Annotated in this window: 45 protein-coding genes, 1 tRNA gene and 1 pseudogene (1 of these 47 running past the window's edge); 29 read left to right on the top strand and 18 right to left on the bottom strand. The window is 57.7% G+C overall.

Features of this window, described 5'->3' with window-relative positions:
* From ACUTJJ_RS01615 to ACUTJJ_RS01565, 11 genes are all read left to right on the top strand, one after another.
* On the top strand, positions 1 to 643 hold the 3' end of the coding sequence (locus ACUTJJ_RS01615; protein WP_445541076.1) for an ATP-dependent nuclease. The gene continues 1,079 nt to the left of window position 1, outside the view; the window shows 643 of its 1,722 coding nt (coding positions 1,080–1,722); its start codon lies off the left edge, out of view; its stop codon occupies positions 641 to 643.
* A 515-nt stretch (positions 644 to 1,158) separates the two neighbouring features.
* On the top strand, positions 1,159 to 1,692 hold the full coding sequence (locus ACUTJJ_RS01610) for a hypothetical protein (RefSeq protein WP_445541075.1): 534 nt from the start codon (positions 1,159 to 1,161) through the stop codon (positions 1,690 to 1,692).
* A gap of 519 nt (positions 1,693 to 2,211) precedes the next feature.
* Positions 2,212 to 3,663, top strand: a complete 1,452-nt coding sequence (locus ACUTJJ_RS01605) for a methyl-accepting chemotaxis protein (RefSeq protein WP_445541074.1) — start codon at positions 2,212 to 2,214, stop codon at positions 3,661 to 3,663.
* A gap of 56 nt (positions 3,664 to 3,719) precedes the next feature.
* Positions 3,720 to 4,592, top strand: coding sequence for an OmpA family protein (locus tag ACUTJJ_RS01600; RefSeq protein ID WP_445541073.1), 873 nt, complete (start codon positions 3,720 to 3,722; stop codon positions 4,590 to 4,592).
* Positions 4,589 to 5,920, top strand: a complete 1,332-nt coding sequence (locus ACUTJJ_RS01595) for an EH signature domain-containing protein (RefSeq protein WP_445541072.1) — start codon at positions 4,589 to 4,591, stop codon at positions 5,918 to 5,920. Before ACUTJJ_RS01600 ends, ACUTJJ_RS01595 begins: the two co-directional genes overlap by 4 nt.
* Positions 5,921 to 6,042: 122 nt before the next feature.
* Positions 6,043 to 9,126 carry a DEAD/DEAH box helicase gene (locus tag ACUTJJ_RS01590; protein WP_445541071.1) on the top strand — a complete coding sequence of 1,028 codons (3,084 nt, stop codon included), beginning with the start codon at positions 6,043 to 6,045 and terminating at the stop codon, positions 9,124 to 9,126.
* A 208-nt stretch (positions 9,127 to 9,334) separates the two neighbouring features.
* Complete coding sequence (locus ACUTJJ_RS01585) at positions 9,335 to 10,894, top strand: N-6 DNA methylase (protein WP_445541070.1); 1,560 nt, start codon at positions 9,335 to 9,337, stop codon at positions 10,892 to 10,894.
* 94 nt (positions 10,895 to 10,988) lie between these two features.
* Positions 10,989 to 12,227, top strand: a complete 1,239-nt coding sequence (locus ACUTJJ_RS01580) for a restriction endonuclease subunit S (RefSeq protein ID WP_445541069.1) — start codon at positions 10,989 to 10,991, stop codon at positions 12,225 to 12,227.
* Entirely contained in the window at positions 12,224 to 12,640 is a 417-nt protein-coding gene (locus ACUTJJ_RS01575) for a hypothetical protein (RefSeq protein WP_445541068.1), read from the top strand. The genes ACUTJJ_RS01580 and ACUTJJ_RS01575 overlap by 4 nt, the downstream gene beginning before the upstream one ends.
* The gene (locus ACUTJJ_RS01570; RefSeq protein WP_445541067.1) at positions 12,637 to 14,769 is read left to right on the top strand and encodes a GmrSD restriction endonuclease domain-containing protein; all 2,133 of its coding nucleotides are present in this window, start codon (positions 12,637 to 12,639) and stop codon (positions 14,767 to 14,769) included. Before ACUTJJ_RS01575 ends, ACUTJJ_RS01570 begins: the two co-directional genes overlap by 4 nt.
* Positions 14,770 to 14,789: 20 nt before the next feature.
* Positions 14,790 to 17,981, top strand: a complete 3,192-nt coding sequence (locus ACUTJJ_RS01565) for a type I restriction endonuclease subunit R (protein WP_445541066.1) — start codon at positions 14,790 to 14,792, stop codon at positions 17,979 to 17,981.
* A gap of 27 nt (positions 17,982 to 18,008) precedes the next feature.
* Here the strand turns inward: ACUTJJ_RS01565 and ACUTJJ_RS01560 are convergent, their stop codons facing one another.
* Positions 18,009 to 18,944: an HNH endonuclease gene (locus ACUTJJ_RS01560; RefSeq protein ID WP_445541065.1), complete on the bottom strand. Its 936-nt coding sequence runs from the start codon at positions 18,942 to 18,944 to the stop codon at positions 18,009 to 18,011.
* 309 nt (positions 18,945 to 19,253) lie between these two features.
* Here ACUTJJ_RS01560 and ACUTJJ_RS01555 point away from each other — a divergent pair, with 309 nt between their 5' ends.
* The 8 genes and pseudogenes from ACUTJJ_RS01555 (at position 19,254) to ACUTJJ_RS01520 (ending at position 29,229) form a co-directional block, all read left to right on the top strand.
* Positions 19,254 to 20,390, top strand: a complete 1,137-nt coding sequence (locus ACUTJJ_RS01555) for a hypothetical protein (protein WP_445541064.1) — start codon at positions 19,254 to 19,256, stop codon at positions 20,388 to 20,390.
* Between the two features lie 401 nt (positions 20,391 to 20,791).
* Positions 20,792 to 21,859 (top strand): hypothetical protein, encoded by a 1,068-nt coding sequence (locus ACUTJJ_RS01550; protein WP_445541063.1) that lies wholly within the window; start codon positions 20,792 to 20,794, stop codon positions 21,857 to 21,859.
* Between the two features lie 124 nt (positions 21,860 to 21,983).
* On the top strand, positions 21,984 to 22,343 hold the full coding sequence (locus ACUTJJ_RS01545) for a hypothetical protein (protein ID WP_445541062.1): 360 nt from the start codon (positions 21,984 to 21,986) through the stop codon (positions 22,341 to 22,343).
* On the top strand, positions 22,340 to 24,202 hold the full coding sequence (locus ACUTJJ_RS01540) for an AAA family ATPase (protein WP_445541061.1): 1,863 nt from the start codon (positions 22,340 to 22,342) through the stop codon (positions 24,200 to 24,202). Before ACUTJJ_RS01545 ends, ACUTJJ_RS01540 begins: the two co-directional genes overlap by 4 nt.
* Entirely contained in the window at positions 24,199 to 25,014 is an 816-nt protein-coding gene (locus ACUTJJ_RS01535) for an ATP-dependent Zn protease (protein ID WP_445541060.1), read from the top strand. Before ACUTJJ_RS01540 ends, ACUTJJ_RS01535 begins: the two co-directional genes overlap by 4 nt.
* A 27-nt stretch (positions 25,015 to 25,041) precedes the next feature.
* Complete coding sequence (locus ACUTJJ_RS01530; RefSeq protein ID WP_445541059.1) at positions 25,042 to 25,968, top strand: DUF429 domain-containing protein; 927 nt, start codon at positions 25,042 to 25,044, stop codon at positions 25,966 to 25,968.
* Positions 25,969 to 26,367: 399 nt separating this feature from the next.
* Positions 26,368 to 26,679, top strand: a complete 312-nt coding sequence (locus tag ACUTJJ_RS01525) for a hypothetical protein (RefSeq protein WP_445541058.1) — start codon at positions 26,368 to 26,370, stop codon at positions 26,677 to 26,679.
* A gap of 220 nt (positions 26,680 to 26,899) precedes the next feature.
* Positions 26,900 to 29,229 (top strand): annotated as a pseudogene (locus ACUTJJ_RS01520) (hypothetical protein).
* Between the two features lie 18 nt (positions 29,230 to 29,247).
* On the opposite strand, the gene ACUTJJ_RS01515 reads toward ACUTJJ_RS01520, so the two are convergent.
* The 3 genes from ACUTJJ_RS01515 to ACUTJJ_RS01505 all read right to left on the bottom strand — a co-directional run bounded on the left by ACUTJJ_RS01515 (position 29,248) and on the right by ACUTJJ_RS01505 (position 32,127).
* Positions 29,248 to 31,362: a DUF6538 domain-containing protein gene (locus tag ACUTJJ_RS01515; protein WP_445541057.1), complete on the bottom strand. Its 2,115-nt coding sequence runs from the start codon at positions 31,360 to 31,362 to the stop codon at positions 29,248 to 29,250.
* Between the two features lie 133 nt (positions 31,363 to 31,495).
* A tRNA-Gln gene (locus tag ACUTJJ_RS01510) sits at positions 31,496 to 31,569 on the bottom strand.
* A 120-nt stretch (positions 31,570 to 31,689) separates the two neighbouring features.
* Entirely contained in the window at positions 31,690 to 32,127 is a 438-nt protein-coding gene (locus ACUTJJ_RS01505; RefSeq protein ID WP_063947091.1) for an Lrp/AsnC family transcriptional regulator, read from the bottom strand.
* A gap of 128 nt (positions 32,128 to 32,255) precedes the next feature.
* Here ACUTJJ_RS01505 and rocF point away from each other — a divergent pair, with 128 nt between their 5' ends.
* Together rocF and ACUTJJ_RS01495 are read left to right on the top strand one after the other, a co-directional pair.
* The gene (rocF, locus tag ACUTJJ_RS01500) at positions 32,256 to 33,176 is read left to right on the top strand and encodes an arginase (RefSeq protein WP_445541056.1); all 921 of its coding nucleotides are present in this window, start codon (positions 32,256 to 32,258) and stop codon (positions 33,174 to 33,176) included.
* Between the two features lie 13 nt (positions 33,177 to 33,189).
* Complete coding sequence (locus tag ACUTJJ_RS01495) at positions 33,190 to 34,245, top strand: ornithine cyclodeaminase (RefSeq protein WP_209090352.1); 1,056 nt, start codon at positions 33,190 to 33,192, stop codon at positions 34,243 to 34,245.
* A gap of 29 nt (positions 34,246 to 34,274) precedes the next feature.
* On the opposite strand, the gene ACUTJJ_RS01490 is transcribed toward ACUTJJ_RS01495, so the two are convergent.
* Positions 34,275 to 35,156: a DMT family transporter gene (locus tag ACUTJJ_RS01490; RefSeq protein WP_209090351.1), complete on the bottom strand. Its 882-nt coding sequence runs from the start codon at positions 35,154 to 35,156 to the stop codon at positions 34,275 to 34,277.
* A 44-nt stretch (positions 35,157 to 35,200) separates the two neighbouring features.
* Here ACUTJJ_RS01490 and ACUTJJ_RS01485 point away from each other — a divergent pair, with 44 nt between their 5' ends.
* Positions 35,201 to 35,446, top strand: a complete 246-nt coding sequence (locus tag ACUTJJ_RS01485) for a hypothetical protein (RefSeq protein WP_209090350.1) — start codon at positions 35,201 to 35,203, stop codon at positions 35,444 to 35,446.
* 14 nt (positions 35,447 to 35,460) lie between these two features.
* Here the strand turns inward: ACUTJJ_RS01485 and iolG are convergent, their stop codons facing one another.
* From iolG to ACUTJJ_RS01465, 4 genes are all read right to left on the bottom strand, one after another.
* Positions 35,461 to 36,453: an inositol 2-dehydrogenase gene (gene iolG / locus ACUTJJ_RS01480; protein WP_209090349.1), complete on the bottom strand. Its 993-nt coding sequence runs from the start codon at positions 36,451 to 36,453 to the stop codon at positions 35,461 to 35,463.
* Positions 36,454 to 36,693: 240 nt separating this feature from the next.
* Positions 36,694 to 37,938, bottom strand: a complete 1,245-nt coding sequence (locus ACUTJJ_RS01475) for an adenylate/guanylate cyclase domain-containing protein (protein ID WP_209090347.1) — start codon at positions 37,936 to 37,938, stop codon at positions 36,694 to 36,696.
* 229 nt (positions 37,939 to 38,167) lie between these two features.
* Positions 38,168 to 38,398: a helix-turn-helix domain-containing protein gene (locus ACUTJJ_RS01470; RefSeq protein WP_063947097.1), complete on the bottom strand. Its 231-nt coding sequence runs from the start codon at positions 38,396 to 38,398 to the stop codon at positions 38,168 to 38,170.
* A 228-nt stretch (positions 38,399 to 38,626) separates the two neighbouring features.
* Positions 38,627 to 39,736, bottom strand: a complete 1,110-nt coding sequence (locus ACUTJJ_RS01465) for an RHE_PE00001 family protein (protein WP_296072350.1) — start codon at positions 39,734 to 39,736, stop codon at positions 38,627 to 38,629.
* A 290-nt stretch (positions 39,737 to 40,026) separates the two neighbouring features.
* Here ACUTJJ_RS01465 and ACUTJJ_RS01460 point away from each other — a divergent pair, with 290 nt between their 5' ends.
* A complete protein-coding gene (locus tag ACUTJJ_RS01460) occupies positions 40,027 to 41,331 on the top strand; it encodes an MFS transporter (RefSeq protein WP_186376924.1) in 1,305 nt (434 codons plus the stop codon).
* 54 nt (positions 41,332 to 41,385) lie between these two features.
* Here ACUTJJ_RS01460 and ACUTJJ_RS01455 read toward each other — a convergent pair whose 3' ends face one another.
* From ACUTJJ_RS01455 to ACUTJJ_RS01440, 4 genes are all read right to left on the bottom strand, one after another.
* Positions 41,386 to 42,723, bottom strand: a complete 1,338-nt coding sequence (locus ACUTJJ_RS01455; RefSeq protein WP_296072351.1) for a sensor histidine kinase — start codon at positions 42,721 to 42,723, stop codon at positions 41,386 to 41,388.
* Positions 42,724 to 42,743: 20 nt separating this feature from the next.
* The gene (locus tag ACUTJJ_RS01450; RefSeq protein ID WP_144578582.1) at positions 42,744 to 43,397 is read right to left on the bottom strand and encodes a response regulator; all 654 of its coding nucleotides are present in this window, start codon (positions 43,395 to 43,397) and stop codon (positions 42,744 to 42,746) included.
* Between the two features lie 65 nt (positions 43,398 to 43,462).
* Positions 43,463 to 45,130 carry a phosphoethanolamine transferase gene (locus ACUTJJ_RS01445; RefSeq protein ID WP_296072352.1) on the bottom strand — a complete coding sequence of 556 codons (1,668 nt, stop codon included), beginning with the start codon at positions 45,128 to 45,130 and terminating at the stop codon, positions 43,463 to 43,465.
* A 237-nt stretch (positions 45,131 to 45,367) separates the two neighbouring features.
* Positions 45,368 to 46,339, bottom strand: coding sequence for a LysR family transcriptional regulator (locus ACUTJJ_RS01440; protein WP_296072353.1), 972 nt, complete (start codon positions 46,337 to 46,339; stop codon positions 45,368 to 45,370).
* Positions 46,340 to 46,448: 109 nt separating this feature from the next.
* Here ACUTJJ_RS01440 and ACUTJJ_RS01435 point away from each other — a divergent pair, with 109 nt between their 5' ends.
* From ACUTJJ_RS01435 to ACUTJJ_RS01410, 6 genes are all read left to right on the top strand, one after another.
* Positions 46,449 to 48,596 carry a TonB-dependent siderophore receptor gene (locus ACUTJJ_RS01435; RefSeq protein WP_296072354.1) on the top strand — a complete coding sequence of 716 codons (2,148 nt, stop codon included), beginning with the start codon at positions 46,449 to 46,451 and terminating at the stop codon, positions 48,594 to 48,596.
* A 29-nt stretch (positions 48,597 to 48,625) separates the two neighbouring features.
* Positions 48,626 to 49,528: an iron-siderophore ABC transporter substrate-binding protein gene (locus tag ACUTJJ_RS01430; RefSeq protein WP_296072356.1), complete on the top strand. Its 903-nt coding sequence runs from the start codon at positions 48,626 to 48,628 to the stop codon at positions 49,526 to 49,528.
* Complete coding sequence (fhuB, locus tag ACUTJJ_RS01425) at positions 49,525 to 51,489, top strand: Fe(3+)-hydroxamate ABC transporter permease FhuB (RefSeq protein WP_445541055.1); 1,965 nt, start codon at positions 49,525 to 49,527, stop codon at positions 51,487 to 51,489. Before ACUTJJ_RS01430 ends, fhuB begins: the two co-directional genes overlap by 4 nt.
* A 30-nt stretch (positions 51,490 to 51,519) precedes the next feature.
* Entirely contained in the window at positions 51,520 to 52,326 is an 807-nt protein-coding gene (locus ACUTJJ_RS01420) for an ATP-binding cassette domain-containing protein (protein ID WP_063947107.1), read from the top strand.
* A 247-nt stretch (positions 52,327 to 52,573) separates the two neighbouring features.
* Positions 52,574 to 53,101 (top strand): DUF992 domain-containing protein, encoded by a 528-nt coding sequence (locus ACUTJJ_RS01415; protein ID WP_063947108.1) that lies wholly within the window; start codon positions 52,574 to 52,576, stop codon positions 53,099 to 53,101.
* 98 nt (positions 53,102 to 53,199) lie between these two features.
* Positions 53,200 to 53,598, top strand: coding sequence for a c-type cytochrome (locus ACUTJJ_RS01410; RefSeq protein ID WP_296072363.1), 399 nt, complete (start codon positions 53,200 to 53,202; stop codon positions 53,596 to 53,598).
* A 2-nt stretch (positions 53,599 to 53,600) separates the two neighbouring features.
* Here ACUTJJ_RS01410 and recX read toward each other — a convergent pair whose 3' ends face one another.
* The 5 genes from recX to ACUTJJ_RS01385 form a co-directional block, all read right to left on the bottom strand.
* Positions 53,601 to 54,191 carry a recombination regulator RecX gene (gene recX / locus ACUTJJ_RS01405; protein WP_063947109.1) on the bottom strand — a complete coding sequence of 197 codons (591 nt, stop codon included), beginning with the start codon at positions 54,189 to 54,191 and terminating at the stop codon, positions 53,601 to 53,603.
* A 62-nt stretch (positions 54,192 to 54,253) separates the two neighbouring features.
* A complete protein-coding gene (locus ACUTJJ_RS01400) occupies positions 54,254 to 55,174 on the bottom strand; it encodes an SMP-30/gluconolactonase/LRE family protein (RefSeq protein ID WP_296072366.1) in 921 nt (306 codons plus the stop codon).
* Positions 55,175 to 55,209: 35 nt separating this feature from the next.
* Positions 55,210 to 56,157, bottom strand: a complete 948-nt coding sequence (locus tag ACUTJJ_RS01395; RefSeq protein WP_296072369.1) for an ABC transporter permease — start codon at positions 56,155 to 56,157, stop codon at positions 55,210 to 55,212.
* Positions 56,154 to 57,095 (bottom strand): ABC transporter permease, encoded by a 942-nt coding sequence (locus tag ACUTJJ_RS01390; RefSeq protein ID WP_445541054.1) that lies wholly within the window; start codon positions 57,093 to 57,095, stop codon positions 56,154 to 56,156. Before ACUTJJ_RS01390 ends, ACUTJJ_RS01395 begins: the two co-directional genes overlap by 4 nt.
* On the bottom strand, positions 57,092 to 57,671 hold a 580-nt coding region (locus tag ACUTJJ_RS01385; protein ID WP_445541053.1), incomplete at its 5' end, for an ATP-binding cassette domain-containing protein. The genes ACUTJJ_RS01390 and ACUTJJ_RS01385, both read right to left, overlap by 4 nt.

Raw genomic sequence — 57,671 nt, 5'->3', positions numbered from 1 at the left:
CGGGATGATCCGGTCTCTCCTTGCGCAGTGGCCTCATTTGGACCGGGCTGTCGCAGTTTGGCCTTTACGTGGATCAGGTAAGTTGCCGGAGCCTGAGGTCATTAGAGACTTTGTTGAACTCACTGCGGGTAGCATGAAGGTCGTGATACACAGGGATCGTGATTTCCTAATGCCTGAGGAGCTAGCGGTACTTTCTGAACCTTATGAAAAGCTTGGGCACGTTTTTTGGGTTACCAAGTATTCGGATATGGAAGCCTATTGGTCGAACCCAATAGCTATAGGGAGTCACTTCGGGACACCTGAAGAAGAGGCGGAGCAACTTCTAGCAGAAGCTGTTGCATTAGCCTCGGCCAATGACGCATCTCTGGCGACGCGACGTCGCAAGCGAAATGATGCTGCGCTGAAATTCAACAAAAAAGGAAACTTGCCGCAATTTGGTGACGCGGAAGTCGAGAATGAAGCTAGCATACATGGCGGCCAGTACGCGGTGTTGGGGAAGGACCTTCGAGGTGCGATTAGAGCGGCTGCTCATAAGCGCAAATTGCCAGGAGGTGCGAGCTTCTCGCTCATTGTGCCAACTGAACTTACTGGACAAATGGCCGACGAACTTCGTAATCTCCTGGATGACCTGCTCAAAGCCTGATGAAAGATTCTAGCAATTTGGTTGGGATGTCCGCTTTGGGCCAAACCCGGACAGCAGCACAAGATCGGTCTATGTTGGCGTTGGCTTTTGGACTGTAGGAGCGGGAGAATTAGCAGCATGAGGGGAAGAGACTTGCGGCCGCCATTGAGACGATCGGCATCGCATAAGGGGCATGCTGGACGATCTTTCCCGAAACGCAGCGGATCTAAACTTTTGGCGCGACAGTCCATCGCGGGAGTTCAGTTTTGAACTGTGATACGGTTGCCTTTTTGGGAGAACATCCGTGCGCTGCATAAGAAGCGATGGTTAGAGATGCTACTTCCCCGCACCTCGAGCCTCACTGCAAAATTCGCGGGTGTATTCATTGAACAGCGGATTATAAAGGCGTTGATGCATCGGCGGATGGTCAAAATGAAGGCGCAAACATCCCCTTCCATCTGTGTAAATTTAGGCATCGCGGGTGTTGTAGTCCTTTCAATCACACGCCATGCTTATAGGAAGCTGGAGATTACGGGTTGAGTCATCGCTTAACGACAGCCATACGAATATGCGATGCCGCAAAAGCGATACTCCGCAAGACTCGAAGCTTCCCTGGCGAGGCGTCAAATGATCAAGACGTTGCCCTCCAGATGAAAGAGCTGGGGGTCGAACCGATGCTCCTTGCTCTCGCAATGGAGTTGGCATTGAAAGCATGGTTTGTTTTCGATTTCGACGATCCTAAACACTCCAAGTCACATGACCTCGCCAAATTATATGGCCGGCTCAAGTCACAAAGTCGGGAGAAACTGGATCGGGAATTCAAACAGTCTGTTGCACCGTATCATTCCAACATCTTCTATGTCGATTACGGCATTGAAGATGTGCTTTATCAGCATAAGGATGCGTTTGTAGACTGGCGCTATATGCACGAGCCTAAGTCGACTATGTTCGACCGCGGCGCTTTCGAGGCGACGTTGGATATGGTTATTAGGGAGTTTGACAAACGGTACTATACCGAACCGGTTCGCCCCCCTTTGCCTCCCGAATCGTTTACGCCCGGAAAGTTGTAGAACTACACATTGGAATCAGACCAAGTCCCTTCGCCGATTTTGGTGGCTTTCGAGGACTGCAGTCTTCAACCAAAGCATCGATATGAACGTGCAAGGCTGCGCTATTGTATTTGGCGATCTATGTACGCTCCGGGCTTTACCCCGAAACAGGTAGTATCATCCCGACTTTCGGCGTAAACGCCGGATGACCTTCTGCGTGTGTCCCACAATTTATATCTCCATCGCTGTTTACCCAAGAGGCCACCATTTGTGTGCTGCTTTGGGGCATAACTACCACGGTTGCGCGGAAATAGTTTCCGGCTTCCAGTGCAATCACGGCCAGAATTCTAAGGTTGCAAACGTGAAAGAGGGCGACAGGATTTGTCAACGAGAAGTGCGGTGGACAGATTCTTGTGAGCACCCACGAAATACATGATTTCGCCATAGCCGCGGTCTCGATCACGTTGCAATCATCGCTAGAATCGTTATCGATAAGATAGTTTAGGGTTTCGTTATAGTCTGGCGGGAATGTGGGGACGGATGTTTGAGACGTTGCGTCAAGCGGGTATTGCGACGCGGGATCTGGTTCTTCATCTCGCCTCTCTCCTGAAGGAACCGCCGGCGCCAGGTTTGTTCAGCCTTTTACTTCTCTTGCTTCTTGTTGTGCTTGTTCTCGTATTTGTTTCGATCGTGAGCCGCCGCACGAAGGTGCTCAAGTTTGCAACCAATCTGGTCAAAAAGACGAGTGGCGCAGGTGGCTTGCAGCAAGACTTCGAAGATATTCAAAATCGTCTTACGAAGCAGAAGGGAAGCGCGGCGCGTCATCTGATCGACACATGGAAGGAGTTTCGCGACACTACTATTGAACCGCGACCGGGAAGCGCACTCGGTGTGCGAAATTCGATCAGGCCATCGGTGTTCTTCAATCTTGAGGACATGGGCTTCAGCGTATCCGGCTGGAGGTTCGTGCCGGGCTTTCTCGTATCGATTGGGCTGGCTGCGACGTTTCTTGGTTTGATCGCCGCGCTCCAGCAGACCGGTGAAAGCCTGAAGGGTGGTGATCAGGCTCAGGTCCGCGAAGCGCTTACGCAGTTGCTCTCGGTTGCGTCTGCAAAATTCATCATGTCGCTGACGGGGCTTTTGTGCTCGATTATATTCACCGCTTTCTTACGCGTCTGTGGTCATCGGCTAGAAAGCGCCATGCGAAAGCTGACGCATGAGATCGAAATTCGCATGAATTTCGTCAGTCTCGAAGATCTAGCAGAGCGCCAGCTTGAGGCGCTTGTCGATCAGCGTGATCATATGCAAAAGCTCAACCATGAACTTATCGCTGCTATCTCTAAGCCGCTTGAGAATGCCCTGGCCGCCAGCAACACCCATGTGGGGACGATGGTCGATGATATTTCTCGCTCCCTTTCCACAGGCCTCGCGGCGGCGATGGATAAGGCGAGTGATCGGCTGGAAAGCGCATCAGAAGCCCTGAATGGTCTTGCCACAAAGATAAGCGGAGCAGCGGAGCAATTTACGATGGCGGCGGAGCGGACGGCCGTTGGCCTTGATGGTGCTGCCCGCAGGTTTGAGTTCGTGACTGATAACCTTTCTCGAGCGGGAAGCGGCCTAGCTGAGGCGGCTGAGCCGATGGTGGAAGCCATCAACGGAACGGCGACAACGACCAAGCAGATAGCTGATGCAAGCATCGAAATGGTTCAGTCAGCGCGGCAAGCTTTGAATTCCGAGTGCGGTGTGGTCGTGGCGGCGGCTGAAGCCATTCGTGAGCAGATAAAAAGTTTCGAAGCTCGTGCGGCATCCTACGACGGCCAACTCGAAAAGGCATTCAAGGCCTTTTCAACTGAGATTGGCAGATCGGTTTCGGAGGTCGAAAATCACGCGAACGCGGTCCATCAGCAGTATGCCGACGCTTTGGGCACTTTGCAGGCCGTTATCGAAAACGCCAAATCCTTCAGTCCCGAAAGCGAGAGGCCATCGGAATGAGGAGCGCGGGCGGAACGCGTCCTCAGGAAGAGGAAGAGGAGTCCGTCTTCATCTCGATGGCCGATATGACGATCAGCTTCCTTTTCGTCATCATGATTCTGCTTGCGTTTTTCGCGAGTCAGTTCACGGACCCTGAAACCGTGCCGCGTTCTCAGTATGAGCAAATCCTCAAGCAAAAAGACGACATGGAAAAGGAGCTACGCCAGGTCCAGACGATCGTCGGCGCGCCCGATCTTCAGGTTTCTGACGGGATTCAGGCCATGAAGGACGAGATCGAGGATTTGCGGCGACGGCTGGCGATGCCGGATGCTCCGAACCAGATGGAAGTCTACAACAATAAGGTATCAGAAACCCGCAAAGCTCTTCTGACGAGCCTGAAGAAACAGATCGATGACGAGATCAAGGGCGTCAATGTCAGCATCAGCGCGAACTTCGAGTCGCTGCAATTTTCAGGCGATGGCCTGTTCGAAACAAATGCTGATGTGCCAACTGCGGCTGGATCGCTGCGCGTCAGCAAGATTGCCGAAATTCTCGATCGTAACCTTGGGTGCTTCTCGCTTGGTGTGCGCAAAAGATTTAGTCCCGACTGCAATCCGGGATATGCCGTTCTCGACTCCCTACAAGTCGAAGGCCATACCGACAATCGCGGCACCGACATACTGAACATGCGTCTAAGTGCAAACCGCGCCTCGTCGGTCTATTCGCTGATGACATCGCAGCGGCCCGATCTCCTCAACTTTAACAACAGAAACGCGCAGCCTGTCCTTTCGGTGGCGGGCTTTGGCAAGGGGCGGCCCATTCAGTCCAACGCAACCCATACCGGCCAAGACGCCAATCGCCGAATCGATTTGAGGTTTATCATGGCGGTTCCAGCAAAAGAGGCGGATATTTCTGTAATCAAGAACGCCCTAACTGAGACGCCTCGATGAGCTTGATCGAGACTATTCGGTCATCTCGGATCGTTCGGCGCCGAGAGCTTGAGGCTCCCACAGAGTTGACTCAAGCAGCGGCAAAGGTGAAGAGGGCATTCCCAGATGTCGTCAATGCCACGCCAGTGTCTGTAGAGGAGGCCATTCAACGGCTCGACGCCGCGCTCCTCAAATGGGACTGGCAGCATGTGACCGTCGGCACCATTTCGCTTGCCGTCCGAGCCTTTCTCAGCGGGGACAAAGTTTCGCCCGCCGTCGACAATTTCCTGAAGAGAGAGCTGGAGGCAACAAGCAGCTCGATTCTCCTGGATGCGGTTGCGGAGGCTTACTTCTCGGGCTGGACTCGACACGGTGAGATGACCCGTTGGCTTTCGTCCATTCTACAGTCAAGGTCATCCTATCTTTCTTTCCGGTGGGGGCGGCTATTCGGTGCGGTTCCCGAACTTCTTGACGCCGACGAAGCGCCTTTGAGGCTTGCTGAGAAAATGCTCGGCCAGGCGGATCCATTTCAATGGCTGCTGGATGCGGGCTTTGCTGCGCCTCATGCCGGGCAGCTTTCGACCGAAGCTTATCTCGCTTGGCTGGAGCTTTTGCCAGTCGTCGTCACGCCCCAGCATATTGAGCGGATCTTTAATTGGATAAGACCGGTAGGAAACAAACCCATTTCCGATGATCTCGCCGCAAGGGCCGTGGAAAAGCTTTTGGAGCCTTGGCGCACCGATATGCCTACTCCAGATTTCCGAATGCTTCTGACGGATAGGATTATCGAGGCTTTCGGCGATCCGCGGTACAAAGACAAGACCGGCGCGAAGGCCAAGGCATTCTGGCCTCTTGTTGCCCCGGATCGTCGCAACATTCTGCTCAGATGGCTTGCGGGGCAGAGTATCGATGCGTTGCTGGACGTGATTACCAAGGCCACCGGCAACCACATGTGGCCCCCAAGACACCATTTTTGGAAGGGCTTGTATGATCGAGGACTCGTCACCGAGGCTTGGATCGCTCTTTCCAAGCCCGCGATGGACATCGCAGGAAGTCTGTTTAACGAGCGCGGAGGTAGGCTTGGTCAGGCAGCCGCGCTACAAAACGCCAGCGGCAACAAAAAGGAAACCTGCCTGCTGATCATGAAGGTTGGTCGCTACACGGTTGTCGAGGGATCGCACGATTACCGGATCCACCTCTTTTTGAATACCGACCGCCGGGCGCCTGCACTGTATCAAGGTGAGTATAATGCCGAAAAACTTATGCTGCCCCAGAACGATCCCATGACTCGTATTCATGACAAACCTGGTGGTTGGCAGAGGTGGGTCGAGGAGCGCGTTCTCCGATGAAATTCGATTTCCGATTCGACCAGGATGCAACGTTTCTCACGATCCAACCGGAGAAAGGAGGCTGGCTCTCGCATTTCAGAAGGCAGGTTCAACCTGATCTTTCGAAACTACTGCGGGAGGAAATGGACACGGCATTGGCATTGTCGCGCCTGAGGCAACTCGACCCGAACAATGCCCTCCACTCGGTCGACTCCAAAATGGTCGTTATTCGCCATCCTTTGGTCGCGCGACTTGATGTCCGGGCAGCCAAATCTTTGGGCCTGCCGCCTTTGCTCCACGACGTCACCTTTCGGGCTCGGCTTGTCGGCACGGTCGGCAGTCCCGACTTCCGAATTGAATGGTGGTGGGAGCGCGCAGGAAGGCGCGTTGTTCTCCCTCTCACGGGCGCCTTTCTAGGGCCGCCGTCAAATGTCATGCGGGTCCCAGAGCCAATATACCTGGCGATCGCCGAAGCAGAGAAGCTTGGCAAAAGTGGAGCTCTGACAGACCACTGGCTGGCGCTCGGTCGGTTCCGGCGGCTGTTCGACGGCGAGGGGGAAAATGATCGGACATCGCTTGAAGGTTTTCTGCGCGATGTGTCTGTGGTCACCTGCGGGTCCGTCGGCATCGGGTTCGATCCGGAAGATGACACGAAGTTCTTTCCGCTGCCATTTGCAGATAATCACTGGTCGGCAGATGGAGCGACCGCGAGGACATCTGCCCTGCTTCACGGGGATGAACTTAACAAATTCAAGTCTGCAGCCCTCCAACGCGGTGCGCAGCCTGCCTTCCGAGTGGCGAACGGTAAGTTTCTGATCGTCGACCGTTCCGCTGTGCCAGTAATCAATACGATCACGGCGCATGCTGGCAAGGACGAAGAAGGCCGTCGTGCCTTCATCGCCGACGCAGGGCGGATTGTTGCTGAAGCCGTCGAGATGGACCTCAGGCGCGAAGGGCGATTGACTACCCTGATGAGCCCCGAGGCGCGCACTGAAAAGATTGAGGAGGAGGTCGCTCGCGCCTGGGTCGAAACGGAGGAGTGGGTTTCCCGCGTTGTGGGCGTTGGAAAATGGCAGGTCACCGCGATAGACGGCATTCAGGGATCAGGAACCCGCTGGTTGCAAGAGGGGACCGACACTGAGCTTGGTGAACGACTGGCCGCCATTCCAGACGAAGACCTGTTTGAGGTGATCGCGCGATTGCGCGATGCTCTTCAAAAAGGTCTCTCAACGACCCAGCATGATGTAGGCGAAATTCCTGCAACAAACGACGTCATCGAGGCGCTGAGTAGGCGTCTCGCCGATTTTCTCAGACATCAGGAGTCGGAAGAGGCAGGGACATCGCTCGATGCCTATCTGCCGATCACCCATGACAATTTTTGGGAAGTCGATTTCAAGGCATCTGTACAGAGACGAACGGGTGACTTCGACGATGTCACGCCGGCATTGGTGAAGTCAGCCTTGCAAAACCATCAGTTAAAATCTCTAAAGTGGCAGGTGAATGCCTGGCAGGCGGGTGTGCCGGGCATTCTCAACGCCGATGAACAGGGTCTCGGCAAAACGCTGCAGACTCTTTCCTTCATCACCTGGCTGCGGGAGGAAATGACGGAAGGCATCATTCCGAGAAAGCCCTTCCTGATTGTAGCCCCGACATCTCTGCTGTTGAACTGGGAAGCCGAAATCGAGCGGCACCTTGAGCCGGGGTGCCTGGGAAAACCTGTCCGCCTGTACGGAGACTATCTCGGCGCCTACAAGAAGCCGGGCGGTGGGAAGGATGTGCGTGACGGTGAGGCGCGGCTTGATATTTCTGCCTTGGCCAACGCCGAGGGCGGGTGCCCAGTGATCATCACGACATATCAGACGCTTGCCAATTATGCGATTAGCCTAATGGACCTGGATTGCTCTCTTGTCGTCTTCGACGAGATACAATTCCTGAAGAATCCAGTCACAATGAGAGCGAAGGCCTCCAAGGCGGTTCGCGCCGATTTCCGAATCGGACTGACTGGAACGCCTATCGAGAATTCGACAAAGGATCTTTGGGCTCTTGTCGACCAGTTGTTCCCCGGCGCGCTCGGCGCGCTCGCGCAGTTCCGCAGAGTGTTTGACGCGCCGACGGAAGCAAGTATGGCGGCCCTCCATTCGGCACTCTTCAGAGGCCACAAGGGCTATCCTGCTCTGGCATTGCGCAGGCTGAAGACAGATGCCGCACCACATCTCCCGACGAAGGTCCGGATCCTACATCCGCGCGAGATGCCGAACGCGCAGATGCTGCGTTATGATGAGGTTCGCGCCAAGGGAGGCGGCATTTTGGCACTGCTGCAGCATATGCGACGGGTATCGTTACACCCCGGCTTGCTCGACGGCGAAACGATAGAGGAATTCAACCTTTCATCGGCCAGGGTCAGTGCTGCGATGGATATCCTCAGACATATCAAATCGAAGAATGAGCGCGCTCTCGTCTTCGTCGAAAATCGGGATGTCCAGAGTTGGTTCGCCGAAGTGGTGCGGATCGAATTCGATCTTGAAAGGGTGATGATCATCAATGGCGACACCACGATCGACAGCCGCAAGGATATCACTGATCGATTTCAGAGGCACCTCGTCGATGATCGCGGCTTCGACGTCCTTATCCTCGGTCCGCGCGCAGCGGGAACAGGCCTAACGCTGACGGCAGCAAACCACGTAATCCATCTCAGCAGATGGTGGAATCCTGCGGTTGAAGAACAATGCAACGATCGAACCCATCGCATCGGTCAAACTAAGCCTGTCACCATTCATATCCCGCTCGCTGTTCATTCGGGCCTTGGTCGAGGGTCGTTTGACTGCCTGTTACAGAGCCTCATGAAAAGAAAGCGCTCTCTTGCCGACCGTATTCTCTGGCCGGGTGAAGTTTCGGAAGGCGAGACGAAGATGCTCTACGATGCGGTGTTGGCGGCGGAAACGACATCCGATTCAAACTCTATAAATGTCGATGAAGTCCTCGAAGGCCGCAGCGATCTCCACTTTGAAAAACTGGCCGAAAACTCCATTCGTGTGAAGCCTGCCAGAGGCGGTGCCTCCATCATCGTTTCCGCAGATGCCGCTGTGCCGATGCCGCTGTCCGGTAAAGAAGGCGATGCGGCCGTTATTACACTCAGTAAGCAATCGCGGGTTCCGGCGGGCGTCGTCGTGCCGCAGTCAAAATTGACAACAGCGACGCTTTGGCCGGAGTATATTCTCCCGGACTAGCTTTTGAGGGCAAGTTCCCAGTCTTCCTTATTATGGATGGTGATATCGCCGCCTTATTCCACCTTACGCATCAATATTCGGCCGAGGCGTCGCCGCGGAAATAATTTCCACTCAATCGCGGGTCGCAACCCACGCGAGAGAGTTCTCCTTTACACATCCTATAATGCCGTCCTAATGTTGCCGAAACTGATTTGGGGAGACTGCCCTAGTGGCGAGAGAGAATAATGGTGACCTCGGCTTCACAGCCGAGCTGTTCAAGGCTGCAGACAAGCTGCGGGGCAATCTGGAGCCGTCCGAATACAAGCATGTCGCGCTTGGCCTCATTTTCCTGAAATACATTTCCGATGCCTTTGACGGTCTGCATGCGAAACTGGCGGCTGACGTATATGCGGATGCGGAAGACCCTGAGGAATACCTCGCGGAAAATGTCTTCTGGGTGCCGAAAGAGGCCCGCTGGGGGCATCTGCAGGCGAATGCCAAGCGGCCCGAGATCGGCAAGCTGATCGATGAGGCGATGGAGGCCATCGAGCGCTTCCCGTCGAACGAGGGCCTGAAGGGCGTTCTGCCGAAGAACTATGCCCGCCCGACGCTGAACAAGACCATGCTGGGCGAGCTGATCGACCTCTTTTCCAACATCGGTCTGCATGACAGCAAGGACACGGCCAAGGATCTGCTGGGCCGGGTCTACGAATATTTTCTCTCCGGCTTTGCAAGTTCCGAAGGCAAGCGCGGTGGCGAGTTCTTCACGCCGCGCTCCGTGGTGCGAACCCTGGTCGAGATGCTGGAGCCCTATAAAGGCCGCGTCTACGACCCCTGCTGCGGTTCGGGCGGCATGTTCGTGCAGTCGGAAAAGTTCATCGAGGAGCATGGCGGGCGGCGCAATGACATTGCTGTCTATGGCCAGGAGATCAACCACACCACGTGGCGTCTGGCCAAGATGAACCTCGCCGTGCAGGGCATTGATGCCGATATCCGCTGGAACAACGAGGGCAGTTTTCACCGCGATGAACTGCCGGACCTGAAGGCCGATTTCATCCTCGCCAACCCGCCCTTCAACATTTCCGATTGGGGCGGCGAGCGGCTGGCGGAAGATGCCCGATGGAAGTTCGGCCGGCCGCCAAACGGCAATGCCAACTTCGGCTGGCTACAGCACATCATCCACCACCTTGCCCCACGCGGCACGGCGGGTGTGGTGCTGGCCAATGGCTCCATGTCGTCGCAACAATCCGGCGAAGGCGAGATCCGCAAGGCGATGATCGAGGCGGATCAGGTGGATTGCATGGTGGCCCTGCCGGGCCAGCTCTTCTATTCCACCCAGATTCCCGCCTGCCTCTGGATCCTCGCCCGCGACAAGAGCGCCAATGGCCACCGTGACCGGCGCGGCGAGATCCTCTTCATCGATGCCCGCAAGCTGGGCTTCATGGTGGACCGCGTGCGCCGCGAGTTCACGGCAGAGGATGTCGAGAAGGTCGCAGGTGCCTATCACCGCTGGCGCTCGAAGCCTGAAACGCGGGCGAAAAATGGCTGGGCGGACTATGCGGACGAGCCGGGTTTTTGTGCATCGGCCAGCCTGGAAGAGGTACGAGTGCACGGCCATGTGCTGACGCCGGGGCGCTATGTGGGTGCGGCGAATGCCGAAGATGACGGAGTGTCCTTCACCGAGAGGTTCGAGGGGTTGCGTGAGACGCTTCTGTCGCAGTTCGAAGAGGGCCGCACTTTAGATGCACAGATCGAACACGCTCTGGGGTGGGTTAAAGTTGATGGTTGACTGGCCTCGTGTAGCCGTAAAGAGCCTATGTTCGCTCATTGTTGACTGTGTGAATCGTACCGCTCCGGTGATTGAGCGGGAGACACCGTTCCGCATGATCCGTACCACCAATGTGAAGGAAGGCCGCATCGACTTATCAACTTGCAGATATGTTGATGAACCCACTTATGAACGGTGGACAAGGCGTGCGAAGCTCCTCGATGGTGACGTGATCCTCACTCGCGAGGCTCCTATCGGAGAGGTAGGTTACGTTCAGAAACTGGGTCCTGTGTTCTTGGGGCAAAGGCTGATGCAGTTTAGGCCGGATCCCAAAAAAGTCGTGCCGAGGTATCTTTATTACGCATTCAGATCGCCGGATCTCCAGCATCAATTCGGCACGCATAATGGTTCGGGCTCTGTCGTAAGCCATATAAGGGTGGCCGATTGTCACGAGTTCAAGGTTTCCGTGCCGCCAATCGACCACCAGCAGAATGTGGTGACGCTGCTCGGCTCCCTTGATGACAAGATCGAACTGAACCGGCGGATGAACGAGACGCTGGAGGCTATGGCGCAAGCGATCTTTCGCGACTGGTTCGTGGACTTTGGGCCCACCCGCCGCAAGCTGGAAGGCGCAACCGATCCCCTCACCATCATGGGCGGCCTCGTGCAGGACACTGGGCGGGCGAAAGACCTTGCCGTTCTATTCCCGGCTGCGCTTGGGGATCATGGGTTGCCGGAGGGATGGACGGAAAAGGAGCTCGGTACCTTAGCGGTTTTACTGAAGCGAGGCTTGAACCCCACCTACTGTGACGGCGGCATACCCGTGATCAACCAAAAGTGTATACGAAATGGTCAGGTTAACTTCGCTGTTGCCAGGCGGCATGATTCCGTGAAGCGACCTCCAAAGGAAAGAGCGCTTCAAGAGCAAGACGTCCTAGTGAACTCCACTGGTGTAGGAACGCTCGGCCGTGTGGCAACTGTGCGCGGCCTGAAAGAAGAAGCAACTGCGGACAGTCATGTCACCATCTGCCGAGCTGATGCTGATCGGATTTCAAAGTTAGTGTTTTCCCTATTCCTGGAAGGGCAGCAATCACTCATTGAGACTATGGGACACGGCTCTACAGGTCAGACAGAACTCAGTCCATCATCCTTGGCTGCCTTGAGAATTTCAGTTGCTTCATCGCAGATCCAGAATGCGTTCGACGCGATAGCGGCACCCCTTAGGTCAAAAGTAACCGCGAATGCAGAGCAATCTTTGACTCTCGCAGCCACCCGCGACCTTCTCCTCCCCAAGCTGATGTCCGGCGAACTCCGCCTATCCGAAGCGGAAGACTTTATGGAGGCGGCGCAGTGAGCAACGACACGCAGTTCAAGAAGCAGGTGGAAAAGCTGCTGGATCAGGTGGGGCGGGAACACACGTCGAAGCACCAGCCAACCAAGGCCAATCGCTATGTCATCGGCGTCACGGGAGGTTTTCCGTTTCAGGTGATGTACGAGAAAAGCGCCAAGGCGCCACCAAACATCTGGTGCCTCGCCAACGTCGCCGACCATGTAACGGGCGTTGAGTGCGAGATCGACCGCGCTGATCGGCTCCGGCAAGTCTCTGGTCAGTATGGTCGCCACAGTGCCTTGGAGCTGATGCCGCAACTGGCCAACGCCGACCTGGCCAAATTTGTGCCGAAGACCCTGACCGACGTCCGTACGATTATCGACGCCATCAAAGCCCTTTCCGAAAACCTTGGAACCTCAAGCAGAGCATCACTATGAAAATCAGCAGCATTTTGGAGAAGATCGACGAACGGCAGCTCTTCATCCCGGCCTTTCAACGCGAATATGTCTGGAAGAAAAGGGACGCCAAGCTTTTGATCGATTCAATGATCAAAGGCTATCCGACAGGCACCGTCCTGACCTGGGACACCAATCAGCCGCCGGAGCTTAAAGGCGGACATGTTTATGATCCTCTTCAGGGGGCAATCAAAATCCTCCTCGACGGTCAGCAACGCGTGACGACGCTTTACATGCTGATCCGCGGCGAACTGCCGCCCTACTACACGCTCGAGGAGATCACCGAGGATACGCGCGGGCTTCACGTTAACGTCGAAACGCGGGAAATCGAGTACTACCAGAAGCGCATGGAGAATGATCCGCGCTGGTTGAACATTACGCAAATCTTCAGCCGTGAAAAGCGGGCACGCGATGTCGTCCGAGATCTCGAAAAGGCAGGACGGCAGGTTTCGCGGGATGAAGAAAACAAGATCGATGACACCTTTTCTGCAGTTCAAAGCATTCTCGACCGAGACTTCCCTGAGCAGAACATCCCGATCAAGGCTTCGTTACGCGAAGCGATCGATATCTTCTACATCGTCAACGCTGGCGGCGTGGCGCTGACGGATGCCGAACTCGCGCTGGCGCAGATCTCCGGATACTGGCCCCAGGCCCGCGAAGCCTTCAAGAAGAAGCTCGACGCCCTGAAGAAGAATGGGTTCAATTTCAAGCTCGATTTCATTGTCTACGCGCTCTTGGCCATCCTCCACCAGGGCGGTTCAGAGATGCGGAAGCTGCACTCCCCTGACAATAACAATGCGATCCGCGAAGTTTGGAAGACGCTGGACGGCAAGGTCTTGGACTATGTGGCGAACATGCTACGCGGCCACGCCTTCGTCGACCATACGGACGAGATCAATTCGATCTATGCCGTCATCCCGATCGTTGCCTATTGCCATCGGATGAACTGCAATCTCAGCCACAACGACATCCAAAAGGTGGTGAAGTGGTTCTACTATTCCCAGGTTCGCCGCCGCTACGTCAGCCAGCTTCCGCAGAAGCTGGATCATGACCTCAAGATCGTCGCGACGTCGGAAACGCCCTTTGATCGACTACTGGACGTGATTCGCGAGGATCGCGGCGGCAATATCACAATTTCTCCTGACGAGTTCGTTGGCAGTGCTGTCCAGCACCCACTGTTCGGACTTCTGCGTTGGCATCTGAAGAGCCGGGGCGCAAAATGTCTCACGACAGGCGTCTCCATTCACCAGCCGATGGGCGAGAAATACAAGCTGGAATACGACCACATCTTCGCCTTCGCTAACTTGAAGGCAGCCGGGTATGGCCAGGAGAATAGGCTTCGCTATCAATTGGCACAGGAACTGACCAACCGCGCCATTCTCACCCAGACTGCGAACCGATCCAAGGGTGCCAAAGAAACGGAGGCCTATCTGTCCGGCGTTGTCCAGAACCAGCCAAACGCGCTCGGCCTGCAGCTCATTCCGGACGATAAGGAACTCTGGCAAATCGAAAATTACGAGCTCTTCCTCAAGACCCGCCGTAAGATGCTTGCCGACAGCCTGAATGCCTGGCTCGAAGGATTGGCCGAGACCCATGCGGTTGCCGAAAAAGTCTCACTTGAGGATATGATCGCCGAAGGGGAGAACGAAGAGGTTGAGTTCAAGCAGACCTTGCGCTGGGACATCAAGCTCGGCAACGTGAACAAGGAACTGGAGGGCGTGATCATGAAAACGATTGCCGCCTTCGCGAATGCTCACGGCGGCACGCTTCTGATCGGCGTTGCAGACAATGGTGAGATTGCGGGTCTCGACAACGACTATAAATCGCTCAACGGCGGCAATCGCGACAAGTTCGAACTCCATCTCAAGACCTTAATCATCAATACGTTCGGAGAGGCTTTCGCGGCAACAAAAGTAAAGCTCGCCTTTCCCGAAGTTGATGAGAAGGAGATCTGCCGGGTTGAGATCCTGCCCGCCAACAAACCGGTCTACATCAAGCTGGCCGACAAGGGCGGCGCTGCCCAGGATCGATTTTACGTCCGCAATGGCAATTCCTCGCGCGAAATGACGGGCGACCAGGCAATCACCTATATCAAGGAGCGCTTCGTCTGATTGAGGCGGTGGGGGGAGCCATGGAAGACATTATTTATCAGCAATCTTCGTCATCACCCTTAGGCTTTTCCGAAGGCCTTGTCGAAGAAGTCGTTCTAGCGACCTTCCAGGAGCTAGGCTACCTCTACCAGCCCTCGCAGGTCATTTCCCCCGATGGCTCAGCTCCAACCCGTCTAGCCTATGGCGATGTGCTGCTTTCGGATGTGCTGGCCGCTGCCGTGGAACGATTGAACCCGAACATTCCCGCAGATGCCCGAGACCAGGCCATTCGCCAGCTTTCCATCAGCGAGACGCCGTCACTGATCGAAGAAAACCGCCGCATCCATCACATGATTACCGAGGGCGTCGATGTGGAGTTCGGCATCGGAGACGGGGAGGTGAAGGGCGACAAGCTGTGGCTGATCGACTTCGAGAAGCCGGAGAGCAACGACTTCTGGGTAACCAATCAGTTCACGGTAGCCGAGGGCAAGTACACCCGACGGCCGGACGTGATGGTTTTTGTCAACGGGCTGCCGCTTGGTATCATCGAACTGAAGAACGCCGCGAGCGAGAACGCCACGATCCACGGAGCCTATAACCAGCTTCAGACCTACAAGGAGCAGATCCCGTCGCTATTTCGAACCAATGCGGTGATGGTGGCGTCTGACGGAATGCTGGCGCGGATCGGTTCGCTGACGGCAGACGAAGAGCGCTTCATGCCTTGGCGGTCGGTCACCGGGGCGGATGGCGATTTCACGCCTCATGGCCCCTACGAAATGGACACGCTGCTGCGCGGTGTGTTCGAGAAGGAGCACTTCCTGGCGTTGATCCGGGACTTCACGGTGTACGGCGATAAGGGCGAAGGGCCGTTCAAGATCATAGCCTGTTACCACCAGTTCCACGGCGCCCGTAAAGCCATCACCAGCGCCATCGAGGCGGTGAAGCCAGAGGGCGACCGGAAGATCGGCGTGATCTGGCATACCCAGGGCTCCGGAAAAAGCTTGCTGATGGCCTTTCTGGGGGGACTTATCGTTCGGTCCCGCGCGCTTGAAAACCCGACGCTGATCGTGCTCACCGACCGCAATGATCTGGACGATCAGCTTTTCGGCACGTTCAGCCTGTGCAAGGATCTAATCCGTCAGACGCCCGAGCAGGCGGACAGCCGTGACGATCTGCGCAGGCTTTTGAACCGCGCGTCCGGTGGTGTAATTTTCACCACCGTGCAGAAGTTCACGCCGGACAAGGGCGAAGAGGTCTTTCCAGTACTGACCGAGCGCCACAATGTCATTGTCATGGCCGACGAAGCCCACCGCAGCCAGTATGGGTTTGACGCCAAGCTCAATCGAGAGACTGGTACTCGCCGCTACGGCTATGCCCATTATATCCGTCAGGCGCTGCCGAACGCTTCCTTCATGGGCTTCACAGGAACGCCGATCGAAGCAGCCGATGTGAATACACCGGCCATTTTCGGCGAGTACATCGACATCTACGACATCAGCCGTGCGGTGGAAGACGGCGCGACAGTGCCGATCTACTACGAGAGCCGTCTGGCCCGGATCGAACTAAACGAGGATGAAAAGCCGAAGATCGACGCCGAGATCGAGGCCATGCTTGAAGACGAGACGCTGACAGAGCAGGAGAAACAGAAGGCGCAGTGGGCGACTGTTGAGCGGCTGGTCGGCTCCAAGAAGCGTCTGGCTCAGATTGCCGCCGATCTGGTCGAGCATCTGGAAAAACGTATCGCAGGTCTGCCGGGCAAGGCCATGGCGGTCTGCATGAGCCGCCGCATCTGCGTCGACCTCTATAACGAGATTGTAGCGCTCCGGCCCGACTGGCATTCGAATGATGATGATAAGGGCGCAATCAAGATCGTGATGACCGGCTCGGCGTCCGATCCTCTCGATTGGCAGCCGCATATCGGCAATAAGAAGCGCCGTGACGACCTCGCCAAGCGGGCGCGTAAGGTGGACGATCCGCTGAAGCTGGTGCTTGTTCGAGATATGTGGCTGACCGGCTTCGATGCGCCGTGCATGCACACGATGTACATCGACAAGCCTATGCGTGGTCATGGACTTATGCAGGCGATCGCCCGCGTCAACCGTGTCTTCAAAGATAAGCCGGGCGGCCTGGTCGTGGACTATATCGGCATCGCCACCAATCTAAAAAAGGCGCTTGCGCAGTACTCTCAATCCGACCGCGACAAGACGGGTATTGATGAGGAGGAAGCCGTCGCCGTCCTCTTGGAGAAATACGAGATCGTCCGCGGTATGTTCAGCGGGCATGACTACAGCCTAGGTGTCACGGGCAAGCCGGTTGAACGGCTGAAGGCGCTGGCAGACGGCATCGACTGGATCCTGAAGTGGCAACAAGCGGAAGCAGCAAAGGTTAAAAATCCGGAGGCAAAGAAGCAGGCGCATCGTCGTTATAAGGATGCGGTTCTGGAGCTAAGCAAGGCCTATGCCCTTGCTTCCGCCAGCGATGCGGCAAACGAGATCCGCGATGAAGTGGGCTTTTTCCAAGCCGTTCGTGCTGCTCTTGTGAAAACGACGGCCACCGGCAAGATGTCTGATAAGACGAAATCGCTGGCGGTAGAACAGCTCCTCAATCAGGCCGTTGCCAATGCCGAGATCGTGGACATTTTGAAGGCCGCAGGCCTGCAGTCGCCCGACATCTCTGTTCTCTCTGATCAGTTCTTGATGGACGTGCAGAAAATGGAGAAGAAGAACCTCGCGCTGGAAGCTCTGAAGAAGCTTCTGAACGGGGAGATCAAGAGCCGGTCCAAAACCAACGTCGTTCAGTCCAAGACCTTCTCACGCCGTCTGGAGGACGCTGTCGCTAGGTACCATGCCAACGCAATTTCTACGGTCGAAATGATCCAGGAACTGATCTCATTGGCCAAAGAGATGCAGGCGGCCGCCGCACGTGGTGATGAGCTCGGCCTCTCTCCGGAGGAGATCGCCTTCTATGACGCCTTGGCCGGAAACGAGACGGCTGTTGAGGTCATGGGCAGCGAACAGTTGCGTGTGATCGCCCATGAATTGGTCGAGAACATGCGGGGCTCGGTCACCGTCGATTGGCACCACAAGGCAAGTGCCCGCGCTAGGATGCGCATTCTTGTGAAGCGTATCCTTAAGAAATTCGGATATCCGCCGGACCTAGAGCAGGAGGCTGTGCAGATGGTGCTCGCCCAGGCCGAGCTTCTGTTAAAGGAGATATCCTGCGCCCACGGGTAATGAAGAGCGGAAATAATTTCCGTACTTTCACCCCTTGAACACGTTGTCGCGGTGGTACTGAAGGAACTGCGAGTGCGGCCGGTCGTCAGGGCGTGATGGGACGAGGAGGCGTCGCTCCGGATTGATGAGCCGCGTGATGGTATCAGGAACGCTGCCGCTTGCGATCAGCAGGCTGTAATCGTCGTCAACCGAAACTAGACCACGATCAAACATCCAGTGCACCGTCCCTGATAAAGCCAATCCGTTACGAATACTGTCCGGGCCGCCATGCGCCACCGGGCGGATGTGGGCGGCTTGCACCTCCGATCGGCCGCCGCCGTTGAAAAGCTTGATTCCGGTCACAGCGCATGTGTCGTGGTAGGCCGTCTTGATGGCCGCGGAGAATGCTCTGTCCCGGAAGGGGCGCTGCACCACTTGCGACACGATCCGCCGATCAACGCTGTCAATTTCAAAAGGCATCTGCGGGTTATCGCCAAATCCTATGAGCGCCTCTTCGACAGGATCCGGCGTCGGGCGCTCTCGATCGCGATTTCCCAAGATATGAGCAAATCCGGCTGCCAGGATAGTGTCGTATTCGGCGTCAGATATATTTCGCACGGCGCGGCCGAATGCACCTTTGTTGGTTGAGCCATCCCCCTTGCGAAGGCCGCTTTCGTAATAATGGCCGGCGTCCTTGAATGGCACGGCATGATCGAACGGTAGGAAGTCTTCAATGAGCGCGTAGAAGTGGTCCACCTTCGACGGGTCCTCGATGATATCGGTGATCCTAGCTGTCGCAAAATATGCCTGCTTGCCGCCCGTCTTCATCAGATCACCGCTCGGCCGCCGCGGCTCGTAGTAGACGATCCAATCGCCGCGCGCGGCGTCTACCTGCCGGAGGTAGGTGCGCGGAAAATGATATCGCTGCTCCGGGAGATCGTCGTAGGTCGGGTCGATTTTGGTCGTCAGAATCGCCTTTGCCACCTCAGACCCTTTAATTGTTGAGCCTTCTTGTTACCAGGTGGAGAGGGCTACGAAAATACGCCCGTGTGAATCATATTGCGCCCCTAGGTTGCGCGATTAATACTCCATGATTTTTATGTAAAAAAATATTTTGTGACGATTTTTTTACGCATTTTCATGTATAAAATACGAAATATCAGAGTATAATTGGCGTATTTTTTAGCGTGCAACTTAATGTATACATTGAAAAAACTTCTGGAAGACGCGACAATATTCATGTCAATTGCGCATATGTAGTTGATGCTTTTGCAACGTGCAAGGATCTTTGACATGATGAAGAATACGACGAAAGCGGTCTTTGGCCGCTTCGACTACGACGCGCTGAATATCAGCGCGAAGAAGATGAAGGCTCTGGAAGAGTCAGCCGCTGACATCCAGGCTCTCGGGCGCAGGTCCACGCAGCAAGCTTACGATTTGGGCGTGTTGCTGGAGAAGGCGTCGGAACTGGTCGAACCGGGGACGTTCGAAAAATGGATCGCGCAGCGATGCGACATTTCATCGAAGACGGCCCGGAACTACAGATCTGTTGCTCGAAACCTCGAGGCTTATCGCGAGCGGGCAATCGAGCTTGCGATCAGCCCGACCGTGCTTTTTCATCTGGCGTCCGCGTCAGAGGACAAGGTCGAGGCTGCCTTGGCTCATGCCGAAGAGCACGGCGGCATTCGGGTCAGCGAAGTGAAGGCTCTGCTGTCGGATGCATCCGAGGAGACTCCCAAGGCGGTCACAAGCGTAGGGCTTGCCGACGTCGGCGGTCTTTCCGGGCTGCGGGCTTTGATTGACGTCAAGACGAAGAGCGGTGTCGCAGCCTTCATTGAAAGTGCGGCAGCGCTTGTCGCAGAGGTGAGCAAGATTCTGGAGAGCAAGCCTGAAGGCAAGCGTCTACAGAAGACCTTACTGATCCCGGTGCTTGAGCCCTTGGCGAGGACGGCGAAACGCAGCCTCGGCAACATCTTGCTCTTGGATGTTCCAGGGGACATTGACGTTCGAAAGATTTCCGAACGTGAACTTCCGGGTGCAAGTCACTGGCACAAAGTCTTTAAGACCTTGGATCACCTGGGTAACCGGGAGTCATGGCCGGAGGTGAAAAGGCTTGAGGCTTGGCTGCAGCAAGAGGTCTTGCCGTTGCTCGACTGGGCAACCTCTCGGACCAAACAGCCTGAATGGCCGCTCGCCGCGCCGACGCTGGAGGGGCAGGCACACTTCATCGGACATGAGGCTGCGAGTTTCGAAGGGTCCGGGGACGAAGATGAAGCGCTCACGACCTACGTGCCGCCTACGATGTTTGCGGGAATTGGAGGGGCCTTGGACGACGAGGGTTCCAATATCCTTTCCTTCGGTCCAGCCGAAAGACGAACTGGACTGCGAACGCCGAAATCACTGATGCGAAAACCTGCAGAAGCATCGTGAACTCAACATAAGAAAGGGGCTTTCGAGCCCCTTTCTTGATTCCGATCCGTCGCGTTCCGTTTGGAGGCGCGCAATGACCTCCCGCGGTTTACCGAGCGTTTACCATCCGAGTTTGGGCTGGATGCAAGTGTGAGCCCGTCGTTAACCTTGTTCCGGATCCGTTCTCATTTTGCTTGAAGGGTCCTTGAGATCCGTTTCCGGTCCTGCCAGGTATCAGTGGCTCCACGAGATAGGAGCAAAACGGCCCAAGCCGGTGCTGTAACACCGACAGGGGCCTGACCCTCAAGCCTTCTGATGAAAGGAATCGGGCTGTGACCATTCATACTGCCAAGCCCCCCGCCGGGGAAGTTCTGCGCGTCGCTTCTGCGACATCGTCCACTACGTCTTTTGCCGCCGGCTCGGTGTCGCGCCGTCACGTCGGTGAGCGCTTCACTGTTCAGGCTGAACCGCCGGTGCTGCGCCGTTATGCCCACCTGGTGCGCTATCCCGACGTCGAAGCTGATTTTGGTCTTCTGATCGACAAGGCCATCGCCGCCATTGCCGAAGGCGAACCGGTCGAGGATGAGATTCTCGGGCACTACGTCAATGTGGCTTCCCTCGTTCGCGCTGTCAGCTTCCGCGAAGGCAAGCTGCTGGAGCAGGCGGTCGAGCGCCTGGCTAAGGTCAATAACGATCTGGTCGTTCTCATGCAGTCAATCAAACTGCCACTGGTGAAGGCTGCGATCGAAGCGGTTGCCGGCAACGACTGGCGCCAGCTCGAGGGCGTGCGGCTTGACTGCGAGGCACCAGCGAAGGGCAGCTACACGCCCGACCTGATCATCGTGAACCGCGCCAAGCGCGCAGCTTTTGTGCTCGACCTCAAGCGCTCGCTCGCGTCTTATGGCGACACCAGCCGGCTCGAAGAATTGAAGTTGAAGATGTTGGCGTCAGCCATGGTGCTGCCAGACTGGCTGTACAAAACCCAGAAGCGGTTGATGGTCGAGACGGTGGGCGTCGCGATCGTCGATGGCGCCAGCCGTCCGAGTGATCATGCGGCAGGCGTCTGGGCGCTGTCAGAAATTGACGATCTTCTTGAGATCGACGGGGCGGCGAACTGCATGGCGGAACTGCGCCTGCGTTTCGGACGCCGCGTGCAACAGCTTCTCGAGGTCGAGGCGCGCCGTGCACTCGGTCTGCCGGAGGCACCGGAGGTGATGTCGGCATCTGCATCGGCCGCTCCTCCCTCCACGGCGTCGCTCCCGGTGCGTCACTTCGGGGCGCTGCGCGCTATTCCCCGCGTGATGATTTGCGATGATATCACCGGCGAAACCGAGGATCACGGGACTGGATGCCGTTGCAGCGGTTGCAAAGATTCAATTTTCGATGATGACGACGGACGCGATGATTCCGAGGCGCTGGCGGATGATGTTGTTTGCTGGCCGCCCGCGCACATCCGCATTGGCTTTGCCCGGCGTCTCCTCGACGCCTGAGCCTAACCCGCCTTTGCTTGGATAAGGCTATGGCTGCGGCGTGTGAAGCCGCGGCAGCCTCTCCCGTTCCCAACATCCTCTGAAGACGCCGTCCCATGAAGCCGGACCGGCGAGGAGATTTTGCATGTCGAGAGACATCTTACCGAAATCATCAGTACCACTGTCGACGGCTGCACGCCTCAAGCAGGGCCAATCACCGACATCTAAGGCTCACGAGCCGCATGCGGCTGCACACCTCGAGGAAGACCCGGCACTTATTATCGGACTCGTGCTGACCTGTGCCCGGCAAGGGCAGGGCGGCCAGGAAATTCCCTCCTTGCTGCTCGCGCGCTTGCACGAGATGGCACGCTCCGGCGATCCGACCTGCAAGCTTGTTCTCAGCTACATCGGTAGAAAAGCTCATGATGGTCCTGGAACGACCAGTCATTACGACGCGCCAACGGAAATAGTCTCCACTGATCTAGCCCTCGAGGAGGATCGATGATGGATCGTCTTTCTTCTTTCTTGATCCGACGTCTGCATCATGTCGAGCGCCGAAGCGTCCGCCGTCTCGCGGTTCGCAACGGGTTGCTGAAGATGAGCACGGCAATCGTCAACGCGCACATCGTTGGCCGTTTCACCCCCGCTTTCGATGCCTCACATCTAACGGGCGACACTGCGCGCGATTACCACTGGGTGCGAGGTCATCTTGCTTCGTTCCTAATTGAATCGACGCCGGACGGCGGTGACCGTCGCGGTGCAGCGCCGTCAACATTGGCGTGGCCGGAATACCTGCGGCGGTATCCAGCAGACGGCAGGACCTATGATCAGGCCGTCTTGGCCAAAGCGGTCGGGGTGGTTGCCGCGGCCGGGTCCGTAACGAACGTCAAACACTTGGCAATCTTACTCATGGTCGCCTCCGCGATGAACGCATCTGGCATCACACTCCGCAATCTGGTCGCACTTCTGCGCCAGCCAGCTCCGGTCCTCGTCGTGCAGGTATTCGCAGAAGGCTTCGAGCGAGCGTTGCCGCAGCTTATCGAGAACACAGACGTCGTGCCGTTCGGCCCTTACACAGGGGTGTCCTCAGAATTTGCGTTCGTCGATGATCTGTGGCTGTGGGAGAACAATCAGCCCAGAAGGGTCTTTCTGCAAATCGCGGTCGCCGAGGCCAGCCGCCCGAGCCGTGCATCGTTGCGCGGGCAATTGCTCCGAGCTCTCGCGAATGGCACGCCGGTCCTTGCGGTTTCAGAATCACATCACGGCGTCCCCGACCAAGTCGATCTGACCTGCGACGTTAGACTGATCGGGCCGGGGATCACCGCCCCGCTGATCGCCGATCTCCTTGAAGCCGTCTATGGCCTCGACGCCGTGATGCATCATACCGCCGCCATTTCGAACATCGAAGCGGAGGCGCTTACCCTCGACGATCTCGCCATCGCCATTCGACCTGGACGTCCGATCCAGTGGAGTATCGATGCGCTTCGTGGTCTCTCAATTCTGAACCGCGAACACAAGAAAGCTGATGTGGACGGCGACAAAGCCGGCTCTTCGCATCACCGTGTTTCGCAAAGCTCGAGCGAACGAAACGATCGGACGTATCGAGATAACGGCAGCGAACGTCGAACATCACAGGAGTCTAAACAGTCGAATAGCAAGGGCACGCCGAAAGACAAGTCCACGGGTGCCGAAGTCATCCAACCAGAGCAAGGTGATGATGGTTCTTCGTTAACTGCGCAACCGGTGCTGCGGGTCGAGACCCTGACAGGCTATGGTGCTGCAAAAGACTGGGCACTCGCCTTGAAGCTGGACCTTGCGGATTATCTGAGCGGTAACCTTCCTTGGTCTCAGATGAGCACCAAGCTGCTGCTCTCTGGTCCTCCAGGCACTGGCAAGACCACATTTGCCAAGGCTCTGTGCAATACGTTGCAGATCCCGTTGGTTGTGACGTCGGTGTCGACGTGGTTGCAGGGCGAGTACTTGCATGACGTTCTGGATCGGTTGAGCAGTACGTTTGCAGAGGCGCGAGCACATGCGCCGTGCATTCTGTTCATCGACGAGATTGATGGGATCGGCCAGAGGGCTCCTGCGTCGCGGTCTTACTCCGACTACTGGAATGCGTGCGTCAACAAGCTTCTGGAACTGCTCGACGGCGCCACTAAAACAGACGGCGTCATCGTCGTCGGTGCGACAAACCGACCGGATCAAATCGATGAAGCGATCCGCCGCTCTGGGCGACTGGAAACCCATATCGAGATCCCACGTCCAGATATTCCGACGCTCGCAGGCATTCTCGCTCATCATCTGGGTAGCGATCTCGACGCTGTCGTCGCTTCGAACACTCAGATCGGAGGCGACAGATGACTGGCAATGTAAAGATTGGTGGCCTTGAGAACGAGATCGAAATCGCGCCGGAACGGGACGATCAGCACGGCGTCGAACCGTCGGAGGCGACGAATGGTGATAGCCCGGAGAGCGAGGCCTTGCGACATTTGGCAACGCGAGCGCTTGGTCTCACAGGCGCCGACATCGAGCGGGTCGTACGCGAAGCACGGTTGAGAGCGCGGCGTGAGAAGCGAAGGCTCGCATATGCGGATATCGAAGCTGGTATTCGCGGTCATAGGCCGCCGGTTCCGTATGACGTCCGCTGGCGTCTGGCGATTCACGAATCCGGCCACGCCGTGGTTCATCACGCTTTGCGCCTTGGGGAAGTCCGCGGTCTGACGATCGACTCCAAGGAAGGTGGGCATAACTCGCTCACCTTCGCGACCACCACTCCGGATACCGAGGACTGGTATCGGCGACTGTTGGCGCTCTTAATGGCTGGGCGTGCGGCAGAGATGATCGTCCTTAAAACGGTTTCTGCGGGATCTGGCGGCGCACAAGAGAGCGATTTGGCGCGTGCGACGCGCGTCGCCCTTGATATGGAGCAGTCGCTCGGCTTTGGGGGTCGTCATCCGCTACTATATCGCGAACATAAGGATCCGACAGCAATCCTCAGCCGCGACGCGGATCTGGCAGAACGGGTACACAGGCGGCTGGAGTTCGCACAAGCTTGCGCGACGGGGGTCATTTTGGAGAACCGAAAAAGCTTCGACCGGCTCGTCCAAGCACTCTTCGATGCTCAGGCGCTCGATGAGCCTGCGGTCATGGACATCCTAAGTACTGCCCCTTAGACGTCAGATGAGGAACGGGAGGTCAGGATGTCTGTGACGATCATCGCGCATTGCGATTGGAGTATCGATCGCAAAAAGCGATGGATGTGTCTAGCCGCGCGCAATGGAGCAGGATGGATCCTGTCCACTCCGGAACCTGTCGGCGACACCTACGACCTGATCCGAAGGCTTCGGCGGAGAGCAGGTGCGGATGGTGTGCTGTTGCTGGGATTCGATTTTCCAATCGGACTCCCTGCCGCCTACGGCAGAGTCTTGGGCTTGACAGACTTTCGCTCCTTCTTGCGGTCATTGGCCGACCAGCGGTTTGCGCGGTGGTTCGATGTCGCCGGGCATCGTGGAGAAATTTCCATCGATCGGCCCTTTTATCCGATGAGGCCGGGGGGCACACAGCGTCAGCACCTCTTCGACGCTTTAGGGCTGAGGGGCAAGGATCTTCTGCGCCTCTGCGAGCGGGCGACGCCGGATCGCGGCGACGCCTGCATGCTGTTTTGGACGCTCGGCGGCAACCAAGTGGGGAAAGCCGCCTTGGCCGGTTGGCGCGAAGTCATTTTCCCAAACCTCGAGAAGCTATCGCTATGGCCGTTCGACGGAACGCTCCGTGACCTGATGATGCCGGGCGCCGCCGTCGTCGCCGAAACATATCCCGGCGACGTCTATGGCCAGCTCGGAATTCCCCGACGCCCTGTTTGGAGTAAGCGAAAGCAAGACGGACGCCGGTCCGTGGCAAGTCATCTGATGCGGTGGCTGGAGAACAGGCCGCACGTCGACGGGAGCCAACTCCAAAGTCTGATCAGCGATGGTTTCGGAAACGGCAAGGACGGTGAGGACCGGTTCGACGCCACGGTCGGCCTGCTCGGCATGATCGACGTCGTCGATGGCCGACGGGGCGAAGGCGTACCGGAAGCTGATGATGTCAAAGCGTGGGAAGGCTGGATCCTCGGTCAGCAGGCTTAAGTCTCCGACACATTGATCCAAGCTGAAACAACCTGACGCAGGGTGCTCGCAACTCGAAACAAATTGCGCTCATTCGATTCGAACCTTCAGGCGGACGATTCGAACGTCTAAGGCAACGTTTCCAAACTCTGAGCGAACGTTTCGTTTTTCCAGATTTCCGATTCACGTCCTATCGAAAGGGTCGGACACCGTGCCTCCGGAGCCGTGGATATAGCTGTGGGATTGCCGTCAACTTGTCTCAACGTGCCCGCAACTTGAAACAAATTGCGCTCATTCGATTCCAAACTCGAAAATTCCGATTCACAAGACAATGATTCCGTTTCGGTGACAAACGCCTTGCGCCGTGCCGCCGGTCCTCTGACCATAACAGTGCCATCAACGAAAACAGGGGAAGATGACATGGCGCGACAGACCTTGGAGGAGCGGAACGCCAAGCAGAGGGAACGGCAGCAGCGGCTGAGGGACCGGCATCGGGCAGAGCGGCGCCCGGATCGCGACGACGTCGCGCGAGCGATGCTGTTCTGGACGATCACCAGCTATCTCGACCAAGGACGGCAGGACTGGATAGAGGAGCTGGGCGACGCCGTTGTCGGCGTTCTCGTTGACCAGGGCTTTGACGAGCGGGCAGCGGATGAGGTCTTCGATGATCTCGTCGATCGCTATGCCCGCGATGACCGTCCCTTCCGAAGCAAGCCTCACCTGCGGGGCTGACGATTCCTAGCCATCTGCTCTGCCTGATCACCAACTATTTGTGCAAACGGCGTTATCATTGGGGACTTCGTCCCCCCGTTACTTCGTGAAACGCCGTTTGCAACTGAATCGTTTTTATGAAGCCATTCGCCTACGGAAACCCTTGGTTACCGGAGGTTAACTCCAGTCGCATAGCTCGCGTGCCCCGCCTCTGCGGGAACGACCAACAACAGCTACGTGAATGGAAATGAACCAATTTTCTGCCAAAGCCTTTCAACGCAAGATTGACGCCTTCTGCCAACTGCGGCTGGCGCCGCTTTTCAAGGACGACGAACTTCCCCGGCTGAAGTGGTATTTGCACACGCTCATTCAGACGAGGAGACCGGCGCCAAGAACCAGCGGCAGGACAGACTGGCACGTTGTCGCGGCAGCCTGCGGTCTGGACACCCATCTGTTTGCGGGCAACGCGCGTCAAATCGATCCAGCCTTTGACGCCATTGGTCGGTGGATCCGGGACACGCGCCTCTTAGCCACGGCAGCAGACCCCGAAGTCCCTCGAACACGAAAGACGCCGAGGACGAGGGCGGTGCCCGCAAGTCCCCGACCAGCCCGCCCACCCCAGAACCAGCCCAAACCAGCATCGGGCGCTACAGCAGCAAGTCCACGCACAGGTCTCGAATTCCCAGAACCGTTGTTCGACGTCAGCGAAGATCCGGCGGACTTCTCGGAAGCTTTGCAGCTTCATCTTCGGCGCCATGGCGAAACCTACTGGACGCTCTATCGCGGCATCATTGGTCCAGATGACGTCACAGACAAGAATACGCTTTTAAGCTGGATCGAAGGCCGGAAAGTGCCGCGGAGTATCGAGAGTTTCGAGATCTTGTCACGGATCGAGCGACGGTACCGGCTCCCGGCCGGCTATTTCAAAGCCAAGCTTCCACACCCGTCGCGATCGGCGTTGGGGTTTGAGCTGTCCGGAATAGAACCTGCCGAGCGGCGTCGGATCGCGTGGCATCTTCCCGAGGATTTCAACACGCTGTCCTTCCAGAAAAGGGAGGAGATCGTTGACTGGGTACGGCGAGTTGTTATCAGCGGCACGACGGACTACAGGAAGTACCAGGCAGCAGCCGCCAAACAACGCTACGCCATCCGTTTTCCCGGCGTCTCCTACGGCGGGCGGGCGCCACGCGACGGAAAGATCATTGTGCCTGCGAACTACGAGGAGACCTGGGTCGAGGATCCTGACCTGCTGTTCGGGGTGATAGAAGCGCCACCATCGCTTGCCATGGAAATGGCCGACCTGGTGCGCTTCAAGACGTCGGCTCTGACATCGGTCGGTTTTTAGCGAAACGGGGTCTGGGGTGAAGAAACCGCCTCGCAGAAGATCGAGCATCTGGGGCTGATGTTCGGTGCCCTTGCAGCATCCAGAGATGGAGAGGTGAAGGGCTTCGGGGTGCCGGTCCGGCAGTTGACGTTCGGGCTCCTCATTTTCCCCGGCGTCTGGGATTGGTATCTGCAGTGGCGGGAGACGCGCCGCGGCTTCTTCACCGCTTGGGAAGTCGACATGTTGCGGATCGCCTTGGCGATCACCAAGGAGGGAACGGGATGGCTTCGACAGCATCCGGAGCTTCTGGTGCGCGTTCAACCGATTGCCGGCCTCGTCTCGCAAAACGAGATCGACTATGCCAATGCGGACTGGCACGGTGCCTGCGACGACTTTCACAAGCATGCTGCCCACCGCGTGAAGGAAATCCAGCGGATCGCGCGAGTCCATCGCGATCCATTCGAGCCGATCATGCCGGTCCTTGAGGCGGCGAGCCCCGTTGGCGAGTACCGCAAGATCACCGAGGAGATCATTCGCCTGATGCCGGATGAGCATCGTTATCCTCGGCCGGCTGCCGAGGCAGTCCGATCATTTCTAATGCTGAGGTTGGGGTTGCATCTTGGGCTTCGACAGAAGAATCTCAGGCAACTTATGCTCAATCCGAAAGGCTCGATGCCGCGCTCGGAACGCGCGCTGGAAAAGATGAAACGAGGCGAAATCCGGTGGAGTGATCGGGAAGGTGGCTGGGAGGTCTTCATTCCTGCAGTCGCCTTCAAGAACGCACACTCGTCCTTCTTTGGCGACAAGCCGTTTCGGCTCGTGCTTCCGGACCTCCTGGATCTCTACAAGTACATCGACGCCTATGTCGACCGGCACCGCTCGGTGCTCTTACGGTCGGCCGCGGATCCCGGCACGTTCTTTGTCAAGACTGTCAAGACGACCAGCACAAACGCCGCCTATGACACGACGAGTTTCTACGAGTCCTGGCGTCACACGATCCAGCGCTACGGCATCTACAACCCCTATACCGGTCGAGGCGCGATCAAGGGGCTGCTACCGCACGGGCCCCATAATGTCCGGGACGTGCTCGCGACGCATATCCTGAAGCAAACTGCCTGTATGAGCAGGCGAGCTACGCCATCCAGGACACCGCCGACATGGTCGCAAAGCACTACGGGCGCTTCCTGCCCCAGGACAAAGCCGCACTTGCCGCCCGCATCCTGAATCAGGTCTGGGAGGCCGCTTAAAGCAGGAGGCGCCGGAAATTATTTCCGGCGTCTTGCTTCGTTCTTCGCTTCACGTGCCCAAGGCGGTGGCAGCCGTTGTTCGATCCATGGCAGCAGTTTAATCGGCTTCGGTTCGATGCCGGCAGTGATGATCGGATACTTGCTGAGAGCGTCGCGCATCAGCGGTAGCCCTGCAGGGTTGGTGTAGCGAAGGCTGGTCTCGCCTCCCTGGCTCAGACGTCCTGAAATGTCATCGATAACCAAAGGCGGGACTCCTGCCTGGAGGAGGGTATCTGCCATGCCGTGGCGGAACGCGTGTAAAGCGCGCTCCCACATCTTCTCTCCAAGGCATTGCTTCATGATCGGGAGGAAGACGTCGTAGAAGCGGTCGCCCGGATCATTCAAGGTCTTGTCGGAGAAGAGTTCGGGAAATACCGCCTCGTACCCCAACTTCTGTAGTGATGCACAATAGTCCAGGAAGCCTAATCGAACCAACTCTTCCGGGACCGGCAATAGCCGCTCAGATTGCTCCGTTTTGAGCCGCCGAAATTTGTTCGTCCGCAGGATCAATACTAGGCCGCCATCGTCTTCGGCGACGTCGTCCAATGCAAGCCCTGCAAACTCGAGTCTGCGCGCACCGAGATAGGAAAACATAACGGGCAGGAAGTAAGCCGCGTCATGAAAGACGTGTGGTCCAGGCTTCTTGCGGCCTCGATCGTGGTCTAGCGAGCCAGTATAGATCGGGCTGGAGAAGATCGGTTTAATTTCATCGGGTTTCGGCTTGTGCTGTTGTTTGCGCACCGAGCCGATTTTCGGCTTTTTCGGCCTCAAGCCATCGAAGGTCCAGTCATCGAGTTCGAACCCGTGGCCTCGGACATGCTTAAGAAAGTGATTCAAGTTTCCGAAGTGCTTGCGGATGGTGGCTGCTTTCAAGCCCACGGTCGCTTCTTTGCCTTCCGTCTTGGCCCGCTCGCGCAGCATCTCGCCCTCAGCTCGAAGCTCGGGTGCAGACATCGCCCTCATTCTGGCGCTTTTTCCCCAGTTGACAGGAATGTCGTTGAAGTGCTGGCGAAGTTTGCCGAGATGGAATTGGGTGATTTGTCCTGTGTGCTCTACTCCATGTTCTTCGAGTACGCCCTTGAAGATGCGAACGAGCGCGCGAGCATCGCGTGCGGTCGTCTCATCCCAAGCTTCATCCATGTTCTTGACGAGTTTTTCGCACTCGGCTTCGAACTCCGCGACGGGAACGACGAGGCGCGTTTTTTCTTCAACTGGCTCATTGATGGTGGCGGGCCCCGGCGACGGAGTAAGATCGAGAGCCAATATCGGCCGAGCTTCGGGCTTAAGGGGCTCGACGACTTCATCAGCGGGAGCTGCGATCTCAGATAATGGCGACGTCGTTTTCCGGGGCGCGACCTCTGTGAATGCCGGCTGTGGTCTCGAAGCCGGACCGCCCGTGAGTTCGCTGAGGTCCCGATCGGCGAGCGAATGCCTTTCAGACACGTCGAACAAAGCTTCTGCCCGCCCACTGAAATAGGCCTTCATGGCCTTCTCCTCGTTGAGCGGGTGTCGACTGATTTCGAAGAGGTGCATCAATCTTTGAATGCCTTTCTTGAAGCCGCGCGTGTTGGCCTCGTGAAGCAGTTCAAAATAGTTGGAGCCGATTGCGACGATATGGGAGTCGGGAACCCCGTTTTGCTTGAGGTAGGCTAAGCCGCGGCAATCGTCCTTCAGCGTCAGGTGATGGGTGATGCCGAACATACCGAGCAGTCTATACGCCCATCCATTTTCCAGATCCATCTCCAGCTCTGAAATATCGGCAGGACGGCCGTAGCGCCGCGCCACCATCGAGACATCTTCCAGATGCATGAGCATCATGTCCCGTTCATGTTCGCAAAGCTTTTGGAGCTGCGCCTTGGACATGGGTTCCTTCCGCTTCAACTTCAGTTCGGCGACCAGCATGTTCAGCTTGCGGCCGATAGCCTGCGCTTTCTTATGATCAGAACAGTGAAGGCTCAATGAAAGCCGGCTGCCCGGTTTGCATTTCTCGAACGCGCTTGGGACGCGCGCACGCCAATAGAAGATATTGCCGCGGCGGGTGAGATTCTCGACGTCGTGGCGGATCGCCATGAGGTTGTTGCCCTTGCCTGCCACCTGAAATGCCAGCGCGCGATTTCGCGTGGGCATCACCTGTGGGCACCAGTTCTGGGCATCAGGTCGCCAATGATGCCAAAACGATATCCGGCGCGACTGGAAAATCAAGGAATTAAGGGGATTTAGGGAGAATTGGCTGGGGAACCTGGATTCGAACCAAGATCGACGGAGTCAGAGTCCGCTGTTCTACCATTGAACTATTCCCCAAAAGCTTGAAGCGCGGGGCGCGTTCGCTTTGGTGGGTCGTCATATAGATGATTTATTCCGGGGCGCAAGCCGAAAAAATTGAAAAATGCGTTTTATCCCGGTTTTGCCTCAATCAAGCGGTTAGAGGCGGGCACGGGTGGAGCGCGGGGTGGAGAGGAGGAGACTGGTTTCGCTGCCGGTGATGCCCGGCACAAGGCGAATGCGGCGGAGGACCGCGTCGAATTCGCTGAGCGTCGCGGCATTGAGTTCCACGATCAGGTCCCAGCGGCCGTTGGTGCTGTGGATCTCGGAAATCTCGGGAAAACCACCGAGCGTCCGGATGACACGGTCTGTCACATGGCCTTCAATCTCGATCATCATGATTCCGCGTATCGCCGCCTCCACCGCGTCGGCGCGCAGGATGACAGTGTACCCGATAATCGTCCCTTCGTTTTCCATCTTTTCGATACGCGAGCGCACCGTCGCACGCGAGGTTTGCGTCTCGATGGCCAGATCGGAAATGCTGCGCCTGCCATTGTGGCGCAAAAGCGTGATGAGCCTTTCGTCGAGATTGTCCATGATAACCAGTTTGGGAAACAGAATTCATCAGATTGGTAGCTTATTTCGATAATGTTGCCAATATTTGATATTCGTTTCGCCAGAACACTGTGGTGAATTTGACCTCAAAGCAAGATAGCGAGGACGGGATGGAAATCAGGTTGGTCGGGGCCCCACTGCAGATCGGGGCAGGGCAATTGGGCTGCGAGATGGGACCGAGCGCCTATCGCGTCGCTGGGCTTGCCAAGGCTCTCGAAGAGCTTGGGCACAAGGTCGTCGATACCGGCAATGTGACGCCCACGCCGCTGCGAGACTTTGCCCATCCAAACCCGGCTGTGCATCATCTGGCCGAAACCGTGGCCTGGACGGAAGCGCTGACGGAGGCTGCCTATCGTGAAAGTGCCGGCGCCGTGCCGATCTTTCTCGGCGGGGATCACGCGATTTCTGCGGGAACGGTCGCCGGCATGGCGCGGCGGGTGGCCGAGAGTGGTCGGCCGTTTTTCGTCCTCTGGCTCGACGCCCATACCGACTATCACACGCTTGAAACGACACGCAGCGGCAATCTGCACGGTACACCCGTGGCTTATTTCAGTGGGCGAGATGGTTTTGCGGGCTATTTTCCGCCGCTCTCCCACGCGGTACCGGAAGGCAATATCGGCATGATCGGTATTCGCAGTGTGGATCCCGCCGAAAGAGCGGCGCTGGAGCAGAGCGGTATTACCGTTCACGACATGCGCTCGATCGATGAACATGGCGTCGCCGTGCTGCTGCGCGCGTTTCTCGCGCAGGTTCAGGCGGCAAACGGGCTTTTGCATGTCAGCCTCGACGTCGATTTTCTTGAGCCGTCCATCGCACCGGCTGTCGGGACGACGGTGCCGGGCGGCGCAACATTTCGCGAAGCGCATCTGGTGATGGAGATGCTGCATGATAGCGGGCTGGTCTGCAGCCTCGATCTGGTGGAACTAAACCCGTTTCTCGACGAGCGCGGCCGGACTGCAACCTTGATGGTGGACCTTGCGGCCAGCCTGATGGGCAAGCGCGTCATGGACCGCCCGACGCGCGCGGGTTGAGAGGGAGAATGGAATGACAGTCATACCGAACCTCAATATTGTGCCCTTCGTCAGCGTTGATCACATGATGAAGCTTGTTCTGCGCGTGGGCATCGACACGTTCCTGCGTGAGCTTGCCGAGGTGGTGGAGGAGGATTTTCAGCGCTGGGAAAGCTTCGACAAGACCCCGCGCATCGCTTCGCATTCGAAGGAAGGCGTCATTGAGTTGATGCCGACCAGCGACGGCACGCTCTATGGTTTCAAATATGTCAACGGCCATCCGAAAAACATGAAAGAAGGTCGCCAGACGGTCACGGCTTTTGGCGTGCTCTCCGATGTCGGAAACGGTTATCCGCTGCTTCTGACCGAGATGACGATCCTGACGGCACTGCGTACTGCGGCAACCTCCGCCGTCGCAGCAAAGTATCTCGCGCGTAAAAACGCCCGCTCCATGGCAATCATCGGCAATGGCGCCCAGAGCGAATTTCAGGCGCGTGCATTCAAGGCAATTCTCGGCATAGATACGTTGCGGCTATACGACATCGACCCGTTCGCCAGCGAAAAATGTGCCCGCAACCTCGCTGGTCAGGGTTTTGTCATCAAAATCTGCGACAGCGCGCAGGAGGCGGTGGAAGGGGCTGATATCATCACGACGGTCACGGCCGATAAGCAATATGCGACGATCCTGACCGACAACATGGTCGGGCCCGGCGTTCACGTCAATGCCGTTGGCGGCGACTGCCCCGGCAAGACGGAGTTGCACCGCGACATTCTGCTGCGATCGGATATCTTTGTTGAGTATCCGCCGCAGACGCGCATTGAAGGAGAAATCCAGCAACTGCCGGCCGACTACCCCGTCACCGAACTCTGGCAGGTTATTGCCGGCACGACGGAAGGACGGACAACGGACCGACAGATTACGCTGTTTGATAGCGTTGGTTTCGCGACGGAGGATTTTTCCGCGCTACGTTACGTGCGCTCCAAACTGCCGAACACTGGGCTCTACACGGAGCTCGATCTTCTGGCCGACCCCGATGAGCCGCGTGATCTCTACGGCATGCTTCTGCGGTGCGAGGCGGCTCTCGTCTGATCAGGACGTGATTGAGAGAGCCGAGACACTCAAGCTTTCCGGCGGGCTTTCCTGCCGGTCACGTGCTCACGCCAGATGGTGAAAAGGCCGGCGGCGATGACGATTGCCGCTCCAATGACCATGTTCGGCGTTACGACCTCTCCATAAACAGCGACTCCGATGATGGAGACTAGCACGAGCTGATAATAAGAAAAGGGCTGCACGGAGGCGGCGTCTGCAAGTTCGAATGCTCTGATGAGGCAATAATGGCCGCTCATGCCGGTGAGGCAGAGCGCCAGCATCCAGATCCAGTCATAGGGCGCGAGATTGACCCAATAAAAGGGTCCAACCAGCGTCAGCGCTGCAGCGCCAGCCACGCCCGTATAGAAGAAACTTGTCATGGCCGTATCGCTGCGGCTGCCGAGGCGCGTCAGAACGCCATAAAGCGCAAGCATGAAGGCCGCGACGAAAGTGATGAGGAGAGTTTTGTCGAAACCTTCGCCATCCGGTTTCAGAATGACGAGAACGCCGATGAAGCCGACAAAAATTGCGCACCATCGCCGCCACCCCACCTTTTCACCGAGCAGCGGCACGGAAAGCGCTGCAACGATGAGCGGTGCTGAAGCAATGATAGAATGGCTGTGAGCAAGGCCCACAATCGCAAATGAAAAGATCGAAAAAACGATCTGGACGGCAAGAAGCACGCCGCGGCTGATCTGAAGCCACGGGCGGTTGGCCATGACAGCTCCGCGGATGCCGCCTGCCGATCTTGCGGCGATCAGAAGAACGAACAGGGCGAAGGCCCAATATCGCAGCATGGCGATAAAAACGGGAGGATAGGCCGTTCCTAGATGTTTCGATATGCCGTCCTGTGCTGCAAATATCGTAAATGCAGCGAGCGCGTAGAGAAAACCGGTCCTGGCTGATGGCATCAGAAAATCGCTATCCGGCGATTGCCGGCAAAAGAGAATAAGGCATGGGTGAGGCTGGCTCCCGCCATATGAAGTGGCTCCAGCTTGTCAGACAACCTTATTTTTCAAATGGCAGCCATGCAAGGGCGGGCGTCGGCTTTTTAGAAGCCGATCTGCGGGCTTGGGCTGATGCTGTACGCGTCATCTGCGCATTTTCGCCTGCTTTAAGAGCGACGACGAATTCGGCGGACGACCTGGGGAAGGATATTGTGTTTGTCCCGCTCAATAATCGCGGGACAAAACCGGGCTGAAGATGAGAACGGTCTCAGCTAATCGTCACGGCTGCCTTCGAGGCCACCGATTTCAGGGCGGCATCGGCGAGTTTCAATGCGGTCAGGCCGTCCCCAATGGAGGGCGAGGGCGCGACGTTGTTTTCGATGCTGTCGATGAAGGCGGTGATTTCGGCGGCATAAGCAGCCGTATAGCGTGTCATAAAGAAATCATGCAGCGGTGGACGGGTGTATCCGTCCGCGTTGGCGATCTCGATGGAAACCGGGCGCTGGTTTTCGGCCGCTGCCGAACCGAGCGAGCCGTGCACTTCGATGCGCTGGTCGTAACCATAGGTCGCGCGACGAGAGTTAGAGATGATTGCCTGTCTGCCGCTTTTCGTCGTCAGAATGATGCTGGCGCTATCGAAATCGCCGAGTGCGCCGATCTCCGGATTAACGAGAACGGAGCCGGTGGCGAACACGCTTTCCACTTCTTCGCCCAGCAGGAAACGGGCCATGTCGAAATCGTGGATCGTCATGTCGCGAAATATACCGCCGGAAACCTTGATATATTCGGCTGGCGGCGGGCCGGGGTCGCGGCTGGTAATGGTGACCATCTCCACCTTGCCGATGCGGCCGTCTTCGATGGCCTTGTGAACGGCCTGAAAATGCGGGTCGAAGCGGCGGTTGAAGCCAAGCATCACTTTCGCGCCGGTTTCTTCGACCACCTTGGCGCAGGCTTCCGCGCGGGCGACATCGAGATCGACGGGCTTTTCGCAGAAGATTGCCTTGCCGGCGCGCGCAAAGCGCTCGATCAGGTCAGCGTGGGTATTGGTGGGCGTGCAGATGATGACCGCGTCGATCGTCTTATCGGCCAGAACCTCATCAATCGTGCTGACCTTGCACTGCGCTTCCTTGGCGATCGCTTCCGCAGCGCCGGGCATGGCGTCAACCACGGCCACCAGTTGCGCCCGGCTATCGGTCGTGATCGCCTTGGCGTGGACCTTGCCTATCCGTCCAGCGCCGAGCAGTGCCAATTTCGTAACCATCTTTCCTCCGGTTTCTCATACCCGTCCCTCACTCCCGGAAAGACAGAATATGAATGCAAGCGACATTTCAATATGGAATATATGTTCTATTTTGCTAGTTCGACATCGCAGATGTGTCAAGCGTTTTGACAGTGGGGCACACCGGACAGACGAGGCACGTTCACGCGCTGATAGCCACGCAGCGTCTTCGCCTCAGATCGGGCGAGCACGGGTTTCCTCAGGTCAATGGCGGGCAAGGGTTCAGTCGGATGTCGCGTCGGCGTGCGGTGAAAGAGCATAGACTTCGACGGGTGTCTCGAGGCCTCGCAGCAGCCACGGGCCAAGGCTTTCAAGCCTTTCCTTATGGCCGGCCATGCGGGCGAATTCCTCGGAAAAGAGCACGTTGCGCCCTGTCTCCTTGGTCAGTGTTTCAAGCCGCGATGCGATATTGACGGCTGGGCCGATGACCGTGAAATCAAGACGTGTCTTGGAGCCGATATTGCCGTACATGACGTCGCCGACATGCACGCCGATGCCATAACCGAGGTGGTCGTGGCCTTTCCGCCGATTGATTTCATTAAGCGCGGCGAGGCTCTTCTGCGCGCTGGCGATGGCTTTCAGGAGGTTCGCGCAGGCATTGGGGTCACTGAGCGGGAAGATGGCAAGCAACCCGTCGCCCATGAATTTCAGGATTTCGCCGCCAAATTCCTCGATAGGGTCGCACATGGCGTCGAAATAGCCGTTCAGCAGTTCGATGACGTCATCGCGTGGCCAGAGGTCAGAAATATGGGTGAAGTTGCGCAGGTCGCAGATCAGGATGGCGGCGCCGACCGTCATGCCGCTGCCGCGTGTCGTTGCGCCATTGAGGATTTTTTCGCCCGCATGCGGACCTACGTAGGTCTCCAGCAGAGTGCGCGTCATGCGGTTTTTCAAGCGTATTTCGCTGACGAGCGCGAGCGCCGGAAGCAGGTTTTTCAAAGCGAGGATTTCGCTGTCCAAAAAACCGCCCGGCCTGTCACTGGAAAATGTTGCAACGTGGCGCTTGCCGAAAGTGTGCTCGATGGGCCAGGCGCAATAATCCGTCAGGCCTTCCGCACGCAGGTCCTCATAGATGGAGTAGCCGGCATCGTCGCCGTGTCCTTCATTCAAGCGGTGGCGTACTTCGGCTGCACCCTGATGAATGTCGTTGATGGGGCTATTGAGATATTCGGGTGTGTTTTCAGCACCGTAACCGTAGGTAACGATCTCGGCGGAAGCCACGCCCGCTTTCCACAGGATGCGCGCACCAAGCCATTGGGGATGACGAATGCGGAAAATCAGCGCGGCCCGCGCCACCGATATGCCATCTGCGCGCAGCCGGTCGCAGAGTTCAACGAAAATTTCATCGATAAAACGCTCGCCCTTGGTTCCGGTGACGAGCCAGTCGAGGATTTCCGTTTTCTCCGCAGGCCACAGTCGATCCAGCGCTGAAGAAACCGGTTCTTCGGTATCGAGAATGAGTGCCATGGCGGGGTTCCGGAGGTTGTTGCTGCTCTCGCACAAGCGCGGGCCATGCAGCCCTTCGGCAGCCACGGTCGCTCGTGGAACCCATGTGGTGGCGGATAACGAAAATGTTAAGAGACGAACGCGGAAAAACTTTCCGGAAAGGTGACACTCATCAGGTCACGTGCGCCGCCCGGATGCTGGAAAGAGCATTTTCCCTGGCGGCGCTGATGGTGAGAAGACCGCGAATGGATTAGATAACGGTTTCGACAGGGATCTGCAAAGCCGCGGCAACGCGGCGGATGCGCAGCGGATCGCTGTCTGTGCCATCTTCAAGCGCATGGATTTCGCTGGTGGTCAGGCCACAGGTGATGGCAAGCTGTTCGACCGTATAGCCGGCAAGATGACGTGCCGCGAGAACTTTCTTTGCAAAAGGAGCGTCGGTTTCTTGATCGGAATCGGGGTGTGAGATTGAAATAGTCATTATTGCATCTCCCTCAGAATGGACACTTAAATGCGGGCGGCGGAAAAAAGTTGCCGGGACCGAATGCGACCGCGTTGCCGGAGAAAAAAACAGTGCTGCAACGCAGCGAGGAACATAGCGGCTTCACCCACCTACGCAATAGTTAAATTTTGTTAAGTTTCGTGATCGCCGCATTTTCGCGACGCTGGATTTCGGAAAAAGACTGAAAATAAATGTTTTAGACGCCGCTCATAGCATGCCCCAGGCACGAAATCGTCCGCGCCCGGTAACTTCCCTTAGTTCCAGCTGGTTGGCGAGGCCGATTGCACCCTGCGGCGTGGTACCGAGTTCCTTGACGATCATGGCGGCCGAAACCACGGGCCGTGAAACGACGAGATCGACGAGATTAGGCAACCGCGAGGAGGACCGGCGACCCGCGAGCTTGCGCATCATCCGCTCGCGAGCATGGGCAAGCCGGTCGTGCTCCTTCAATCCTGCCTGCGCTGCTTCATAGAAGCTATCGAGAAGAGCGACGAGACGCTGCGTCTGGTTGCGGACGTGACGGCGCTCCCGTGGAACCGCGCGCAGTCCGGCGCTGAGGGCAGGGAGGTGATCGGGCGTCACCGCGCTGTCCCGCAGGAAAGCGGCGGCGAGAAGCCGCCCGAGCCAAGGGCTGCGTTGCAGAACCTCGATCATGTTCCAGGCGTCGAGCAATATGGCGGTGCGAAGAATAGGCGGCAGTTCTTCCGAGCGGGCATGCACGCTCCACCATTCTTTCAGCCGTTCGTCTTCATCCCAGTCGGGTTCGTTAATGATCGCATGGCTTTCCTCCCTGTGCATCATCGCAGGCCTGTTGGTAGTGGTCATCGCATCGAGTGTCGCCGCGGTGCGGGCAAGCAGCGCGTCGAGCTCTGAGAAGGCGCCCTCCAAGGATGTATCGCGATCTGCATCGGCAGCGGCAGCGTCTGCTTGGTCATGTGTCTGCCTGAGAGGTGCCGCCTCTTCAACGATACTTGTTCTGCCTCGCAATTTTGAAAGACCCGCAGCGCTGAAGGCCCACCCGCCTGCATTGGCGAAGATTAGCCGCCGCGCGCGAAGAATCCGGTGCGCTGCCGTCATTTCATGGGTCGGCGCGCGCACATCCATATGCGCGTCATGAAGTACCAGGTCTTCCATATGCACGAGCTCGCCATCCACCCACATGGATGAGACGGCATCCGTGAAATCCTGCCTTTCGATGAAACCGTGTCTCATCGGCGACCGGTCAATCCGCTCATCCAGCCGTGCCAGAGCCTCGCCCGCGCGGGCGGCGGCAATGAGCAGCTTTTCGATCTGGATATCCGATATATCGTAAATCATTGATATTTTTTAGTTTAAGCGCGCATGCCTTACAAGGCGGTCCAGAATGGCGCCGTGTGGTTTTTTACGCTAACATGACGCGTGCTTCGCCGTAGAAACCTCGTTCGAGGGTGGAAAAGGTGGAGACGTGGCGCATCATGACCAGACAAACCTCATGCTGCATTGCACCGTAAACTTGCGCATTGCAGCATGGCGGGTATATACCCCGGCCAAGAGCGACAAATTATCACACCTTCCGTTCGCCCTTCCTTCTCCAGACGAAGATGAATTGGAGTTTACACGTGAATATTATGGCAAATGGTCCCGCCGCCGCGCCGGATCAGAAAACCCGTTTGAAATCGATCATCGGCGGTTCGGCGGGCAACCTTGTCGAATGGTATGACTGGTACGTCTATTCGGCCTTCACCCTTTATTTTGCGCCGGTCTTCTTTCCCTCCGGCAATCAGACGGCAGAATTGCTGAGCGCTGCCGCCGTTTTCGCCGTCGGTTTTCTGATGCGGCCAATCGGTGCCTGGTTCATGGGGACCTATGCGGACCGCAAGGGCCGCAAGGCGGGCCTCACGCTCTCTGTCACGCTGATGTGCCTCGGCTCGCTGCTGATCGCCATCACCCCCGGTCATGATACCATCGGCATCGCGGCACCGGCCATCCTGGTTTTCGCCCGTCTTCTGCAAGGTATCAGCGTCGGCGGTGAATATGGTGCAAGCGCTACCTATCTTAGCGAGATGGCCGGCAAAAATCGCCGTGGTTTCTTCTCCAGTTTCCAATATGTCACGCTTATCTCCGGTCAGCTTCTCGCGCTTGCCGTTCTTCTGGTTTTGCAGCGCGTGTTGACCCCGGAGCAACTCAGCTCCTGGGGGTGGCGCATCCCCTTCTTCATCGGCGGCCTCCTGGCTATCGCGGTATTTTACATCAGACGCGGGCTTGCCGAGACGCAATCCTTCGAAAATGCCAAGACCGGCGCTGCCGACAAGCCGAAGTCCAGTGGATGGGCGCTATTCAAGCATTATCCGAAGGAGGCGCTTATGGTCATGGCGCTAACGTCAGGCGGCACGCTCGCCTTCTACGCCTATACGACCTATCTGCAGAAGTTCCTCGTCAACACCTCGGGCTTCAGCAAGGAAAGCGCCACGGAAATCACCACGGCGGCACTTTTCGTCTTCATGCTGTGCCAGCCGCTTGCCGGGGCACTGTCGGACAAGATCGGCCGCAAGCCGCTGATGGTGGGCTTCGGCATTCTCGGCACCCTGTTTACCTACGTGATCTTCAGCACGCTGGCAGCGACAACCGATCCCATCATGGCTTTCGTTCTTGTTCTGGTCGGGCTTTTGATCGTCACGGGCTACACCTCCATCAATGCTGTCGTGAAGGCCGAAATGTTCCCGGCCCATATACGTGCGCTTGGCGTGGCGCTGCCCTACGCACTGGCAAACACCATCTTTGGCGGAACGGCCGAGTTTGTAGCCCTCAAGTTCAAGCAGATCGGCCATGAAAACTGGTTCTTCTGGTACGTGACGATCATGATCGCGCTGTCGCTCGTCGTTTACGTGAAGATGCGCGATACGCGCGACCACAGCCACATCCACGAGGATTGAATTGCCGCAACCTCGCCAAAGCCCTGCCTTACCGGCGGGGCTTTTTTTCGACAGTCAGGTGGCCTCGACGGGGATGGTAACCCTCGCCTCAAAACCGTCTTGCTGGCCGGTGGCTGGTGACGACAGCGTCAGCGTCCCGCCTGTCTGTTCGACAAGGCTTTTGACGATGGCAAGGCCAAGCCCGGTGCCGTCTGCCGCGGTCTGGCCTCTGGTGAAACGTGTCGTCAGTTTGGGTAAGAGGACGGGGTCGACGGCCGCTCCGGCATTGACGACTCGGATCGTGCCGTCTGCCTCCGCGAAGACCTGAACGGGGCTTTTCGTCGGGCTGTGGATCAGCGCATTTTCGAGAAGATTGCGGATGATGATGCCGAAGGCGTCCGGGCCGATCCTGCCGCACAGGCCGCCCTCACAGCGATTGACGAAGCGGATGCGCCACACCCCGATCGCCGTTCTGCTCATATCGTCAATGATCAGTTCGAGGACGGGAATGAGATCGCTTGTCTTGTCGGTCAGGCCGATTCTGGCTTCTGCCCGCGACATCTGAAGCAGCTTTTCAGCCAGATGGGCAAGATGCTGAAGGGATTTCTCGATGTTTTCGACACGTGGCGCAAGCGCCGGGGGGATATCGGCACGAAGCCGCTGCGCCTGCGCCAGAGCGCCCGCAATCGGCGTGCGCAGTTCGTGGGCGCTATTGGCAGTGAATTCCCGCTCCGCGTCGATCGTGGAACGCAAACGCCCAAGCAGCAGGTTGACCGATCGTGCAATCGGATGCAGTTCCGGTGGGAAAGGTTGCGTTGCGAGCGGCGCAAGATTGCCGCCGTCCTTCTTGCCGATCTCATCTCGCAACGTCTGCACCGGCTGCAGGGCGCGCCGCACCACGACGATAACAGCAATAATGCTGGCAGGAATGAGAATGAGCACGGGCAATACCAATGCGCTGCCCGCCTCCACGATCGCTTCGCGGCGATTGGCAAAGGCATCGGCGACCTGAAGGAAATAATTTCCATCAGGCGAAACGACGGTGAAAATGCGCTGCGAGGACGTTTCCGAAAAACCGGCATCAAGGGAGACCTCGAAAGGCTCGGTCGAACTGTCGTGCGAGTGCAACACGACCTGGCCTTCGCGGTCGCGAACCTGATAGGTCAGATATTCGGCGCCTTCCGCCGACTGGTTCAGTTTTTGCGCAGCTGGCGCCGTATTGTTTTCACGCAGGTCGTCGAGCAAAAGCGGCAGCAACCTTTCCGCCGTCTCTTCAAGGCCCGCATCGAAAATCTCGGCAAACTCATCCTGCATTACCATGATGCCCAGGCCGCAGGCAATCAGCCAGGATATGGCAACAACACTTGTCAGCGCCGTCACAAGTTTGCGCGTCATGCTGGTCGGTCTGGCCATGTGTTTCTGCCTGGGTTCGTCTACTTGATGGTGTAGCCGACGCCGCGCACGGTCTCCACGCGGTCATGGCCGATTTTCTTGCGCAGCCGGCTGATATAGACCTCGACCGTGTTGCTTTCTATTTCCGCGCCAAATTCGTAAAGCGTATCATGGAGTTGCGCCTTCGAAACAACGGCGCCCGGATGCTCTACCAGTTTTTCCAGCACGGCCCATTCGCGGGCGCTGAGCGTCTGCGCCGTTCCATCAACCGTGATATTGCGCGCCACCTGGTTAATCTCAATGCCGGGCAGACGGATGACAGGTGCGGAGCGTCCTTCGTAGCGGCGGGACACGGCCAGCATGCGCGCTGAAAGTTCATTGAGATCGAAGGGCTTGACGAGATAGTCGTCCGCCCCGGCATTCAGGCCGGCAATGCGGTCAGACACCTGGTCGTGAGCTGTCAGAATGATCACAGGCGTCGCGTCGTCGCGCTGACGCAGTGTTTGCAAGAGGGTGATCCCTTCGCCATCCGGCAGGCGCATATCGAGCAGGATGAGGCCGTAATCCATCGTCAGCGTCGCAGCCGTGGCATCGCCGAGTGTCTTGAACCAGTCGACAGCGTGGCCCGCCGCCGCGACATGGTCCCGCAGCGCTTCTCCCAGCACATGATCGTCTTCAACCAGCAGAACCCGCAAGACAGCTCCCTCTATCGCTTCGTCTTGCGTATCTCTTTCCCCGGATAAGCGTCAAGCACAGTATTTTAGCTGTTCTGACGCTGGGTGCAGCCGCCGAAGACATCGAGCGAGGGATCGTAGACCGATGTGGAGACGTTCATCATGCCAAGGATGCTGTGGAAGTAATTATCGTGCGAGCGTCCGCCTTCTGCGGCACTCTTTGCCAGACAGGCCTTGTCGAGACCCATCGATTTGGCGAAATCGTCATCCAACCAGACCAGAAACGGCACATGGGTCTGCTGGTCTGGCGCCAGAAGGTAAGGTGCGCCATGCAGGTAAACGCCGTTTTCGCCCAGCGATTCGCCGTGGTCGGAGGCGTAAATCATGCCTGTCGCCAGCTTGTCCGACCGGGCCTTCAGCTTGTCGATCACGGTTGACAGGAAGTGGTCGGTGTAAAGAAGGGTGTTGTCGTAAGAGTTGACGATTTCCGTGTCAGAGCAGTTCCCGAGTTCGGCGGTGCGGCAATCGGGTGTGAATTTCCGGAATTCATCGGTGTAGCGCAGGTAATAGGTGGGGCCATGGCTGCCCATCTGGTGAAGCACGATCACGCTGTCCTTGGTGACGTTGTTGAGCCAGGCATCGAGCTTGTCGAAGAAGATGTCGTCGCGGCATTCGCCACCGGTGCAGAAGCGGCTGTCATTGGTCGAAGGCAGGTCGAAATAAGGGATGCGGTCGGCCACGTTCTTGCTGCCGGTATTGTTGTCAAGCCACGTCGCCCCGATGCCGGCGTGGACGAGAACATCCATGACGTTCTCATTGGCGAGCGCCTTGCTGTGGCTATATTGCGACCTTGGGAATTTTGAGAACATGCAGGGAATGGAAATTGCCGTCGCGGTGCCGCAGCTGGTGGTGTTCGGGAAATAGACCACGTTCCGTTTGGCAAGCTCCGGATTGGTTTCACGCCCATACCCGTTGAGCGAGAAATTTGCAGCACGCGCCGTCTCACCGGCCACGATGACGGTGACACGCGGTTTATGAATGCCGCCGAGAGCAGGGAGGACCCTGGCGTCTTGGCCCAGCGGGCTCACCTGAATATCGACCTCCTTACCGGCCTGCGTGAAATAATGGACAGTCGACATGATCGGCGACAGGGGATTGACGCTTTTGACGATGTCCTTGTGCTGGCGGATTGCGGTGGTGAAGGTCTTGGAATTGGCGAAGCTGATGATGCCGGCGATGGTGAGACAGACCAGGATACTGATCGTGTTCCACAGAAGCTTTTCGAGGATTGGCCGATGCCTGACGCGGACGATGATCACGAGGAGCGACGGCACCAATCCGAAAATCGCCATATGCCAGAGAAAACCGGGCGTGATCAGGTTGCCTGCCTCTGCCTGCGTCGTTTCCATGGCGTTGCGGATCATATCGCTGTCGATAACGATGCCATAACGATCCATGAACCAGGACGCCGCGGCCGAGGCGAAGATCAGGACGATTAGAAAGGGCTTGATGATATATTTTGCCGAAAAAATGATGATCAGCGCGCCAAAAAGCGCGAACATCGCGCCATAAAGCGCGACGATGGCAACCGGATAGGCGGAGAGATAGGTATCGACCTTCGACCAGAACGTCCGGTTCGCAAAAAACAGCAGATAGGCCGACGTCAGCAGGCTGAGTGATACGCTGCCGATTTCGGGACGATATGTCGCTGTTCCCGTCGCTTTCGCCGTAAAGAGTGCCAATGCAAGATCCACCAGATTTCAGAGTGGGCGGGCTGCGATGGGACATGGCGAAAATGCCATCGTCCATGCATCCGCACCGGCCGATCAATGGCGGATGCATGATTTTGCTGACATCAACCTGAAAGCTTGTCATGAAAGCGTCACAAGGCCAGATCGGCACGAAGCGGCACGTCAGGGATCCGAGCGACTTCTATCGGGTACGATTAAAGTGAGACGCGAATGTCCAGCCGATGGCTGGGCGCTCTCGCCTCAACTGCGGGTATGGAGAATGAACGCCCTGACAGCGGGAGAGGCTTCAGTTTTGCGGTGGGCGATGGCGAGATCCGAAGTGGTTGCGCTTGCTGCGAGCGGAACGTAGCGCACACCGGGCAACCGCAGACACTCCAGCGAGCGCGGCACCAGTGCCACGCCCAGGCCGATGGCCACAAGGCTGGCGATGGTCGTGTAGTCCCGTCCTTCTGCGCTGATACGTGGCTGGAAGCCTGCTTCGTGGCAGGCTTCGATCGTGTTGTGATGAAAGCCGACATCTGGTGGCTGTCTGGGAGTTATGAACGTTTCGTTGGCGAGGGACTTGAGATCGACGTGTCGCGCATGGGCCGCGGGGTGGCTTTCGGAAAGTGCTGCCATCAGCGATTCGCGCAGAATGACATGTGTCGTGACACCTTCCGGAACGGGTGCGGGCGGGCGGATGAAGGCAACGTCCAGATTGCCATCCGCGATATTGGCGAGCTGCAACCGCATTTCCATCTCCGTCAGTTGAAGCTCTACATCGGGATGGGAGGCACGAAAACTGGTAATGGCCTGTATCATCATGCCGGAATAGGCCGCAGAGGCGACATAACCGATGGAAATGCGACCGGTTTCGCCCCGGTCGACACGCTTTAGCGCCGCAAGCGTTGCCTCGGCACTGCCAAGAATTTTACGTGCATCCTCATAGAGAAGCTGACCCGGTGTCGTCAGCTTCACCGAACGGCGTGTACGGTCCAGCAACGGCATCCCGACGATTTGCTCCAGCGCCATGATCTGCTGGCTTAGACCCGGTTGAGCGATACCCAGACGGGCGGCCGCCCGTTCGAAATTCCGCTCATCCACCAGCGTGGTGAAGTAGCGCAGATGTCGCAGCTCAAACGACTCCGTCCTGCTTGCCGGTTTCCTGCCCACGGTGTGGCCTTCCAAGTGCCGTTTGAATAATTCCAGACTATTATCGCGGCCAAATTTCATAATCAATAATGATGAAAAAATCTTGTTTCACTTATTGGATCACGCTCGACAGCTTGCGTAATAAGATGACTGAAATTCTCCAGAAAGGATGCCGCTTGGGCAGCAGCGGATGATGAAGGGTCTTGGCGTGCAGAACAAAACGAAACACATCTCCATTTTGATGGGCGGGTGCGCCGCCATTGCCTGCGCGGCATTCGTCAATCAGGCCGCGCTTGCGCAGGAAGCCGCATCGACAGTTTTGCAGACCATAACCGTCGATGGTTCGAGCGTTCAGGATCCCAAGGCGCCGCTCAAAGGTTACGTGGCGAAGTCAAGCGCCAGTGCCACCAAGACGGGACGATCGCTGATCGAAACGCCGCAATCGGTATCTGTCATCACCAGAGACCAGATGGATGCGCAGAATGTCCGTAATCTCAGCGAAGCGCTGAATTATGTGCCGGGTGTCGTCGCGCAGCCGTTTGGCGCTGATCCGCGTTTCGACGCACCTCGCATTCGTGGTTTCCAGGGCAATCAGCTGCAGTTTTTGAATAGCCTGCGGCTGATGCGCACGGCTGGTGCGCCGTCTTACGAAGTCTACGGGCTTGAGCGGGTGGAGGTCATCCGCGGGCCGGCTTCAGTCCTTTATGGCCAGGGCAATCCCGGCGGTCTCATCAATCTCATCAGCAAGCGGCCTACATTCGAGCGCTTTGGCGAAGTTGGCGCGCAGGTCGGCAGCTATGATCAATATCAGTCGATGTTCGACATTGGCGGTCCGGTTGGGGAGAGTGACACTTTTGCCTATCGCCTGACGGGCGTTGCACGAAATGCCCATCTTCAAACAGACGGTCTGGAAAACGACCGTTATTTCATCGCCCCGGCGCTGACATGGCAGCCGGACGAGGATACGAAGCTCACAGTGCTCGCCTCCTATCAGCACGATAATCCAAGTTCTCCCTCCGGTCTTCCGGCCGCTCTCACCTACTTCAGGCCCGGCAACATGCTGGATCGCAGCTTTTCCGTTGGCGATCCGTCCTTCGATACGTCAAACCGCAAGTTCGCGACGATTGGTTACGAATTCGAGCACCGTTTCGACGACACCTTCACGTTCCGCCAGAATGTCCGTTACTCGAATTTCGACTGGTCTTACCGGGCGCTCGGCACGTCTTCGACGGGTGGCGGAATGATCGGCAGCCTCATTCGCCGTAACGCGACCTTTCAGGACGAGCTGTTGAACACCTTCAACATCGACAACAGCCTGCAGGCCGATTTTGCCACAGGACCGATCGATCATACGTTGCTCGTCGGTCTGGACTACCGCTATTTCGATAATAACGTCAAAACAGAATTCTGGGCCGCAACGCCGCTCAATCCAGTCAACCCAACCTATGGCGGGCCGATCAGCCTCACCGCGCGCACGCTTTATGCCGATGTGAAAACGGATATTTCCCAGATCGGTCTTTACGCGCAGGATGAGATGGCGATCGAAAACTGGCGGATCACCGCCGGTCTGCGACAGGATTGGGCAAGCACCAGCGGCACGACGTTCAACGGCACCACCTACCGCTCGCTCGACAAGGATGACCACAAACTGACAGGTCGCGTCGGCGTGAGCTATCTCTTCGCTGGCGGCATCGCCCCCTATGTCAGTTACGCGACCTCCTTCGAGCCTGTGCCGCAGCCTGCTGTCGGCGATGCGCCGAAACCGACCACTGGCGAACAATGGGAAGCGGGCATTAAATATCAACCTGATGGGTTTGACGGGTTCTTTTCGGCCGCGATCTACGATTTGAAGCAGAAGAATGTGACCACGACCGTTGGCGGCGTGACGCAGCAGATGGACGAGGCACATGTGAGGGGCCTCGAGCTCGAAGGCGTGGCAAGCCTTACTGACGGGCTCGACCTGCGGGCGGCCTACACCTACATGGACAGCGAGGTTTCCGGCCGTGTGAATGACGGCAAGGAGCTTGATAGCACCCCCCGGCATGCGGCGAGCCTCTGGCTGGATTACACTTTTGCAGAAGATACGGCGCTTGAGGGTTTCGGCATCGGCGGCGGTGTCCGTTATGTCGGGAAGCGCTATGGCGATGCCGCAAACGCCTTTGAGATGAAGGGCATCGCTCTTCTCGATCTCGGTGTGCATTATGAGAAGAACGGTTACCGTGCTTCGCTTCTCGCGCAAAACTTGACTGATAAAGAATATATTTCTAATTGCTCCACTTTCGGATGCTACTACGGTGACGGCAGGACCATCATGGGCAAGCTGACCTATCGTTGGTAACGCCATATCGAAAGTGAAACAGCACGGGCATGGGACGCAGGGATCGATGGATGTCCCCTTTGTGGGGACGGCGGGAGTTTTTAGGTCTGCTCGCCGCGTCGGCTTTTGTGAGGACGGCGCGGGCGGCTGCGACGCCGCGTATCGCGGCCATTGACTGGGCGATGCTCGAGACATCTGTGGCCCTCGGCGTCATACCCGTCGCGGCGACGGAGCTGATTCAGTTCAGGGCCGGCGCGGTCGAGCCGACACTTCCTCGCAGCGTCGCGGATCTTGGCCTTCGGGGTGCCCCGAACTTCGAACTTTTGCAACTCTCCAGACCCGATCTCATCCTGATATCGCCCTTCTACACCCGCTATACCAGCAGGCTGGAGACGATTGCCCCCGTCTTCTCCCTGCCGTTTTATGTGAAAGGCGAGCCGCCCTTCGGCAAGGCGCTCGCGGCGGTAACGGCTCTTGGTCAGAGACTCGACCGGACGGAGGAAGCGCAACGGGTTCTCGCAGAGACGGAAAAGGCGCTGCAAACCATGCGCGCCCGGCTCGCGGCTTTTTCCGGGCGGCCGACCTACGTCATCAATATCGGTGATGCCAGGCATTTTCGTGCTTTTGGTTCGGACAGCATGTTCGGGGACATTCTCGGCCGGCTGGGGCTGGCCAATGCCTGGGTCGATCGTTCGCAGTTTACCTTCGCGGCGCCCGTGCCGATCGAAAATCTCGCAGCGTCGCCGGAAGCGCGCATCGTCATCGTCTCCGACATTCCGGTAGAGGCGCGTGAAAGCCTGCGAAATAGTGCCATCTGGCGGGCCTTGCCAGCCGTGCGGGACGGTCGGGTCGTCGAACTTGCCAATGTCGCGCCTTATGGCGGTATCACTGCCGGCATGCGTTTCGCGCGGCTCTTGACGGAAGCCATGCTTGCCAGGGGAGACAGCCTTTGACGGCGCGGCCACTGCAGATTTTTCTGGGGTTCATCTTCATTCTGGCCTCGGCTCTTTCGCTGCATGCCGGGTTGCAACGGCTACCTTTCGATGCATGGCCAAGCCTCCCCTTCGACGCCGCTTCCATGTCGATGGATCAGGTCATTCTTGCCTTCAGCCTGATGCCACGTATGGCGGTCGCCATTTTGGCGGGCGCGATGCTGGGTCTTTCGGGTGCGCTTTTCCAGCAGTTGCTGCGCAATCCGATCGCCGATCCTTCCACGCTCGGGATCTCGGCTGGGGCCCAGCTCGCCATCGTGATCGCCACCCTGTTCTTTCCTTCTGTTCTCGACGGTAACCGAGTGTGGGTGGCGCTGGCCGGAGCTTCGGTGGCGGCAAGCATCGTATTCCTTCTCGGCTGGCGGCGCTCCTTCGAGCCTGTGACGATGGTGGTCTCTGGCCTGCTGGTCGGCATCACCGCCGCCTCCCTTGCCGCGGCGCTCACACTTGCGCAGGGCGAATATCTCATGTCGCTGGTCGTCTGGAATGGCGGCTCGCTTAGCCAGCAGGACTGGTCCAACGTTATCCTGCTGGCCTTCCAGCTTTTGGCGGGACTTGTGCTGACCGCACTGTTGATCCGACCGCTGACGGTTCTCGGGCTCGGCGATTCCGGCGCGCAGTCCCTTGGTCTATCGCTTTTTTACGTCAGGCTTGCGGTCGCGGCAGTTGCCGTCATGCTGGCGGCCTTTGTTGCTGCGGCAGTCGGCCTTGTCAGCTTCATAGGCCTTGCGGCGCCCGCACTCACCCGGGCGTTTGGCGTTCGCCGCTCGTCTTCCGTGCTTTTCCTGTCGCCGCTTCTGGGCGGCTTGCTGCTCTGTTTCTGCGATGGTCTCGTTCAGCTTCTGGCGAGCACGACGGCGGAGGTTTTCCCAACGGGTGCAGTCACGGCGCTGATCGGCGGTCCATTGCTTCTCTGGCTGCTTCCAAAAATCCGGCCGACCAATGTCACCAGAGGCGAGGGGGCGGAGCCGGCAAAAAGACGGCAGCTTGCGGCGCTCTCGCCGGTGCTTGTCTTGATGGCTGTGCTGGTTTTCGCAGGGCTTGTTATCGGCAGGGGACCTGAAGGCTGGACAATGCTGACGACGGGAGACCTTGAAAGCCTCTTGCCGTTCCGCTGGCCGCGTTTGGCGGCCGCCATGGCCGCGGGCGGTCTTCTGGCGATGGCCGGTGCACTTCTTCAACGCCTCACCGGCAACCCCATGGCGAGCCCGGAGGTGATCGGCGTTAGTGGGGGCGCGGGCCTCGGCTTCGCTGCCGCCATAACGATTTTTCCGGCAGCCGGATTGTTCGAACTGTTTAGCGGCGCCGGCATAGGCGCCGCACTGGTCATGATCCTCGTGCTCTTCTTCGCCGTGCGCCGCCACCTTGCACCGGAAAAAATCCTGCTCGCCGGCATCGCCGTCAGTTCGCTCTGCTCGGCTGTCCTTTCAGCCTTGCTTGCCATAGGCGACCAGCGTGCCTGGCAAATTCTCGCCTGGCTGAGCGGGTCCGGCTCGACGGCGACCCCGGCATCGGCGGTCTTTCTCGCGATCATGTCCGCCGTACTTCTGGCCGCGTCTCTGTCATTGACGCGATGGCTGACGATCCTTCCCCTCGGCCGTGACGTACCAGTCTCGTTGGGCCTTCCGCTGAGTGGTGCACGCATTGCGGTGATCGCCGTTGCCGGCATTGCCACAGGTGCTGCCTCGCTACTCGTCGGGCCGCTGAGCTTCGTCGGATTAATGGCGCCGCATATTGCGCTGCGCGCCGGGTTCACGATGCCACGCGGCCACCTGCTTGCTTCCTTCCTGTTCGGCGCGGTGCTCATGGCGCTTTCCGATCTTGGTGCGCGAACGGTGACGTTCCCCTATGAACTGCCGCTTGGGCTTTTTGCAGCGCTCGCCGGTGCCCCCTATCTGATCTGGCTGTCGGGCAGGCGATGAATTTTTGAACGATATATAGAGGTGAGAAACATGGGTCAGGCAGCACTGGCAGTCGATCAAGATACACCGCTTTTTTCTCTTGATGGCGTCACCATGGCGGTGCCGGGCAGGACGTTGTTGCAGCCGTTGACGACATGTTTTTCAACCGGCAAGACTATCGGCCTGATAGGACATAACGGTTCTGGAAAATCGACGCTGCTCAAGATCCTGGCGCGCATCCAGGCGCCAACGGCCGGCCGGGTTTCGTTCGAGGGTATGTCCTTAAATGCCTGGGGCAACCGCGAATTCGCGCGCAAGCTTGCGTATCTGCCGCAATATACACCGGCCGCCTCCGGCATGCTGGCCAAGGAACTGGTAGCGCTTGGCCGTTATCCCTGGCACGGAGCGCTCGGGCAATTCACCCGCGCAGATCAGGACAAGGTGGATGAAGCGATCGAGCTCACCGATACCGTTGCCTTCCGTGATCGGCTGGTGGATACGCTTTCCGGCGGCGAGCGCCAACGTGTGTGGCTCGCCATGCTGGTGGCGCAGAATGCCGAAAGCCTGCTTCTCGACGAGCCCATCTCCGCGCTTGATATGGCGCACCAGATCGAAGTGCTGTCACTTGTTCAGAGGCTATCCCGCGAAAAGGGCCTCGGCATTATCGTTGTGCTGCATGATGTCAACATGGCGGCAAGGTTCTGCGACGAGATCGTTGCGCTCCATTCCGGCAATCTCATCGCCAGGGGAACGCCCAAAGAGATCATGACGCCGGAGACGCTTGAGCTAATCTACGGCGTCCGCATGGATGTCATGATCCACCCAGCCACGGGCTTTCCTGTCGCATTGCCGCTCTGAGTTGTTGCAGCAAAACAACGGGTGATAACGACGGGTGTTAAACGGCAAATCCCCGCTCATTTGCCGCCCTAACAATGTCTTAATGGCCGCCTAGCCCGATCAGACATTGTTAACCGCGCCGCTTTCATCGCCTCCAATTAAGTTGTTTTGGATCGATTTTTCGGAACAAACGTTAACAGTGCGGAATTCAATATCCGGAGAGGGCAAGAAGGGCTGCTGCGGGTAGAATAAAACAGGAGAAGATCAAATGAAAAAGGCTGTTGCCGTAACTTTTGCCGCATTGACCATGGGCCTCGGTGGAGTAGCCTCCGCTGTTGCTGCTGACCTTGCAGGATATGAACCCGCTCCTCGCGAGCAGGACGACCGTAATGGCGTGAAGATCGGCTACCTCACCTGCGATATCGGCGGCGGCGTCGGTTATGTTCTCGGCTCTGCCAAGGAACTGGACTGCACCTTCCAGTCCACGATCGGCGCGCGTCGCACCGACCACTATACCGGCGCCATCCGCAAGATGGGCGTTGACCTCGGTTTCACCACGCAGGGTCGTCTGGTCTGGGCCGTTTTCGCCCCGACTGCCGGTTACCACCGCGGCTCGCTGGGCGGCCTCTATCAGGGCGCAACGGCTGAAGTCACCGTGGGTCTTGGCGTCGGCACCAACGTTCTCGTTGGCGGCACTTCCGGCTCCATCCAGCTGCAGACGGTCAGCGTGACCGGCCAGGTTGGGCTCAACCTCGCCGCGACCGGTACGTCTGTGACGCTGACCGCCATGAACTAATCGGCAAATTGCCCGCTACTCGCACCGGGCATTCTGTCGCATGTCAAAAACACGCCCTCTTCGTTGTCAGACGGAGAGGGCGTTGTAGGATCAGGGCCATGATTTCCATGTCCATACAAGCTGCGGCCGCAGCCGCGTTTTTCCTGTTGCTTGCGGCGAGCGCCTTTGCAGATGGCGATGCCGCGCATGGCGAGAAGGTTTTCAGCCGCTGTTCCACCTGCCATAGCATCGACGCACCGCGCACACGCATGGGGCCGCATCTGATGGGTGTGGTTGGCCGGCCTATGGCTTCCGTCGCAGATTATGGCCATTATTCGCAGGCGCTGAAGGATGCGGGCGCGGCCGGTCGCGTCTGGTCTGAGGAAGAGCTTCAGAAATTTCTCTCCAGTCCAAAGAAGGCGATACCTGGAAATGCAATGCGGTTTTTCGGACTTTGGAGCGACACCGATATCGCCGACCTGATCGCGTATCTGAAGACCCATCCGCTGCCGCAATAATGTCAGAGCGGCGCTTCGGATAAAATGTTTTCTGCTTCTTCCGTCGTCATCGACATAACCTTCGACCCGATTTCGAAGCTGAAACCGTTTCTCGCGAAGGCCGAAAATTCTTTTGCCTTGCGCTTCTCATCAAATTCGACCCGACGAAAGGGACCAAATGCGCGTTTTCTCGCAAAATTGATGGCAGCGATAAGATCGTCAGTCTCCTGGAGTGCGACGGCAGCGGTCTCCCGGTCTACCCCCTTTAACTGGAGTTTTTGCGCCAGCCCCCGTTTCGATTTGCCACTGCGCTGGCCGCTTCTCACCGTGATTTCAGCAAAGGCGGTATCGTCAAGCGCCTTGATGTCGTAAGCGAAACGGACCGCAAAATCGCCGAGCGCCCTTACCTGGGCGGTGCTTATAGTCTCGAATTTCACTCGCGCCTTGCGCATGATGGCGTCGCGTAGTTGCTTCTCCGTCATCATGCGTTGTTCCAGCCGGTAGAGCGCGGAATTGCGTGCCCAGGACAGCATGCGGCTGGTAGGTTCAACGGCGGGTTTGTCGCCGTCGAACTCCATGTCATCAGTCAGGAACAGGTCTGAATCGTCGCTCATGGCGCAATTATAGCGCCCTGAAGTGACCTTGCCACGCCCTTCCGGACCGGTCTTTTCCGATCTCAGGGCGTTTGTGCACCGGTTGCGGCGACATAGACCGAGTACAGTGATTTCGTTGCGGTGATGAACAGCCGGTTCTTCTTCGGGCCGCCGAAGGTGAGGTTCGCCACTGTCTGCGGTACCTTGATCTTGCCGATGAGCGTACCGTCAGGCGCAAAGCAGTGCACGCCATCACCCGCGCTTGTCCACAGATTGCCGTCCGTGTCGAGGCGAAAGCCATCCGGCAGGCCGTTGTCGAGATTGCAGAACTCCCGGCCGTTGGCGAGTTTGATGCCATCCACGACGTCGAAGACGCGGATATGGCGCGGGCGGGAGACATCGTGGCTGTAGGAACTGTCGGCGACATAAAGCTTTGTCTCGTCTGGCGAAAAGGCAAGGCCGTTCGGCTGCACGAAGTCGTTGATGGCGATGTCGATCTTTCCGGTGGCGGGATCGAGCCGGTAGACATTGCGGGTCTTCTGCTCCGGCTCGGCCTTGTAGCCCTCGTAGTCGGAAAGAATGCCGTAGGTCGGGTCGGTGAACCAGACGCTGCCATCGGATTTGACCACCACGTCATTGGGGGAGTTCAGCCGCTTGCCGTCGTAGCTGTCGGCGAGAACGGTGATCGAGCCGTCGACCTCGGTGCGGGTGACGCGGCGACCGCCATGTTCGCAGGAGACGAGCCGCCCCTGCCGGTCGCGGGTGTTGCCGTTGGTGAAGTTCGAGGGTTGGCGAAAAACTGAAATCCCGCCGTCCGGCACCCAGCGCAGCATGCGCTCATTGGGAATATCGCTGAACAGCAGGCAGTTGAGATCGGCAAACCACACCGGTCCTTCGGCCCAGCGGCAGCCGGAATAAAGCTCTTCCAGTTCCGCATTGCCGACAATCAGGTGGCGAAAGCGATCATCGTGGATTTCGTAAGGGGAGGTCTTGTCTGTGGTCATGAGCGTGGTCCGCTTTTCGGCTTGTCGTTCGTGGTTCAGCGTGTGACCTTGCGGCCGCTCGCCAGAAGGATGACGGAAATGATGATGAGGCCGGTGAGGATGAGGCGGATCCCGGCGCCGAAACCATAGGTATTCAGCATCGAAACCACCAGGAACATGAAGAGCGAAGCGCCCCAGATGCCGGGAACATTGGAATCGCCGCCCGCGACCGCCGTGCCGCCAATGACAACGACGGCGATGGACATCAGCAGATATTCCGATCCCATGTTAAGCGCCGCACCTCCGGAGAAGCTGGCGAGCAGATAACCGGCAATTGCCGCCAGCACCGCGCAGAGCACATAGGTGACGAAACGTGCGCCATCCACTGGAATACCGGTCATGCGGGCAGCGAAGGGGCTTTGGCCGATGGCGGCAATCCAGCGTCCGTAAAATGTGCGGTCGAGCAGGAGCCAGGCGACGACCGAGAGTAACAGTGCGACGAGCGCGACGTTCGGGATGCCGAAAGAGCTAGATATCGCGAATGTCGCCAATGTTTCCGGCGGCTTGATGCGCAGACCACGGTTTGACCAGATGGCGATGGATTGCACGATGAAGCTCATCGACAGCGTCGCGATGATCGGCGGGATGCGCAGGAGCTTGATCAGCGCATAATTACCGATGCCGATGGCAACGCCGATCAGAATGGCGATCAGCAGTCCGGGCAGGATGAGACTGTCCGACACATCCATGAATTTCAGGGCAAGCGTGCCGGATAGCGTCATCGTCGCGGGAACGCAGAGGTCGATATTACCCGGTCCGAGCGTGATCACGAACATCTGGCCGATGCCGACGATGACGGAGAACGCCGCGAAGGTGAGGGCGGCATGCGACAGGCCGAAGGAGCTTGCGCCGCCGGTGAAGAGCACGGTGACGATCCACACCGCAACGGTTGCGGCAAAAGACCAGATCCATGGTTTTCTGGTGATGGAAGCGAGCCCATTCATTGGTTTTTCTCCCGCTTTTCGAGACGGTTGAGCAGGATGCGCAGTGCAAGCACGATGATAAGGATCGCCCCTTGGGCACCGATCTGCCAGTCCGGCGAAATGCGCATGAAGGACAGGAAGGAGCCTGCGAGCGTCAGCGTCAAAGCGCCGATGACAGCCCCGATGGGCGAGACCCTGCCGCCGACGAATTCACCGCCGCCGAGAATGACGCCGGCGATCGACAGCAGCGTGTAGCGCAGGGCGATATTGGCGTCGGCCGATGTCGTCAGGCCCACAAGGGCGATACCGGACAGCACCGCGAAGAAACCGGCCAGCGCAAAGGTGGCGGCGCGGATGCCGATGACCGACCAGCCGGAACGCTCGACAGAGCGGAAATTTCCGCCGACGCCGCGCATCAGCACGCCGAACGAGGAGCGCATGACGATATAATGGGCGATGACCGCAATCAGGATGTTGGCGACGATCGCGATCGGCACGAAAGGCGGTTTCGCCGTCATCAGGGTGCGGATGAAGGCTGGCGCCTGACCGCCGGGCGAAGGCAGAATAAGAACGGCGAGGCCGCCCCAGACGAAGCTCATGCCGAGCGTGACAACGATGGAGGGCAGGGCGCGGATATGGATGACGGCCCCAAGCACAGCATAAACCGCAATCGCTCCCACAAAGATCGCAATACCGAGCAGGGGCGTCGTTTGCAGGAAGGTGGCGGTGACGCAGGCGCAGAAGCTGACGAAGGTGCCCATCGACAGGTCGAGATCGTTGACCGACATGATCAGCATCTGCGCAATGGTGGCGAGCGCGATGGGCACCGCCAGATTGAACAGCAGGTTCATGCCGGTGTAGCTCATGGCACGCGGCTGCATGTAGAAGACCGCGGCGAGCAGGAAAGCGAGCGAGGCGGCGGGAATGACGAGGCGGAGGGCGTTTGCCGAGAGTTTCATGCGTGGTCTTCTCCGGCAAAGGAGGCGGCCAATACATTCTGCTCGGTAATGTCATCGCCGACGAGTTCAGCCTGGATGGCGCCATCGCGGAAGACGTAGACCCGGTCACAAAGGCGGATTTCATCCATTTCGGTGGAGTACCAGATGAAGGTGCGGCCGTGAGAGGCTTCAGTTCTCAAGATATCGTAGACCTCCTGTTTCGTGCCGATATCAACGCCGCGCATCGGGTCGTCCATCAAGACGGTGCTGGCGGTGGTGGCGAGCGCACGGGCGAAAAGCACCTTCTGCTGGTTGCCGCCGGAGAGGGACAGGATCTTGTTGCCCATATCAGGCGTGCGGATTTCGATGCGCTTTTTCCACTGATCGCCGCGTTCGGTCTCCTTCGCCCTGTCCACCATGCCTGCGGATGAAATATCCCTGAGCGAGGCGATGGACAGGTTCTTGAGGATGCTCCACAGCGGGAAGGTGCCGTTCAGGCTGCGGTCACCCGCCACGAAGGCGATATCGGTCTTGCGCGCCGGCAGCCAGCTGCTGTTGCGGGCAAGGTAAAGCTCGAGAAGCGCTTCGGTCTGGCCA

The sequence above is a fragment of the Agrobacterium sp. DKPNP3 genome (assembly GCF_052686535.1).
Note: the sequence above shows the minus strand (reverse complement) of the source record. Positions and strands in the feature narration are given on the sequence as shown.

Excerpts from the sequence above, each read along its gene's own strand:
- ACUTJJ_RS01605 (WP_445541074.1), top strand. The coding sequence starts at position 2,212 with ATGTTTGAGACGTTGCGTCAAGCGGGTATTGCGACGCGGGATCTGGTT.
- ACUTJJ_RS01600 (WP_445541073.1), top strand. The coding sequence starts at position 3,720 with ATGGCCGATATGACGATCAGCTTCCTTTTCGTCATCATGATTCTGCTT.
- ACUTJJ_RS01595 (WP_445541072.1), top strand. The coding sequence starts at position 4,589 with ATGAGCTTGATCGAGACTATTCGGTCATCTCGGATCGTTCGGCGCCGA.
- ACUTJJ_RS01590 (WP_445541071.1), top strand. The coding sequence starts at position 6,043 with ATGGACACGGCATTGGCATTGTCGCGCCTGAGGCAACTCGACCCGAAC.
- ACUTJJ_RS01580 (WP_445541069.1), top strand. The coding sequence starts at position 10,989 with ATGATCCGTACCACCAATGTGAAGGAAGGCCGCATCGACTTATCAACT.
- ACUTJJ_RS01570 (WP_445541067.1), top strand. The coding sequence starts at position 12,637 with ATGAAAATCAGCAGCATTTTGGAGAAGATCGACGAACGGCAGCTCTTC.
- ACUTJJ_RS01565 (WP_445541066.1), top strand. The coding sequence starts at position 14,790 with ATGGAAGACATTATTTATCAGCAATCTTCGTCATCACCCTTAGGCTTT.
- ACUTJJ_RS01555 (WP_445541064.1), top strand. The coding sequence starts at position 19,254 with ATGATGAAGAATACGACGAAAGCGGTCTTTGGCCGCTTCGACTACGAC.
- ACUTJJ_RS01545 (WP_445541062.1), top strand. The coding sequence starts at position 21,984 with ATGTCGAGAGACATCTTACCGAAATCATCAGTACCACTGTCGACGGCT.
- ACUTJJ_RS01540 (WP_445541061.1), top strand. The coding sequence starts at position 22,340 with ATGATGGATCGTCTTTCTTCTTTCTTGATCCGACGTCTGCATCATGTC.
- ACUTJJ_RS01535 (WP_445541060.1), top strand. The coding sequence starts at position 24,199 with ATGACTGGCAATGTAAAGATTGGTGGCCTTGAGAACGAGATCGAAATC.
- ACUTJJ_RS01530 (WP_445541059.1), top strand. The coding sequence starts at position 25,042 with ATGTCTGTGACGATCATCGCGCATTGCGATTGGAGTATCGATCGCAAA.
- ACUTJJ_RS01525 (WP_445541058.1), top strand. The coding sequence starts at position 26,368 with ATGGCGCGACAGACCTTGGAGGAGCGGAACGCCAAGCAGAGGGAACGG.
- ACUTJJ_RS01505 (WP_063947091.1), bottom strand. The coding sequence starts at position 32,127 with ATGGACAATCTCGACGAAAGGCTCATCACGCTTTTGCGCCACAATGGC.
- rocF (WP_445541056.1), top strand. The coding sequence starts at position 32,256 with ATGGAAATCAGGTTGGTCGGGGCCCCACTGCAGATCGGGGCAGGGCAA.
- ACUTJJ_RS01495 (WP_209090352.1), top strand. The coding sequence starts at position 33,190 with ATGACAGTCATACCGAACCTCAATATTGTGCCCTTCGTCAGCGTTGAT.
- ACUTJJ_RS01490 (WP_209090351.1), bottom strand. The coding sequence starts at position 35,156 with ATGCCATCAGCCAGGACCGGTTTTCTCTACGCGCTCGCTGCATTTACG.
- ACUTJJ_RS01485 (WP_209090350.1), top strand. The coding sequence starts at position 35,201 with ATGGGTGAGGCTGGCTCCCGCCATATGAAGTGGCTCCAGCTTGTCAGA.
- iolG (WP_209090349.1), bottom strand. The coding sequence starts at position 36,453 with ATGGTTACGAAATTGGCACTGCTCGGCGCTGGACGGATAGGCAAGGTC.
- ACUTJJ_RS01475 (WP_209090347.1), bottom strand. The coding sequence starts at position 37,938 with ATGGCACTCATTCTCGATACCGAAGAACCGGTTTCTTCAGCGCTGGAT.
- ACUTJJ_RS01470 (WP_063947097.1), bottom strand. The coding sequence starts at position 38,398 with ATGACTATTTCAATCTCACACCCCGATTCCGATCAAGAAACCGACGCT.
- ACUTJJ_RS01465 (WP_296072350.1), bottom strand. The coding sequence starts at position 39,736 with ATGATTTACGATATATCGGATATCCAGATCGAAAAGCTGCTCATTGCC.
- ACUTJJ_RS01460 (WP_186376924.1), top strand. The coding sequence starts at position 40,027 with ATGGCAAATGGTCCCGCCGCCGCGCCGGATCAGAAAACCCGTTTGAAA.
- ACUTJJ_RS01455 (WP_296072351.1), bottom strand. The coding sequence starts at position 42,723 with ATGGCCAGACCGACCAGCATGACGCGCAAACTTGTGACGGCGCTGACA.
- ACUTJJ_RS01440 (WP_296072353.1), bottom strand. The coding sequence starts at position 46,339 with ATGAAATTTGGCCGCGATAATAGTCTGGAATTATTCAAACGGCACTTG.
- ACUTJJ_RS01435 (WP_296072354.1), top strand. The coding sequence starts at position 46,449 with ATGATGAAGGGTCTTGGCGTGCAGAACAAAACGAAACACATCTCCATT.
- ACUTJJ_RS01430 (WP_296072356.1), top strand. The coding sequence starts at position 48,626 with ATGGGACGCAGGGATCGATGGATGTCCCCTTTGTGGGGACGGCGGGAG.
- ACUTJJ_RS01420 (WP_063947107.1), top strand. The coding sequence starts at position 51,520 with ATGGGTCAGGCAGCACTGGCAGTCGATCAAGATACACCGCTTTTTTCT.
- ACUTJJ_RS01415 (WP_063947108.1), top strand. The coding sequence starts at position 52,574 with ATGAAAAAGGCTGTTGCCGTAACTTTTGCCGCATTGACCATGGGCCTC.
- ACUTJJ_RS01410 (WP_296072363.1), top strand. The coding sequence starts at position 53,200 with ATGATTTCCATGTCCATACAAGCTGCGGCCGCAGCCGCGTTTTTCCTG.
- recX (WP_063947109.1), bottom strand. The coding sequence starts at position 54,191 with ATGAGCGACGATTCAGACCTGTTCCTGACTGATGACATGGAGTTCGAC.
- ACUTJJ_RS01400 (WP_296072366.1), bottom strand. The coding sequence starts at position 55,174 with ATGACCACAGACAAGACCTCCCCTTACGAAATCCACGATGATCGCTTT.
- ACUTJJ_RS01395 (WP_296072369.1), bottom strand. The coding sequence starts at position 56,157 with ATGAATGGGCTCGCTTCCATCACCAGAAAACCATGGATCTGGTCTTTT.
- ACUTJJ_RS01390 (WP_445541054.1), bottom strand. The coding sequence starts at position 57,095 with ATGAAACTCTCGGCAAACGCCCTCCGCCTCGTCATTCCCGCCGCCTCG.